General features: G+C 62.2%; 50 protein-coding genes, 1 tRNA gene and 2 pseudogenes (2 of these 53 running past the window's edge). 33 read left to right on the top strand and 20 right to left on the bottom strand.

Features of this window, described 5'->3' with window-relative positions:
- Positions 1 to 108: the start of a 50S ribosomal protein L21 gene (gene rplU, locus NVV77_RS10730; protein ID WP_295414430.1), read on the bottom strand. It extends 426 nt beyond the left edge of the window; 108 of the gene's 534 nt are visible here — the first part of the coding sequence; it begins with the start codon at positions 106 to 108; its stop codon lies off the left edge, out of view.
- 244 nt (positions 109 to 352) lie between these two features.
- The gene (locus NVV77_RS10725) at positions 353 to 1,027 is read right to left on the bottom strand and encodes an MBL fold metallo-hydrolase (protein WP_295412870.1); all 675 of its coding nucleotides are present in this window, start codon (positions 1,025 to 1,027) and stop codon (positions 353 to 355) included.
- A 316-nt stretch (positions 1,028 to 1,343) separates the two neighbouring features.
- On the opposite strand from NVV77_RS10725, the gene NVV77_RS10720 reads away from it, so the two are divergent.
- A tRNA-Ser gene (locus NVV77_RS10720) sits at positions 1,344 to 1,433 on the top strand.
- Positions 1,434 to 1,449: 16 nt separating this feature from the next.
- Here NVV77_RS10720 and NVV77_RS10715 read toward each other — a convergent pair.
- Positions 1,450 to 2,856: a short-chain fatty acyl-CoA regulator family protein gene (locus NVV77_RS10715; RefSeq protein ID WP_295412867.1), complete on the bottom strand. Its 1,407-nt coding sequence runs from the start codon at positions 2,854 to 2,856 to the stop codon at positions 1,450 to 1,452.
- Positions 2,857 to 3,009: 153 nt separating this feature from the next.
- On the opposite strand from NVV77_RS10715, the gene NVV77_RS10710 reads away from it, so the two are divergent.
- Together NVV77_RS10710 and aceA are read left to right on the top strand one after the other, a co-directional pair.
- On the top strand, positions 3,010 to 3,237 hold the full coding sequence (locus tag NVV77_RS10710) for a hypothetical protein (RefSeq protein WP_295412864.1): 228 nt from the start codon (positions 3,010 to 3,012) through the stop codon (positions 3,235 to 3,237).
- Positions 3,238 to 3,318: 81 nt separating this feature from the next.
- Positions 3,319 to 4,614, top strand: a complete 1,296-nt coding sequence (aceA, locus tag NVV77_RS10705; RefSeq protein WP_295412862.1) for an isocitrate lyase — start codon at positions 3,319 to 3,321, stop codon at positions 4,612 to 4,614.
- 119 nt (positions 4,615 to 4,733) lie between these two features.
- Here aceA and NVV77_RS10700 read toward each other — a convergent pair whose 3' ends face one another.
- Positions 4,734 to 5,111 (bottom strand): DUF779 domain-containing protein, encoded by a 378-nt coding sequence (locus NVV77_RS10700; protein ID WP_295412859.1) that lies wholly within the window; start codon positions 5,109 to 5,111, stop codon positions 4,734 to 4,736.
- 171 nt (positions 5,112 to 5,282) lie between these two features.
- Positions 5,283 to 6,803 carry an aldehyde dehydrogenase gene (gene adh, locus NVV77_RS10695; protein WP_295412858.1) on the bottom strand — a complete coding sequence of 507 codons (1,521 nt, stop codon included), beginning with the start codon at positions 6,801 to 6,803 and terminating at the stop codon, positions 5,283 to 5,285.
- 200 nt (positions 6,804 to 7,003) lie between these two features.
- On the opposite strand from adh, the gene NVV77_RS10690 reads away from it, so the two are divergent.
- The gene (locus NVV77_RS10690; RefSeq protein WP_295412855.1) at positions 7,004 to 8,848 is read left to right on the top strand and encodes a sigma-54-dependent Fis family transcriptional regulator; all 1,845 of its coding nucleotides are present in this window, start codon (positions 7,004 to 7,006) and stop codon (positions 8,846 to 8,848) included.
- A 9-nt stretch (positions 8,849 to 8,857) separates the two neighbouring features.
- On the opposite strand, the gene NVV77_RS10685 is transcribed toward NVV77_RS10690, so the two are convergent.
- On the bottom strand, positions 8,858 to 9,556 hold the full coding sequence (locus NVV77_RS10685) for an META domain-containing protein (protein WP_295412853.1): 699 nt from the start codon (positions 9,554 to 9,556) through the stop codon (positions 8,858 to 8,860).
- 63 nt (positions 9,557 to 9,619) lie between these two features.
- Positions 9,620 to 10,798: a succinylglutamate desuccinylase/aspartoacylase family protein gene (locus NVV77_RS10680; protein ID WP_295412850.1), complete on the bottom strand. Its 1,179-nt coding sequence runs from the start codon at positions 10,796 to 10,798 to the stop codon at positions 9,620 to 9,622.
- Positions 10,799 to 11,090: 292 nt separating this feature from the next.
- On the opposite strand from NVV77_RS10680, the gene NVV77_RS10675 reads away from it, so the two are divergent.
- Both NVV77_RS10675 and NVV77_RS10670 read left to right on the top strand, forming a co-directional pair.
- Positions 11,091 to 11,477: a hypothetical protein gene (locus tag NVV77_RS10675; protein WP_295412848.1), complete on the top strand. Its 387-nt coding sequence runs from the start codon at positions 11,091 to 11,093 to the stop codon at positions 11,475 to 11,477.
- Positions 11,478 to 11,733: 256 nt separating this feature from the next.
- Positions 11,734 to 12,762, top strand: a complete 1,029-nt coding sequence (locus NVV77_RS10670; protein ID WP_295412845.1) for a helix-turn-helix domain-containing protein — start codon at positions 11,734 to 11,736, stop codon at positions 12,760 to 12,762.
- A gap of 79 nt (positions 12,763 to 12,841) precedes the next feature.
- Here the strand turns inward: NVV77_RS10670 and NVV77_RS10665 are convergent, their stop codons facing one another.
- From NVV77_RS10665 to NVV77_RS10640, 6 genes and pseudogenes are all read right to left on the bottom strand, one after another.
- On the bottom strand, positions 12,842 to 14,332 hold the full coding sequence (locus NVV77_RS10665; RefSeq protein ID WP_295412843.1) for a Na+/H+ antiporter NhaC family protein: 1,491 nt from the start codon (positions 14,330 to 14,332) through the stop codon (positions 12,842 to 12,844).
- A 30-nt stretch (positions 14,333 to 14,362) separates the two neighbouring features.
- Positions 14,363 to 14,926 (bottom strand): HdeD family acid-resistance protein, encoded by a 564-nt coding sequence (locus NVV77_RS10660; RefSeq protein WP_295412840.1) that lies wholly within the window; start codon positions 14,924 to 14,926, stop codon positions 14,363 to 14,365.
- Positions 14,927 to 15,015: 89 nt separating this feature from the next.
- Positions 15,016 to 15,705, bottom strand: a complete 690-nt coding sequence (locus tag NVV77_RS10655; RefSeq protein ID WP_295412837.1) for an exopolysaccharide biosynthesis protein — start codon at positions 15,703 to 15,705, stop codon at positions 15,016 to 15,018.
- Positions 15,706 to 15,746: 41 nt separating this feature from the next.
- Positions 15,747 to 16,127: an SHOCT domain-containing protein gene (locus tag NVV77_RS10650; protein WP_295412835.1), complete on the bottom strand. Its 381-nt coding sequence runs from the start codon at positions 16,125 to 16,127 to the stop codon at positions 15,747 to 15,749.
- A gap of 32 nt (positions 16,128 to 16,159) precedes the next feature.
- On the bottom strand, positions 16,160 to 17,398 hold the full coding sequence (locus NVV77_RS10645) for an arginine deiminase (RefSeq protein WP_295412832.1): 1,239 nt from the start codon (positions 17,396 to 17,398) through the stop codon (positions 16,160 to 16,162).
- 16 nt (positions 17,399 to 17,414) lie between these two features.
- Positions 17,415 to 18,852, bottom strand: a pseudogene (locus NVV77_RS10640) (basic amino acid/polyamine antiporter).
- A 1,009-nt stretch (positions 18,853 to 19,861) separates the two neighbouring features.
- Here NVV77_RS10640 and NVV77_RS10635 point away from each other — a divergent pair.
- The 21 genes and pseudogenes from NVV77_RS10635 to mnhG all read left to right on the top strand — a co-directional run bounded on the left by NVV77_RS10635 (position 19,862) and on the right by mnhG (position 40,050).
- On the top strand, positions 19,862 to 20,425 hold the full coding sequence (locus tag NVV77_RS10635; protein ID WP_295412831.1) for an SH3 domain-containing protein: 564 nt from the start codon (positions 19,862 to 19,864) through the stop codon (positions 20,423 to 20,425).
- Positions 20,426 to 20,663: 238 nt separating this feature from the next.
- On the top strand, positions 20,664 to 22,028 hold the full coding sequence (locus NVV77_RS10630) for an amidohydrolase family protein (RefSeq protein ID WP_295412828.1): 1,365 nt from the start codon (positions 20,664 to 20,666) through the stop codon (positions 22,026 to 22,028).
- 561 nt (positions 22,029 to 22,589) lie between these two features.
- Positions 22,590 to 23,678, top strand: a complete 1,089-nt coding sequence (locus NVV77_RS10625; protein WP_295412826.1) for a helix-turn-helix domain-containing protein — start codon at positions 22,590 to 22,592, stop codon at positions 23,676 to 23,678.
- A gap of 121 nt (positions 23,679 to 23,799) precedes the next feature.
- Positions 23,800 to 24,555, top strand: a complete 756-nt coding sequence (gene phnF / locus NVV77_RS10620) for a phosphonate metabolism transcriptional regulator PhnF (RefSeq protein WP_295412824.1) — start codon at positions 23,800 to 23,802, stop codon at positions 24,553 to 24,555.
- Positions 24,548 to 24,991 carry a phosphonate C-P lyase system protein PhnG gene (locus NVV77_RS10615; protein WP_295412822.1) on the top strand — a complete coding sequence of 148 codons (444 nt, stop codon included), beginning with the start codon at positions 24,548 to 24,550 and terminating at the stop codon, positions 24,989 to 24,991. The genes phnF and NVV77_RS10615 overlap by 8 nt, the downstream gene beginning before the upstream one ends.
- Positions 24,991 to 25,530, top strand: coding sequence for a phosphonate C-P lyase system protein PhnH (gene phnH / locus NVV77_RS10610; protein ID WP_295412820.1), 540 nt, complete (start codon positions 24,991 to 24,993; stop codon positions 25,528 to 25,530). The genes NVV77_RS10615 and phnH overlap by 1 nt, the downstream gene beginning before the upstream one ends.
- On the top strand, positions 25,530 to 26,615 hold the full coding sequence (locus NVV77_RS10605) for a carbon-phosphorus lyase complex subunit PhnI (protein WP_295412819.1): 1,086 nt from the start codon (positions 25,530 to 25,532) through the stop codon (positions 26,613 to 26,615). Before phnH ends, NVV77_RS10605 begins: the two co-directional genes overlap by 1 nt.
- The gene (locus NVV77_RS10600) at positions 26,612 to 27,526 is read left to right on the top strand and encodes an alpha-D-ribose 1-methylphosphonate 5-phosphate C-P-lyase PhnJ (RefSeq protein ID WP_295412817.1); all 915 of its coding nucleotides are present in this window, start codon (positions 26,612 to 26,614) and stop codon (positions 27,524 to 27,526) included. The genes NVV77_RS10605 and NVV77_RS10600 overlap by 4 nt, the downstream gene beginning before the upstream one ends.
- Complete coding sequence (locus NVV77_RS10595) at positions 27,523 to 28,344, top strand: ATP-binding cassette domain-containing protein (protein WP_295412815.1); 822 nt, start codon at positions 27,523 to 27,525, stop codon at positions 28,342 to 28,344. Before NVV77_RS10600 ends, NVV77_RS10595 begins: the two co-directional genes overlap by 4 nt.
- Positions 28,345 to 28,353: 9 nt before the next feature.
- On the top strand, positions 28,354 to 29,085 hold the full coding sequence (locus tag NVV77_RS10590; protein WP_295412813.1) for a phosphonate C-P lyase system protein PhnL: 732 nt from the start codon (positions 28,354 to 28,356) through the stop codon (positions 29,083 to 29,085).
- Positions 29,072 to 30,271 carry an alpha-D-ribose 1-methylphosphonate 5-triphosphate diphosphatase gene (locus tag NVV77_RS10585; protein WP_295412812.1) on the top strand — a complete coding sequence of 400 codons (1,200 nt, stop codon included), beginning with the start codon at positions 29,072 to 29,074 and terminating at the stop codon, positions 30,269 to 30,271. Before NVV77_RS10590 ends, NVV77_RS10585 begins: the two co-directional genes overlap by 14 nt.
- Positions 30,272 to 30,370: 99 nt before the next feature.
- Positions 30,371 to 31,186, top strand: a complete 816-nt coding sequence (phnC, locus tag NVV77_RS10580) for a phosphonate ABC transporter ATP-binding protein (protein ID WP_295412810.1) — start codon at positions 30,371 to 30,373, stop codon at positions 31,184 to 31,186.
- 33 nt (positions 31,187 to 31,219) lie between these two features.
- Entirely contained in the window at positions 31,220 to 32,140 is a 921-nt protein-coding gene (phnD, locus tag NVV77_RS10575) for a phosphonate ABC transporter substrate-binding protein (RefSeq protein WP_295412807.1), read from the top strand.
- A 62-nt stretch (positions 32,141 to 32,202) separates the two neighbouring features.
- Positions 32,203 to 33,114 (top strand): phosphonate ABC transporter, permease protein PhnE, encoded by a 912-nt coding sequence (gene phnE / locus NVV77_RS10570; protein ID WP_295412804.1) that lies wholly within the window; start codon positions 32,203 to 32,205, stop codon positions 33,112 to 33,114.
- A 3-nt stretch (positions 33,115 to 33,117) separates the two neighbouring features.
- Entirely contained in the window at positions 33,118 to 33,948 is an 831-nt protein-coding gene (phnE, locus tag NVV77_RS10565) for a phosphonate ABC transporter, permease protein PhnE (RefSeq protein ID WP_295412803.1), read from the top strand.
- A 151-nt stretch (positions 33,949 to 34,099) separates the two neighbouring features.
- Positions 34,100 to 37,003 (top strand): monovalent cation/H+ antiporter subunit A, encoded by a 2,904-nt coding sequence (locus NVV77_RS10560; RefSeq protein ID WP_367178626.1) that lies wholly within the window; start codon positions 34,100 to 34,102, stop codon positions 37,001 to 37,003.
- Positions 36,994 to 37,329, top strand: a complete 336-nt coding sequence (locus NVV77_RS10555) for a Na+/H+ antiporter subunit C (protein ID WP_295412798.1) — start codon at positions 36,994 to 36,996, stop codon at positions 37,327 to 37,329. Before NVV77_RS10560 ends, NVV77_RS10555 begins: the two co-directional genes overlap by 10 nt.
- Positions 37,330 to 37,339: 10 nt before the next feature.
- The gene (locus NVV77_RS10550; protein ID WP_295414428.1) at positions 37,340 to 38,929 is read left to right on the top strand and encodes a monovalent cation/H+ antiporter subunit D; all 1,590 of its coding nucleotides are present in this window, start codon (positions 37,340 to 37,342) and stop codon (positions 38,927 to 38,929) included.
- Positions 38,926 to 39,411 carry a Na+/H+ antiporter subunit E gene (locus NVV77_RS10545; RefSeq protein WP_295412795.1) on the top strand — a complete coding sequence of 162 codons (486 nt, stop codon included), beginning with the start codon at positions 38,926 to 38,928 and terminating at the stop codon, positions 39,409 to 39,411. Before NVV77_RS10550 ends, NVV77_RS10545 begins: the two co-directional genes overlap by 4 nt.
- Positions 39,408 to 39,689 carry a K+/H+ antiporter subunit F gene (locus NVV77_RS10540; RefSeq protein ID WP_295412792.1) on the top strand — a complete coding sequence of 94 codons (282 nt, stop codon included), beginning with the start codon at positions 39,408 to 39,410 and terminating at the stop codon, positions 39,687 to 39,689. Before NVV77_RS10545 ends, NVV77_RS10540 begins: the two co-directional genes overlap by 4 nt.
- Positions 39,686 to 40,050, top strand: a pseudogene (mnhG, locus tag NVV77_RS10535) (monovalent cation/H(+) antiporter subunit G). The gene NVV77_RS10540 and the pseudogene mnhG overlap by 4 nt, the downstream one beginning before the upstream one ends.
- On the opposite strand, the gene NVV77_RS10530 reads toward mnhG, so the two are convergent.
- Positions 40,047 to 41,348, bottom strand: a complete 1,302-nt coding sequence (locus NVV77_RS10530; RefSeq protein ID WP_295412789.1) for an FAD-binding oxidoreductase — start codon at positions 41,346 to 41,348, stop codon at positions 40,047 to 40,049. The pseudogene mnhG and the gene NVV77_RS10530 overlap by 4 nt on opposite strands.
- Positions 41,348 to 42,709 carry a glutamine synthetase family protein gene (locus NVV77_RS10525; RefSeq protein ID WP_295412786.1) on the bottom strand — a complete coding sequence of 454 codons (1,362 nt, stop codon included), beginning with the start codon at positions 42,707 to 42,709 and terminating at the stop codon, positions 41,348 to 41,350. Before NVV77_RS10525 ends, NVV77_RS10530 begins: the two co-directional genes overlap by 1 nt.
- A 102-nt stretch (positions 42,710 to 42,811) precedes the next feature.
- On the opposite strand from NVV77_RS10525, the gene NVV77_RS10520 reads away from it, so the two are divergent.
- Positions 42,812 to 43,579 (top strand): gamma-glutamyl-gamma-aminobutyrate hydrolase family protein, encoded by a 768-nt coding sequence (locus tag NVV77_RS10520; RefSeq protein WP_295412784.1) that lies wholly within the window; start codon positions 42,812 to 42,814, stop codon positions 43,577 to 43,579.
- Positions 43,576 to 45,003, top strand: a complete 1,428-nt coding sequence (locus tag NVV77_RS10515) for an aminobutyraldehyde dehydrogenase (protein ID WP_295412782.1) — start codon at positions 43,576 to 43,578, stop codon at positions 45,001 to 45,003. Before NVV77_RS10520 ends, NVV77_RS10515 begins: the two co-directional genes overlap by 4 nt.
- Here the strand turns inward: NVV77_RS10515 and NVV77_RS10510 are convergent.
- Complete coding sequence (locus NVV77_RS10510) at positions 45,000 to 46,733, bottom strand: hypothetical protein (RefSeq protein ID WP_295412780.1); 1,734 nt, start codon at positions 46,731 to 46,733, stop codon at positions 45,000 to 45,002. The two genes, NVV77_RS10515 and NVV77_RS10510, sit on opposite strands and share 4 nt — an antisense overlap.
- Positions 46,734 to 46,817: 84 nt before the next feature.
- On the bottom strand, positions 46,818 to 48,233 hold the full coding sequence (locus tag NVV77_RS10505) for an exopolysaccharide biosynthesis polyprenyl glycosylphosphotransferase (RefSeq protein WP_295412778.1): 1,416 nt from the start codon (positions 48,231 to 48,233) through the stop codon (positions 46,818 to 46,820).
- 183 nt (positions 48,234 to 48,416) lie between these two features.
- Between NVV77_RS10505 and NVV77_RS10500 the strand changes: the two genes are divergently transcribed.
- The 4 genes from NVV77_RS10500 to NVV77_RS10485 all read left to right on the top strand — a co-directional run bounded on the left by NVV77_RS10500 (position 48,417) and on the right by NVV77_RS10485 (position 53,614).
- Positions 48,417 to 49,082, top strand: coding sequence for a HemK/PrmC family methyltransferase (locus NVV77_RS10500; RefSeq protein WP_295412776.1), 666 nt, complete (start codon positions 48,417 to 48,419; stop codon positions 49,080 to 49,082).
- A 96-nt stretch (positions 49,083 to 49,178) separates the two neighbouring features.
- Complete coding sequence (locus tag NVV77_RS10495) at positions 49,179 to 50,483, top strand: lipopolysaccharide biosynthesis protein (RefSeq protein ID WP_295414426.1); 1,305 nt, start codon at positions 49,179 to 49,181, stop codon at positions 50,481 to 50,483.
- A complete protein-coding gene (locus NVV77_RS10490) occupies positions 50,480 to 51,478 on the top strand; it encodes a glycosyltransferase family 2 protein (protein WP_295412773.1) in 999 nt (332 codons plus the stop codon). Before NVV77_RS10495 ends, NVV77_RS10490 begins: the two co-directional genes overlap by 4 nt.
- 264 nt (positions 51,479 to 51,742) lie before the next feature.
- Positions 51,743 to 53,614, top strand: a complete 1,872-nt coding sequence (locus tag NVV77_RS10485; protein ID WP_295412770.1) for a glycoside hydrolase — start codon at positions 51,743 to 51,745, stop codon at positions 53,612 to 53,614.
- On the opposite strand, the gene NVV77_RS10480 is transcribed toward NVV77_RS10485, so the two are convergent.
- The 3 genes in view from NVV77_RS10480 to NVV77_RS10470 are tightly spaced (each overlapping or abutting the next) and all read right to left on the bottom strand, a layout consistent with a single transcriptional unit that may run on beyond the window.
- The gene (locus NVV77_RS10480) at positions 53,590 to 54,777 is read right to left on the bottom strand and encodes a glycosyltransferase family 4 protein (RefSeq protein WP_295412768.1); all 1,188 of its coding nucleotides are present in this window, start codon (positions 54,775 to 54,777) and stop codon (positions 53,590 to 53,592) included. The two genes, NVV77_RS10485 and NVV77_RS10480, sit on opposite strands and share 25 nt — an antisense overlap.
- On the bottom strand, positions 54,774 to 56,012 hold the full coding sequence (locus tag NVV77_RS10475) for a glycosyltransferase family 4 protein (protein WP_295412765.1): 1,239 nt from the start codon (positions 56,010 to 56,012) through the stop codon (positions 54,774 to 54,776). The genes NVV77_RS10480 and NVV77_RS10475 overlap by 4 nt, the downstream gene beginning before the upstream one ends.
- Positions 56,009 to 56,115 carry the 3' end of a polysaccharide deacetylase family protein gene (locus NVV77_RS10470; RefSeq protein ID WP_295412763.1) on the bottom strand. Its footprint extends 661 nt past the window's final position, so the window shows 107 of its 768 coding nt (coding positions 662-768); its start codon lies beyond the right edge, outside the window; it ends in the stop codon at positions 56,009 to 56,011. The genes NVV77_RS10475 and NVV77_RS10470 overlap by 4 nt, the downstream gene beginning before the upstream one ends.

Genomic DNA, 56,115 nt, shown 5'->3' with positions numbered 1-56,115 from the left:
AAAGGTGACGATGTCGCCGGCTTCGGCGTCGAGCTTTTCGATCTTGATGACGTCATTGGCAGCAACCTTGTACTGCTTGCCGCCCGTCTTGATGACTGCAAAAGTCATATGCACAACCGAACGCTTCAAACGCCCGGTCCCTTTTCTGTCGCGCCCTGCGGCACCGCGGCTTTCATGCCTCTTCCGCGGTTTTCAAGTCTTGGGCCGGAGATTTCCGACCGGCAGCCTCAAGCAGCGTTTTCAAACAAAACCAGCGCACCGGTGGGACCAGTGCGCGTGGGATCGGGGGCTTATCGTGAAAAAGGCCTCAAGAGTCAAGCGCCGTCGCGGTTTTCGGCGGCGTTTTGGCCCCTCAGCCCCTGCCGTTCGGATACCAGTCCCGCAGCCGCACTTCGGTATGGTCGCCAACCCCGGCTTCCAGCACCGAAAGGTCGCTGTCGCCATAGTGATAGGGATAGATGATCTTGGGCTTGAAGACATTGATCGCTTCAATGGCCTGCTCGGGCGTCATCGTATAGGGCAGGTTCATGGGCAGGAAAGCGACGGCAATGCCCGTCAGCGCCAATATGTCCTCGGTCGGCTCGGTGTCTCCGGCCACATAGACAAGCGTGTCGCCGAACGTAAGCACATAGCCATTGCCGACCCCGACCGGATGGTAGCGCATGCGGTCTTCGGTGGTGTTGTGCGCCGCAATGGCTTTCAGTTTGACGCCATCAAGCTCGCCATCCGCACCGTTGGCGATGGATTTGGCATTGGCCTTAAGCCCCTCGGGCAATTTCCCAAAAACGTCTTCGTTGGTGAGGAGCGGCGCCGCGCCGGCAATGGCTTCCAGGGTCGGCACATCAAAATGGTCGCCGTGGCCATGGGTGATGAGAATAGCAGTGGGGGCCGGCAGGCCTTCATAGAGCGCGGCCCCGCCCACGGGGTCGACATAGATGACCTTGCCACCCCATTCGAGCACCAGGCTCGCATGTTCGACCGGATGAATGGCGAGGTCGCCCCCGCTCGTAGCAATAGTATCGGCCATGGTTGCGTCCTGGGAAAATGCAAAGCTGGTGCTCAAAAGATTGGCCGCAAGTCCGGCTATTGGCAAGCCGGCCATGCCGGCAACGAGTGTGCGTCGCGTAACCATAAGTCGTTTCCCTGAAAAGATTTGTGCCTGACGCCACAACAACGCGGATTTGCGAAAGGAGATCGCTCGACACGTATTTGTGACTGCATGAGGAGGGGATCGCTTTCTGTGACATCCGCGCATAAGGGGTGTTGCAGCCCGCCTCACGCTATGCCATAAGCCGCCCCGTATCGACCGGCCGGGATTTTCAACGATCCCTTTTCGATCTCGCGGAGAGATGGCAGAGCGGTTGAATGCACCGCACTCGAAATGCGGCATAGGGGCAACTCTATCGGGGGTTCGAATCCCTCTCTCTCCGCCAGTTTCCCTCCTTTCCGTCACGTCATCCGCGCATAAAAGCTCTCGGGGCGGCTCGTCCCATCGAGGCTGAACCTATGGTCTGCCGGCGGATGCGCCCGCTGGCCGCATTCCATGCGTGGGCAGGATCGACAGCCAGTTCCGACCGGCACGGCCTGGCCCTCGCCGAACACATCAATGCCATCGGCATAGACCATGTCCCGCGCATGGTGCGCCGAGCAGCCAAGGCCGATGGAGAGATAGCTTTTGGGCGCATTGTAGCGATAGCCGCCCTTGGTGATGGTGCGGGCAATGCAGAAATAGCGCTGCCCGTCAGGCATCTGGCTCACCTGCACATGAATGCGCTCGGGCGCCATGAAAGCCTCATAGACATTCCAGCGCGGGCAGGCGCCCGAATGGCGCGGAATGTGAATCCCCGACAGCGAAAAGCGCTTTGAAATGTTCCCGGCAATATCGGTACGCACCAGATGCAGCGGAATGCCCTGCGCCCCCTTGCGCTGTAGCGTCGTCATGCGGTGGCAGACCTGCTCGAAGCTGGCCGCAAAACGTCGCCCGATACGCTCGATATCATAGCGATGGTCGCGGCACGCTTTCAGGAAAGGCTCATAGGGCATGATCAACGCCCCGGCGAAATAAGCTGCCAGGACGTTTCGCGCCAAGGCCGGCGCATCGCCCTCGGACAGGTTTGCCGCGTCGATGATGGCCTCGATCTCGGCCCCGGCCGCCAGTTCTCCCAGATGATGGGCGAGGAGGAATTGCGCGGTTTCGCTCGGTATGAGGTCGGAAATCAGGATGGCTCGCCCCGAGGGATCGCGCTGCCTTGCAATGCCGTGTGGCAGCGAGGCCAGCCGCACCTCCTGCCCAAAGACATTGAAGAGATAGGCTTTCAATCCGCTCTCAAAACTGTCCCCAAAGTTGTCGATATCGCCGCGAATGCGCTCCGCCGCCGCCTCCAGTGCCGGAAAGTGGCTGGCGCTCTCCTGCAGGAAATCGGAAATGGCATCGGTCGCCATGTGAAACGGCGGCTCCGCTACATCGACCTTCTGCGCCCCGGCGCTGCCCAGCAGCCGATAGCGATCGTAAAGCCGCAGAACCGCCCGCGCCGCCGCGGGGTTGGATTGCGCGAGATCGCGGATTTCGAGATTGGTGATGTCGCTATCGGCAAAAAGGTCATCGCCAAAAGCCTCCATCAGGTCGCCAACCAGCCGCCCCTCGTCGCTGTCCACCAATTCGCCGGGCTCAACGCCCAATTGCCCGGCCAGCGAAAACAACAGGGGCACCGTCACCTTGCGGCGATTGTGCTCGATCAGGTTCAGATAGCTGGCAGAAATACCCAGTGCCTGGGCCAGGTCCGCCTGCGACACTTTCTTCTGCCGTCGCAGCCGCTTGATGCGGCCGCCGATCTGCATTTCGGCTTCGGCAACCATCGTCTCCTCCGTGCCAGTCTTTACAGACTTTACAATTCACAGCGTCAAAATTGACTGCGATTGACAGCTTTACTGGCTGATTTCCGATCTATTCTTGCCTTCTGCGCAGAATTGTCAAATCTTTACATCATCCAGCCAAGAGGAGTTCCGGAGATGAGCCCCAGCATCAGCGAACGCGAAGAATATCTGACCATCATCGCCCCCAGCGCCCACGAAGCCATGGCCCAGTTCAAGGCGCGCGGCCTCGACGAACAGGGCTATGCCATTGCCGGCAAGATCGGCCGTCACCAGTTTGCCCTGGTCAGCGGCGCCGACAGCACAGAACTGTTCTCCGGCGGTGGCATGTTCGCCGCCACCTTTAGCCGCAAGGTCCCCGCCTAACACCCCGCCTTTCTCAGCAAAATGCCTGATCCCGCCTCCGGGCGGGACCGGCGAAGCCATGTCCAATTGAGGAGACCCGACATGCTCGACAAGCCCAGCCAACCCGAACAGTTTCCGGCGCCCGACTATGCGCCCGATCGCTGGAAGACCATTTCCCGCACCTTTTCTCGCGCCGATGTCGCGCGCCTCTCCGGCTCCCTGCCGATCCGCCACACGCTGGCCGAGAACGGCGCCCGCCGCCTGTGGGAACTGCTGCACAGTCAGGATTTCGTGCCCACTCTCGGCACTTTTACGGGTAACCAGGCGGTGCAGCAGGTGAAAGCCGGCTTACAGGCCATTTATCTCTCGGGCTGGCAGGTCGCCGCCGACGCCAATTCCTCGGGCAATATGTATCCCGACCAGTCGCTTTACCCCGTCGACAGCGTTCCCGCCGTGGTCCGCCGCATCAACAAGGCGCTGCAGCGCGCCGACCAGATCCAGAGCATGGAACAGGCCGACGGGATCGCGACCACCGACCTCGACTTCTTCGTCCCCATCATCGCCGATGCCGAAGCCGGCTTTGGCGGCGCGCTCAATGCCTTTGAACTGATGAAAGCCATGATCGAGGCCGGCGCCGCTGCCGTGCATTTCGAGGATCAATTGGCTTCGGAAAAGAAGTGCGGGCATCTTGGCGGCAAGGTGCTGGTGCCCACCAGCCAATTCATCCGCACCCTCAACGCCGCGCGTCTCGCCGCCGACGTCATAGATGTTCCCACATTGATCATGGCCCGCACTGATGCGGAAGCAGCGCGTCTCATCACCTCGGATATCGATGAATATGACCGGCCCTTCGTGACCGACGAGCGCACACCCGAAGGATTCTATCGCCTCAAGGGCGGCATCGACGCCGCCATCGCGAGGGGTATTGCCTATGCGCCCTATGCCGATCTCATCTGGTGCGAAACCAGCAAGCCCGATCTCGCCGAGGCCAAAAAGTTCGCCGAGGCCGTCCGCAAGGTCCATCCGGAGCAGATGCTGGCCTATAATTGCTCGCCGAGTTTTAATTGGGCGCGGCATATGGACGAGACCGCCATGGCCAGTTTTCAGCGCGAAATCGCCGCCATGGGCTACAAATACCAGTTCATCACCCTGGCCGGCTTCCACAATCTCAGCCTCACCACATTCGAACTGGCCCGCGCCTACAAGGCCGACGGCATGGCCGGCTATTCCCGCCTGCAACAAGCCGAATTCGCCGCCGAAGCCCATGGTTTTTCGGCGGTTCGCCACCAGCGCGAAGTGGGCACCAGCTATTTCGACGCAGTCTCATTGGCCGTGAGCGAAGGCAAGAGCGCCACGACGGCGATGGGGGAATCGACGGAGACGGCTCAGTTTCATTGAGATCGCAACGTCTCGTCACTCGTCACCACCGGGCTTGTCCCGGTGGTCCATGCCTTGGCGAGATGGATTGCCGGGACAAGCCCGGCAATGACGACGGGGAGGGGCGTTCTTACGCCCCTTCACTGCACCGCAATCGGCCGTCTCCGCGCATGCTCCTCATCCGAAAACACCCGCGACCGAGTGAGAAACCGCCGCTCCGTCCCATTGTCCAGGCTGAACATGCCACCCCGCCCAGGAATGGCGTCGATGATGAGCTGGGTATGTTGCCAATATTCGAACTGGCTGGGCGACATGTAGAAGGGCGCGCCGCCGATTTCGCCCATCTGCACATCGCGATCGCCGAGGATAAAGTCGCCTATGGGGTAGCACATGGGCGAAGAGCCATCGCAGCAGCCGCCAGACTGGTGAAACATCACCTTGCCGTGGCGCGCCTCGATGTCGTGTATCAAGTCCAAAGCCGCTGAAGTCGCCACCACGCGGTCCACAAAATCGGTCATTTCCCTCTCCCGCAAAAAAGAGATTTCGTTCCGACAGGCCGGCCCGCCGTGGGGGGAGAGTTGGGGGGGTGGTCAGGCCCACCTGCCGGAACGAACTTTGATCCTCCCGTGGATGCCCCCAGGGGTGATCCCCCGGGGGCTGCGCCTTGGGAGGAGCGCAACGGTATGGCTTCAGAAGAAGCCGAGCTTCTTGGGGGAGTAGGAAACCAGCATGTTCTTGGTCTGCTGGTAATGGTCGAGCATCATGCGGTGGTTTTCGCGGCCGATACCCGATTGCTTATAGCCGCCGAAGGCCGCATGGGCGGGATAGGCGTGGTAGCAATTGGTCCAGACGCGACCGGCCTGAATGGCGCGACCGAAGCGATAGGCCCGGTTGCCATCGCGGGTCCAGATGCCGGCGCCGAGGCCATAGAGCGTGTCATTGGCGATTTCGAGCGCTTCGGCATCGTCCTTGAAGGTCGTCACCGAAACCACCGGCCCAAAGATCTCTTCCTGGAAAATGCGCATCTTGTTGGTGCCGGCAAAGACCGTCGGCTTCACATAATAACCGCCGGCCAGTTCGCCCTCGAGATTGTTGCGCTCGCCGCCGGTAAGCACCTTGGCGCCTTCCTGCTTGCCGATATCAAGGTAGCTCAGGATTTTTTCGAGCTGCTCGCTCGATGCCTGTGCACCGATCATGGTCGACATCTCGAAGGGCGAACCCTGCTTGATGGCCTCCACGCGCTTGATCGCCCGCTCCATGAAGCGGTCATAGACATTTTCCTGGATCAGGGCGCGGCTGGGGCAGGTGCAGACTTCGCCCTGGTTGAGCGAGAACATGGCGAAGCCTTCGAGCGCCTTGTCGAAGAAATCATCATCTTCGTTGACCACGTCCGAGAAGAAGATGTTCGGCGATTTGCCACCAAGTTCGAGCGTCACCGGAATGAGGTTCTGGCTGGCATATTGCATGATCAGCCGTCCCGTCGTCGTCTCGCCGGTAAAGGCGATCTTGGCGATGCGGTTGGACGAAGCCAGCGGCTTGCCCGCTTCGAGCCCAAAGCCATTGACGATATTGACGACGCCCGGGGGCAGAATGTCCTCGATCAGCTCCATGAGATAGAGGATCGAGGCCGGCGTCTGCTCGGCAGGCTTGAGCACCACGGCATTGCCGGCCGCGAGGGCAGGGGCCAGTTTCCAGACGGCCATCAGGATCGGAAAATTCCACGGAATGATCTGCCCGACGACCCCCAGCGGCTCATGGAAATGATAGGCCACGGTATCGTGGTCGATTTCCGAAATCCCGCCTTCCTGCGCACGAATGGCGCCGGCGAAATAACGGAAATGGTCGATGGCGAGCGGAATATCGGCGGCCGTCGTTTCGCGGATCGGCTTGCCATTGTCCCAGGTCTCGGCCAGGGCGATTTCGTCCAGATGCTCCTCCATCCGGTCGGCGATCTTGTTGAGCATCACGGCGCGCTGCGCCACCGAGGTGCGGCCCCATGCCGGCGCCGCCTTGTGCGCGGCATCGAGCGCCTTTTCGACATCGGCCGCCTTGGAGCGCGCAACTTCGCAGATGACCTGGCCGGTCACGGGCGAGGTATTTTCAAACGTCTCGCCGTCGACGGCACCGACCCATTGCCCACCGATGTAATTGCCATATTTGGCCTTGTACGGAGACTTGGTCCGCTGGCCGACGAATTCCGGTTTGTTCATGGCATCCTCCCTTTTTGGATGCCTGCCTCATTGCAACCGCCATGCCAGCATTGGCCAAGTCATTGGCGCAGCAGTCGAAGTTTTCGTGATGCGCAATTGGCTGGACGAATGGAATTTCCGGATGCAACACTTTGCCACAACCAGAGGCGATGGCAGATGCAACACCTGTTGCAAACTGCCACAACTGGGAGGAAACGAGGATGAACACTGCGTCCGAGGTGGCTCTGGCCGCTGCTCGCGAAAAATTCTTCTCCGGATTGGACCTACCCGAAGGTCTGGTCCCGGCGCCCATCCTGCGCTCCTGGCAACGCTGTGCCGAACAGGGGCTTGATGCCGGCAGCGCCGTGCTCGCCGAACCCATGAGTGCCGCCGAATTGCGGGGCCTTCACGAGCAGAACGAAACCCTGCGCCTCCTGTCGCGCTCCGAACTCGTCTCGCTGCGCATGGAAGCCAAGCTCACCGATAGCGTCGTCATCCTCACCGATGCCAAGGGCCTCGTGCTCGACACCGCCGGCAGTCCCGAATTCGCCGGCCGCGCCGCCCAGGTGGCGCTACGCCCCGGCGTCGCCTGGTCCGAAACTTCCACCGGCACCAATGCCATCGGCACGGCGCTGGCCGAACGCCGCGCCATCGAAGTTCACGGCGCCGAACATTTCTTCGAGCCACACGGCATCCTCCATTGCGCGGCCTCTCCCATCTTCGATCCATATGGCAAGCTCGCCGGCGTGCTCGACATGTCGGGCCATGCCTCGGCCGAGCATACCCATGCCATGGGCCTCGTCCGCCTCGCGGTTGAGCAGATCGAACACCGCTTCTTCAATCGCGCCTTTGAGGAAATGACCGTCGTCCGGTTCCATCGCTCCGCCGATCTCCTGGGCACGGCCCGCGAGGGCGTGCTGGTCTTCGATGGTGAAAAACTGGTCGCCGGCAATCGCCGCGCGCTGCATCTGGTCGGGCTCGATCGCAAGGCGCTGCGCAAAGCCACAAGCGAAGAAATCTTCGCCGAAGCCGCGCTCGCGGTCGACAATGGCGTCCTCCGCAGCCGCAATGGCGAACGCTTCTTCGCCGCCGTCACCCAACCACGCGCCACCCCGCTGCGGGTCTCCGGCACCATTGCCCGCGATACCCGCATTCGGCACGACGGCCCCATTCTCTCGCCCGAAGCCAAGGCCGATCTCACCAAAGGCATTCGCCTCGTCAATGCCGAAATCCCCTTGCTCATCGCCGGGGAAACCGGTGCGGGCAAGGAAGTCTTCGCCCGGCATCTCCACGCCAAAACCAACCGCGTGGGAAAACCCTTCATCGCCATCAATTGCGCCGCGCTGCCTGAAAGCCTGATCGAAGCCGAGCTTTTCGGCTACGAAGCCGGCGCCTTTACCGGCGCCAAGAAGTCGGGCGCGAGGGGTCTAGTGCAACAGGCCGAAGGCGGCATTCTCTTTCTCGACGAAATCGGCGACATGCCGCTCGCTTTGCAGTCGCGCCTCCTCCGCGTCCTGCAGGACAAGGAAGTCGCCCCGCTCGGCGGCGGCGCTCCGCAAAAGGCCGATTTCGTGCCCATAGCCGCGACCAATCGCGATCTGCAGGCGATGGTCGAAGCCGGCACTTTTCGCGCCGATCTCTATTTTCGCATCGCCCAATATACGATCACGCTGCAATCGCTCGCCGAGCGCAGCGACCGCCCCGCGCTCATCGAAGCGCTGTGGTCGCAGGTCGCCCAGCGCCACGGCAAATTGCCAAAACCGGTGCTCGAACAGCTCGCCGCCTATCACTGGCCAGGCAATTTTCGCGAGCTCGTCGGGTGCCTGCGCGCCATGGCCGCCCTCAACGATCCGGGCGAGCCGATCACTGCTGCATCGCTCCCCGCCATGACAGAAAAGCCACCGGAACCATCCCTGCCCGATGGCGACATCGAAAACATAACCGAAGTGGCCATGCGCCGTGCCATCGCGCGGCACAATGGCAACCTGTCGGCGGCGGCGCGGGCCCTCGGGGTCGATCGCTCGACCCTTTACCGGCGCTATGTCTGGAAGCAGGCGCGGGCCTGACTTCGCTCGCTATTGGCGGAGGGCAAGAACCGTATTGCCTTCCACATCCACCAGCCGCAACCCGCCATCCGGCAGACTCTCGAAGCGGTTAACATTCTCAAGCGCGGCCAGGAATTTCTGTTCCTGCTCCATCAGGCCCTGATCGCAGGCCATCATGGTGGCGCCGCCGGGCGACAGGGTCAGGCCTTCGCCGGTCAGAGTAAAACCGCCAAAGAAGCGGTTGCACGAGGCATTGCCGTGGATGCTGCCGTCGAGATCGAAGGCGAGGGAGGTTTCCGAGTTGGCGATGACCGCCTCGCCCGAAATTTCCTCGACCTTCCAGTCCCCGACCAGCAGGCTCAGCGGATCGCCGCCGCAGCCGACCAGCGCTCGTTCGCCGATCGTCACCACCACGGCCTTGGGGAAAGGCATGCCTGACATATTGTCGGTACAGATCTTGTCGATGGCAACGAGCGTAAAGGCCTCATCGCCGGCCGCGCCCGTATAGACTTCAATATCTTCCGCGCGCACCGGCTCCGGCACCGGCTCGATGGAAAAAGTCTCGCCCTCCATGCTGGAGAAACTGATCGCGGTATCGCTGACTTCGACATGCCATCCCGGCTCATTGCCGCGCGCCGTCCAGCCTGCGGCCTCCGCCGCGCCGACGAGCATCAGCGGCACAACCGCCAGCAGCGATCCCCTGAAAAAGCGATGAAATCCGTTCGTCATGAGACTAACTCCCGAAAGTCAGATTGATGGAAAGGGGCCGGACATTGCCCGACCCCAAAAAGCTCATTCGACGATCTGGTCGCCGCCTTCCGGCACGGTGCTGTCGAAGAGGAAGGAGAGGATGATCATTCCTTCTTCGCAGGTGGCGTCGGTCCGGCGCGCCAGCACTTCGCCGCTGCGCGGCGCGGTATATTCGGCGACCACTTCGCCAAATGTATTGCGCTGGATGGCAACCTTCTGCCCGGCCTCGACGGCCTCGTTGAGTTCGACCAGCAGTTCGACGAAGCCACCATGGGTGGTGATAACAGGCGCCATGGCATCGCCGATGAAGACGCCGCTATCCTTCCCCGTCCGCCCGATCTCCCCGGCAATCACGCCGTGATATTTAAGCACATTCATCGTCCCTTCGACGAAGAGGGGGATCATCTCGTGATCAAAGATGCGCGGGCGGCCGATTTCGGGCGTGAAGGAAGGAATGCCCGCATCGATCAGCGCATTAGGCAAAATGCCGGGATAGGCGATGTTGTCGAAGATGTGGTCGATTGGATAGAGCTCGGCCATGGCGCGTACTTCGGGAAGGTCCATGCGCGCCAGGTGAAACGATGTGGCGTCCATGCCGGTGGCGGCCGTGTGGAAGTCGATGGCATAGTCGAGATTATTGCGCAGCAGCCGGTTGAAGACGAGGCCGGCATGACGCACCGGAGCATCGGGCGCGTTTTCATTGCCGGGGAACAGGCGGTTCATGTCGATCAGGTCCATGCCGCGCCCCGAATTGTGCCAGCGGCGGGTCATGTCTTCGACGGCGGGCCGCGACAGGTCGAACACGGCCAGCACGCTGCCCGACATCTGCGCGGGATCGAGCTCGGCCAGCACCTTCTGAATGGTGTGAATGGGGCTCATTTCATCCCCGTGCACGCCGCTGATCAGGCCCACGCGCTTGCCCGGTTTTTCGCCCTTGGTCACGGCAACGGACACATACCAGTGCTGGCCGGTGGGCATCTGCACGCCCTGGAAATAGAAAAAGTGCTTTCCCGGTTCGAGCGTCTCGATATCGAGCGCCGAGATCACCTGCTTGCCGCTGATGATATCGCCGGTAAAAACGGTGCCGCCTTCGGTTTTCGGCGCCGCGGCGTCCTGTGCCATGGCCGGGCTTGTCATCAGCGCCGCGGCGGCGCTGACGGCCCCCAGGGAGGCGATCATGAAGTCGCGCCGATCAAAACCCTCTTCGTGATCCTTGGTCATGAATTCTCTCTTCTTGAAATGCACGGCAGGGATTTAGCTAATCCAAGAATGAGCGCTGGGGAAAGGATCGCTCCCGGCAGCTCTGCAAATAGGGACACGGGGTAAAGTTGCGGGACGCCATGCACATCAAAACCACCCCATGCATTGGCTAGACTTGCCTTGAGCAGGACTGACCGCTCGACGCTTGGAGGAGTGCGTTCTCGTGAAAGGCATCGGTTTCAAATTACTTTTCGCGGCTGCAACGATGTTGGCCGGCCTCGCTTCTCCGACGTTCGGGCAAGACATAGCGCCCATGGTCATGGTGCCTGACCATCCCGGGGGCGTCGCGGTCAATGGCTGCTTCCGGGCCAATGAAACCCTCTTTGGCCCCTATCGGCTGACCTTCTGCTTCGAACGCCGCGGCACCTATACTGTTCGCGGCGGCGGCGCCCGCTGCGATGGCCGCATGGATTGGCACGTTTCGGGTCGGGACATTTTCATGGATCTGCATCGCACGTCCTGCGGCAACCGCCGGGCCTGGGAAGCTGCGGCGGTCGATTGCCGGCCCACGGCGAACTTTATGGGCGCGATCAGCGGCGCCTTTGCCGGCGACATGCTGAGCATCAGGGCCCTGCGCTGCACCTATCATCCGACCGTTGCCGGCGTCTCCCGGCGTACGTTCACGGCGAACCGCTTCTAAAACCTGTCTCCCGAAAGCGAACACCGGTTTCGGGACAAAGACCTGCGCAACAACAAGGACCTAAAGCGCCGGGAGCGAATCCTTGAGATCGCGACGCGCTTTAGGCTCGCCCGTTGGCATTTTCCGGCCGTTTCGGGCAGTGCGCCATCAAAGTTTGTGCGGCGGCAGGGCGTTGACCCTGCAAGGGTCCGTGCCCGTCCAGCGCTTGGATGGTGCCAGATGACCTGCGGTGCGGCAGTTTTCCGGGAGTTGGGCTATGGATGAGGCAGCCACGGCCGAACGTGTTCCGAGTTATGTCTTTACCACGGCAAGTGTCGAGCGGGAGCACCAGTTCGATGCCTGGCTTTCAATCATGCGGCCGCTCGTGGCGATGACCCCGCACAGCCCTGTTGAAAGGGGCTTTTCCGCGCGGTCGCTGGCCTGGGATCTGGGACCTCTGGCCCTGACCCACACGACAATGCCCGCTCTCGATTTTCGCCGCGATGCAATCCGTTTGCGGGCTGATGCGGTGGATCACTGGCTTCTGGTTGCCCCAAGGCGGGGCAGCATGCGTTCGGAAGCCGGGCACAGGGCGGGCGCGGGGCTCTGCTATGTGCGATCCATGCACCGCGTTAGCGCCGGTTCAACGACCGATTTCGATGCCGTGGCCCTGGTGGTGCCGCGCGATTTCTGTCCGGCGGGGGCGCGGGGCCTCGATGCACTGCATGAGCGCCACGTCGCCTCCCAGCTCGGCGGGCTCCTGGCCGATTACATGCATTCGCTGGAGCGGCAATTGCCGCGGCTCGGCGCGGAACATCTGCCTGCTGTCGTCGCGGCAACGCGGGCCATGCTGATTGCCTGCACCGCGCCGGGCCCCGATACACTGGCCGAAGCCATGCCGGTGCTGCAGGCGACGCAGCTGGAGCGCGCCAAACGCTTCATCCGACAGAACCTGCTCTCGGCCCGGCTTGGTGTCCGGGAGCTTTGTCGCCATTTGGGCATGTCCAGAACCGCGCTCTATCGCCTCTTCGAGCCACTGGGCGGTGTCGTGCACTATATTCGCGCGGCCCGGCTGCAGGATGCCCATCGCGCCCTGTCTTCCGGCACCGATATGCGTTCCATTTACGAGATCGCGGCCGAGCGTGGCTTTCTCGAACCCTCGGAATTCAGCCGCGCCTTCAAGCGCCATTTTGGCTATAGCCCCAGCGAAGCACGGCATGAGGGGCGATTGATCCCGGTGCGCCCGGTCGGCAAGCGGCCGGCCACGGTCACCCATCTGGCCGAACTCCTCTCCGCACTGGCCTAGTTTATTCGCCTCCTGGCTCGGACAAAACGTCGCTCATACTGGCTGCGGTTTTGGTGAAAACCTGGAAATTGCGAAGCGCTTAGCCGGCAATGGCGTCCGGACGCGCTTCTTCTTTGCCGAGCTTTACCACCCGCCAGCCTGTCGCCCCAATAAGAAGGGTCATGAGGGGGCTGGCAATATTGAAGAGGCAAAACGGCAGATAGACCAGCGCCGGCACGCCCAGCACGGCCGCCATATAGGCGCCGCAGGAATTCCAGGGGATCAGCGGCGAGGTGACGCTACCGCCATCGGCCACCGCACGGGAGAGATTGCTTGAGGCAAGGCCGCGTTTTTTGAACTCGGCGCTGAAAATTCGCGCCGGCAGGACAACGGCCACATATTGGTCCCCCGCCACGACATTGAGCCCCAGAGCCGAGCCGACGACAGTGGCAACAAGCGAGCCGGTGGTTTTGGCCCGCGAGATCAGCGGGGTCACGAGCTTGAGCAGCAGCCCGAATTCGTCGAGGAGCGACCCGAAGACCAGCGCCCCCAGAATGAGCCAGATGGTGAGAAGCATGCTCGCCATGCCGCCGCGCGAGAGCAGGCTATCCACCTGTTCGAGACCGGATCGGGCCTCGAACCCCGTCGCCATCACCTGCCAGCCAGCCTTGATATGGGCCACGATCGGGGGCAGGTCGGGCGCATTGACGAAACGCAGCACCGCGTCGGATTGCAGGAAGGGCGCCAGGATGGCGGCGGCCAGCGCGGAGGAGGCGATGGCGAGGGAAGCTGGAACTTTTAGCGCCGAAAGCGCGACGAGCAGGACCACCGGGAGCAAGGTCCATGGCGTGATCGAAAACAGCTGCGACAGGGCGGCCAATTCGGAATCGATCAGCGCGTCGCTGGCGCCGGACGTGCCGTCAAAGGCCCCGAAGAGGATGAAGCCCGTAAGCGCGATGAGCAAAGCGGGGATGGAACTCCAGGCCTGGGCCCGCAAATGGGTATGGATCGGCGTATCGGTCAGTTGTGCGGCGAGGATGGCGGTTTCCGAGAGCGGGGACATTTTTTCCCCCACATAGGCGCCGGAAATCACGGCGCCCGCCGTGATCGGCACGGAGACACCCACCATGATGGAGAGGCCGACCAGGCCGACGCCAATGGTCCCGGCAGTGGTCCAGGAGCTGCCAATGCCGAAGGAGATGAGCGCGCAGATGAGGAAGGCGGCCGGGTAGAACCAGTCGGGGTTCATCACCATGATGCCATAATAGACCAGGGTCGGGATGGTGCCGGCCATGTTCCAGGCGCCGATCAGCGCGCCGATGGCAAAGAGGATGAAGATGGCGCTGACTACCGAGGAGACGCCCTTGCGCCCGGCCTCTGCCACCTCCTCCCAGGAGTGACCATTCTTGAGCACGATGAGGGCGGCGGTGAGCGCTGAAAAGATCAGCGCCACCTGCAGCGGCCCTTCCATGGCGTCGTTACCGAAGAGATAGACCGCCGCCGAAATCAGCACCGCCAGCACGGCGAGCGGGATCAGCGCGTCGACAAGCGAGGGCTCTTTGATGGTTCTGGGTGGCGCTGATGGCTGCATTTGGTGGCGCTCCTCGGAAACGGCAAACGTTCAGCCCCGCGCCAGCCGTTCCTTGGCCGCACCCCAGCTGCGCACGATCTGTATCAGGCCAAAAAGGGCAACGAGGCCGCCCCCGATCTGCATCAGGAGGAGTGCGCCGGTCATCGGCAGGGCGATGAGCAGGGCGCCGAGCACGATGTAGATCGCGGCGCCGGCAACCGAGGTCCAGACCGGCGGAGAATTCTTGCGGTAGCGGATCAGGATGAAGGCTTCCGTCAGGCCTACGGCAATGGCGCCGAGCCCGATCACCCAGGAGAGGACTTCGGGGGTCAGCATGCCTGCAAGGAAAGGGCTCAGGAGCAGCATTATGCCGGCCAGCGCGGCGAGGCCGCCGCGCACCAGGCTCAGCCAGAACGGCCAGCTCGATTCAATGCCGTAATTCTGGCTCGCCAGGGCCCCCAGCACGCCATCGACCAGCAGCACCGTGCCGCCGACCACCACCACGACCTTCAGCGCGTAGTCGGGGAGAAACATGGCGACAAGCCCACCGATCAGCAGTAGCGCGCCGCGCAACAGGCTGAACGTAACCGCCCAACGCTTGGAAGACGCCGCCATTTGGTAACTCCTTGCACTTGTGTGTCGTTCTGGCCCGCGGGCCGGTTTTCATGCTCTGCCGCGCACCCGGAGGCGACCGGCCTATCCCGTCAGGGGTCATCCCCCTCCACCACATGCTCGACGATATCGCCCAGGGCGAAGGCGAGCACGAAGATCAGCCAGATGGCGACCAGCGCCACCAGAGTGCCCAGGGCGCCGATGGCGACGCCCGCGAGGACAGCGATGCCGTCCTGGTTGAGGACGCCCATGCAGATGACGGCCAGCCCCGCCGAAGGAATGAGATTCATGAACGGCACCGGGGCCATGTTGACCAGCGCCAGGACGATGGCGATCACGGCCACGAAGGGCATGGCGCCCGGTCCGGTCAGCCCGCGCCAGCGGGGCGCTGAAATCTTTGCGACCCAGCGCACGATCATGGCCAGCGCCTCGAGCAGCTTCTTGATGACTTTGAGCGGCAGCGGCATGCGGCCAAACCAGCTGCCAAAGCTCAGTGGCTGGCGCAGCAGCATGGATATGCCGACCGCGAACATGGCCACGGCCATAAGGAAGTTGTAACCGGGCGGGCCGGGCAGGAGGTTGAGCAGCGCAAAGAGCATGATCGCCAGCACATGCGAACGCTCGCCGACCATCCCTAACAGGTCCGCGCAGGTCAGGGCGGCATCGGGCCGCCCCGCCCGTTCGCGCAACTGCGCGACGATGACATCGACAATCGGGATGATCGGGTCGTGATCTCGATCATGATCATGATCATGATCATGGCCCGGGCCCTTGTCGGTCATGCCGGCATGAACTCCCGTTGAGCCATCTCGACCCGTCTCGCTCATGCCAGCGCCTTGGCCTTGAGCGCGTTGAACTCGGCCTCGGAGATCACCCCGTCCTTCAGGAGGCCATTGGCCCGGGCGATCTGTTCGGCCGGCGAGGTGCCGGCGACATTGCGGATATAGGTTTCGGCCTCCGCCCTTGCCTCCTGACTGGCCTGGATCTGCCGCCGCCCCATGCCGCTGCCGCGGATGAGCAGATAGAACAGCGCCGTCAGCATGGGCACGAAGATCAGTGCGATCACCCAGATGGCCCGCGCAAAGCCGCCGATCTCGCGGTCGCGGAACAGGTCGATGATGATCTGGAACAGCACGATGAGATAGGTGATGAGGAAGAAGGTGGAGAGGATCAGCCAGAGAACTTCCCAGAAATTGCTAGACATGTTGCACCTCGGATTGAGTGTCTTGGAACCGGTCAGTAGTCGACGGCGTCGCGGATGATCGGGCAGGTCATGCAATGGCCGCCGCCACGGCCGCGACCCAGCTCGGAGCCCGAGATGGTAATGACCTCGATGCCCGCCTTGCGCAGCAGCGTGTTGACATAGGTGTTGCGGTCATAGGCGAAGACGACGCCGGGCGAGGCGCAGACGAGATTGGCGCCGCTGTCCCATTGGGTGCGCTCGCGGGTATAATCATTGCCGGCCGTCTCGACGACGCGAATGGCTGAGAGCCCCAGCGCCTCGCGTACGGTTTCGACCAGCCCGCCCTTGTCCTTGCTGAGCTCCAGCCCGCCTTTGCCATCGGGCCGATAGGAGAAGCACTCGATGGGATTGACGATATCTGGATAGATCAGCACGCAGTCGCGGTCGGCGAAGGTGAAGACCGTGTCGAGATGCATGGCGGCGCGCAGTTTTGGCATGGCGGCCACGATGACGCGTTCCACCGCGCCCTTTTCAAAGAGGGTTTTCGCCAGCTGGGCGATTGCCTGGCGCGAGGTGCGCTCGCTCATGCCGATCAAGACGTTGCCCTTGCCGATGGGCATAACGTCGCCGCCTTCGAGCGTCGCCAGGTCCCATTCCTTGGTCGGATCGCCCCACCAGACATTCACCTTGCCGGCAAAGTCGGGATGGAACTTGTAGATGGAGCTGGTGAGGAGCGTTTCCTCGTGTCGCGCCGGCCAATAGAGCGGGTTGAGCGTCACCCCGCCATAGATCCAGCAGGTGGTGTCGCGGGTGTAGAGCGTATTGGGCAGCGGGGGCAGGAGATATTCGTTCACCCCGGCGGCGTCCCGCACCAGGTTCATGCGCTCCCCGCCGATATCATCGGGAAACTCATAGGTGGAGAGTCCCCCGATCAGGGTTTCGGCCAGCTGGCGGTTGGAAAGGCCATCGAGATAGGAGCGGACATCGTCGACGAGATCGGGGCCGACCTTGTTGGGCGCGATCTGGTTGTCGAGAATCCAGGCCCTCGCCTCGGGCAGCGCCACGGTTTCCTCGAGCAGATTGTGCATTTCCACGACATCGACGCCGCGCTCGCGCAGCTTGTTCATGAAGTCGAAATGGTCGCGCTTGGCCACATCGACCCAAAGCACGTCGTCAAACAGCAGGTCGTCGCAGTTGGAAGGCGTCAGCCGCTGATGCGCCCGGCCGGGGGCGCAAACCATGACCTTGCGCAATTGGCCGACTTCGGAATGGACGCCAAAACTGGTTTCCATGCTTCAAGCTCCTCGATCAGGGGGTAATGGTGCCGGTCAAAAGGCCGATCGTGCCCGCAATGCCTGCCAGCACGGTGACGCCGAAGACGATCAGTTCGACCGGAGTAAAGAATTTGGCGCGCTGCTCGCGGCGGGCCCAGAAATAGAGGATCAGGGTTCCGGGAACGAAGAGCACGGCGACGAGCAGGACATATTTCAGCCCCGCGGCCACGAACATGAAGAGCGTGTAGACGACGGCGATCCAGGCGATGATCTGATCCATGCCCCTTTCGCTGTCATTGGGCTCATAGCCGATGCCGCGTCGGGCAACGATGACGCCATAGCCGGCCACCAGCAGATAGGGCAGGAGCGCGGTGACGCTGGTCATGTCGAGCATGAAGTTGAAGGCGTCAGCCGACCAATAGGTCGAGATGACAAAGAGCGAGACCACGATATTGGTCAGCCAGAGCGCATTGGCCGGCACGCCATTGTCGTTCTGCGCCGCGAACATCTTTTGGCATGTCCTGCGACTTGGCCGCAGCGAACATCACCTCGGCGCAGATCAGCGACCAGGCAAGATAGGCGCCGAGCACCGAAACCAGCACACCGATGGAAATGAACACGGCACCCCAATGGCCCACGACCAGTTCGAGCGCCCCGGCAAGGGAGGGGTTCGCCACCCCGGCAATTTCGGCGCGCGGGGCGGTCGCAAAGGGCAGGAGGGTGACTGCGACCATCAGGCCAGTCACGGCGACAAAGCCCAGCACCGTGGCGCTGCCGACATCCTCGCGCTTCTTGGCAAAGCGCGAATACACGCTGGCCCCTTCGATGCCGAGGAAGACGAAGACGGTGATGAGCATGGTGTCGCGCACCTGCGCCACCAGGCTCTTTTCCGGCATGTTGAGGCCGCCGAAGAAGTTTTCGGAGAACTGGTTGTAGTTGAAGAAGAAAATGAAGATCAGGACCGCCACCACGATCGGCACGATCTTGGCGATGGTCACGACGGTATTGATGAAGGCGGCCTGTTCGACGCCGCGCAGGATCATGAAATGGAAGGCCCAGATGCCGGCCAGCGACACGATGATGGCAATGGGACTGCTGCCATCGCCAAAGAGCTCAGGGAAGAAACGTCCCAGTGTCGAGCCGATAAGAACCCAGTAAAAGACGTTGCCGAGACAGCTCCCGAGCCAATAGCCAAAGGCAGAGAGGAACCCCATATAGTCGCCGAAACCGGCCTTGGCATAAGCGAAAACGCCGGAATCGATGTCGGGTCTTCGGGTCGCGAGCGACTGGAAAACGCGGGCCAGCATATACATGCCGGTGCCGGCAATGGCCCAGGCGGTGATGGCGCCAAAAGGTCCCGTTGCGGTCGCAAAGCGCCCCGGCAGGTTAAAGATGCCGGCCCCGATCATGGACCCTATGACCATCGCCGTCAGCGCATTGAGCGATAGTTTCCCCTTGTCAGTTCCCGCCATACCGCCGCCCCCTAACTGGCTCCAACAAAACACAAATCCTCTTTGGAGCCGGATGAGGCTAGCGCTCACAGGGGCGTGAGGAGAATGGCGAGGCGTCCCCACACTAGGCTTGGCGTCCCGCTTTCCAACTTTCGTTGCCCGCGAAAATGCCGGTCGTAGTTTTGGGCTTTGGCCGTTTGTGGTCCCGCCGGCTGAGGGTTTTCGCGCTCTCCGTCATTCGCGCACCATGCGCCCGTCTACCCTTGATGGGGCGGGCCATAGCATTGCGCCACCCGCGCCTCCTCCCAACCGCCCCGTCAAGGGAAGGCTTTGGTCAGGGCGCTTTCGCCCCACGCACCGTGTCTTAGAAGGCGTCACGGCAACAAGATGCATCCAGAGCGGACACTCCCTTGGCCCCGTCGCGGGAACTGTTCACTTGTGACGCATCGGACTCACTTGTGACGCATCGGCCCCCCTTAATCCCTCCCCACAAGGGGGAGGGAGACGAAAGAGCAGTGTCATTGAGGCAAGCGCCTCCCCTCCCCTTTGTGGGGAGGGAATGAGGGTGGGGTGGGGAGCCACAAGGCGCCAAAGTAACCGCTCCCGCTTGCTGGAGGACTGAGACGGCGGCCGAGACCTCTTGTCTCCGCTCCCTTGAGGAGAAGGCGCTCACCTGTACGCTTTCATCCCATCCACCGATCAGCGGTTCGGCAGCGTGCCCAGACACTCCCCGCATAACGAGCCCAGCGTTCCGCTAAAGCGGGCCGTGTAACTTCAGCACGCATGCAAGCAATTCGATCAATAGAGAAGTAATTGAAACTCTTGTCCGGCAGTCCACATTCTTGGCATTCCGTCCATCTTTTCAGGATCCATCTTCATGTGGCGTTGTCCGGCTTTTTGTCTGTGATAGCGTCAGTCAAATCGAAATTTACTATTTTGGATTTGTGCAGGCGCGGTCAGGTTTGCTCGTCAGGAAGCCGGTTTGACGGCACAAGCAGCAAGTGATCCGCGTCCGATTGGAGGTCTCACTATGATTAGAACGCTTGTCCGGTTTGCCATGGCGGCCTTTGCCGTCTTGGTGCTGTCCCTGCCGGCCCTGGCCCAGATGTTCGGGCCGGCGGTCACGGTTGCCAATGTCAATTTGCGCAACGGGCCGGGCACGAACCATGCCGTGATCCGCGTGGTACGCTCGGGGGAAGAGGTGACGATCGTCCGTTGCGAACGCAATTGGTGCCTCGTCAATGCCGGGCGCGATACCGGCTGGCTCTCCCAATCCTATGTGATGCGCCTCATTGCTGCACCGCCGCCGCCCATGCCCTGGCCCGATTTCGATTTTGACGCTGGTCCGGCGCGCGCCTGTTTCTACGATCGCCCCAATTTCCGCGGTGACAGCTTTTGCCTGCGGCCCGGCAACGGCAATGCCAATCTGGGCAATTGGCGCAACCGGATCGCCTCGGTCGCCATCCACGGCAATTCGCTCAGCGTCGATCTCTGCACGGCCCGGGATTTCCGCAATTGCACTTCGATACGGCGCGACATGTCGAACCTGAGCCGGCAACTGCAGGGGGCGATCGCCTCGGTCAAGGTCTGGTAATGGGCACTGGCAGCGATCCTGCCACTGTCCCAGCCCCCCGTGAGCCCGAAAACACTGGGCTGCCCTCGGGCCTGACCGAGGGCAGCACCGCCATTGAGATGCAGTGAACTGCCCAGCGCCCGTGACCTGTCCAGCCACAGTTGGGACGGCAGGCTGCAGTTTGGGATTTTGTGCGATTGTTGGGCCCCCTCATCCGGCTAAGCTTTGCCTCCCGGAAGTGTAAGGAGCTCTGCGTGCCATGAGTGTCTCTAAGGCCAAGTCACTGGTGTCGTTGTTTTTTGTTGGTCCGGCTGTTGCGGCCGCGGCTCTGCTGGCGGCGGCGCCGGCAGTCCTTGCCCAGACGGCAAAAACCCCGGTCGTGTTCGAAAATGTCATGATTTTTGATGGGCAGTCGGATGCGCTGAGTGGCCCATCCAATGTTCTGGTCAAGGACGGCAAGATCGCCGGCATTTCGACAGCTGCAATCAGCGAAGACGGCGCCACGGTGATCGATGGCGAGGGCAAGGTGCTGATGCCGGGCCTGATCGACGCGCATTGGCACACCATGCTGATCGGGGTCACCCCCGATACCGGCCTTGCCGATATGGGCTATACGCATCTCGTTGCCGGCGTCGAGGCGACAGCGACACTGATGCGCGGCTTTACCACGGTGCGTGATCTGGGCGGTCCGGCCTTCGGGCTCAAGAAGATCATCGACCAGGGCCTCATTCCCGGGCCGCGTATCTATCCGTCTGGTGCGATGCTGACCATTACCAGCGGGCACGGCGATTTCCGGACCTTTGCCGATCTGCCGCGCAAGATCGGTGAGCTGACCCCGATGGAAGAGGCTGGCATGGCCATGGTGGTCGACAGCCCCGACGAAGTCCGCATGCGCACCCGCGAGCAATTGATGCAGGGCGCCTCCCAGATCAAGCTGACGGCGGGCGGTGGGGTGGCCTCGCCCTTCAGCCCGCTCGATGCGTCGACCTTTATCGATGTGGAGATCGAGGCTGCGGTGCAAGCCGCCTCAAACTGGGGCACCTATGTCGGCGTCCATGCCTATACGCCGCAGGCGGTACAGACGGCGATCAATGCTGGCGTAAAAGTCATCGAGCATGCGCATCTGATCGATGACGAGACGGCGCAGCTGATGGCGGAGAAGGGCATCTGGCTCAGCACCCAGCCTTTTGACGAAAATGCCGGCGCGGGCCTGCCGCCCACCTCCATGGACAAATTCCACGAGGTGCTGCACGGCACCAGCAATGTCTACGAATTTGCCAAGAAGTACGACCTCAAGACGGCCTGGGGCACAGACATCCTGTTCTCGCCCATTCTGGCCCGCGGCCAGAACAACATGCTGCTCAACCTGCTCGAATGGTACACCCCGGTCGAAGCGCTGCAGATGGCCACGGGCACCAATGGCGAGCTGCTCCTGCTCTCGGGCGAGCGCAATCCCTATCCCGGGCGTATCGGCCTCATCGAGGAAGGCGCCTATGCCGATCTGCTGCTCGTTGACGGCAATCCGCTCGAAGACCTGACCCTGGTTGCCGATCCGGCAAACAACTTCCTCATCATCATGAAGGATGGGGTGATCTACAAGGACATAACCGGCGACCAGCCATAGAGCCTGTCAGATCCCGCCCATCTTCACCTGTTCGCGCGTTTGCGTCTATCGAGGGTAACAGTCTGTTAGCCAATAGACGCCAACGCGCGGCGATGGATCGGCCAGATAGGAACGCAGAGACAAGGTCTGGGACGGAATGCACATCCGTTCGCGGAAGTATATGATACTCTCACTCAGCAAATTGCGTGTCTCTGGCCATTCGGGGCAAGCAGCTTGTCGGCGGCGGCAATATTCGGATAAAGTTCTCGCATAGTCATTCTGCCTGTTTGGCTTTTTCAACTTCTCGTTCGACGCTAGACTGGTTGCTCGTCGCAGCCATCGCCAGCGCCGGAGGAGCGTTCGGGAACCCGAGGGCACTTTGGCGGCCCCCCGGCAGACGACTATCCAAACCTCTGAAGCGCCTGGCTTTTGGCGCTTTGGCTTCTTGCCTTCTGTTTGTGTGTGGCTTGGCCGCGCACCGTTGCGGCCAGTCCCTTTTGGGGCCAGACGGGCCGCGTGGCGCGGTCCCGCGGCCAGCAGTTTTCCGCCTTCGGTCGGGAAACTCTGAGGGGGAGCGTCAGAATGTACCATGCGTCCAGTATTCGTCCGCGATATCAGCCGGTTGTGCCGCTGATGGATTCGCCGAATGACGAAGCTATCGGTCTGAGGCCTATAGATTTTTCAACCAGTGAAGTGCCTGTCGCGGATCGGTTCGACGCCTGGCGTGATGTCCATTCCGCCGCCTTCGACATCTTTCCGAGCCAGGACAACAGGAATTTTCGCGCCCGGCATCGCACCTGGGATCTGGGCAGCATGGCCTTCCAGACCATCGAGACCGACAGCCTGCGCTTTGCCAGTCTCGCCGAGCAATCCAAGCGCGATCCATTGGATCATTGGGTCGTTTCGCTCTTCGTCACCGGTCGATGCACGATCGAGGGCTCCAGGGTCCTTCTCGAAAATGTTTCAGGAATTCCGCAGCTTACCTCCCTCGTCGACCCCTTCCATGGCCAGGTCACGGCGGGCAAGGCGCATCTGCTCTATGTCCCGCGCGATACCTGCCGCGACGCCGCCCACCTCCTCGACGCCGCCTCGCTCACGCTGCTGCAAGACGGCATGGGCGGCATTTTTGCCGACTATATGCTGAGCCTGGAAAGCCGCATGTCGCAGCTGCAGCCGGGGGACCTCGCCGAGCTTTTCGCAGCCACGCGCGCGCTGCTGCTTGCGGCGATTACGCCGTCGCCCGATCGCCTCGAAGAGGCCGGGGCGCTGATCAACCACGCCCTCCTCGAACGCGCCCGACAGTGCGTGCAGGATAATCTGCAAAATCCGGCGCTCGATGTGAATTTCATCCTGCGCGGGCTGGGCGTTTCCCGCTCCCGCCTCTACCGACTTTTCGAGGCCTCGGGCGGCATCATGCACTATATCCAGAAGCGACGGCTGCTGGCAGCGCACAAGGTGCTGGCCGACCCCCTGAGCGGGCGGCGCATCTTCGAAGTGGCAGAAGATTTCTGCTTCAACGATGCTGCAGAATTCAGCCGCGCCTTCCGGCGTGAATTTGCCTACAGCCCCTCCGATGTCAGGGCCCACAGACCACATCTGGCTGCAGATCGCGTGCAGTCCAGCCCCCATGCAAAGGACCTGACGGACCTTCTCAAGCGCATGCAGAGCTAAGGCGTCATCGGTTTTTCGAATGGCGCTGCTAAAGCCGGACCGTCGCATGGTTGGTCCGCGCCGTGTCACGCGCGTGTCATTGACCCCGACTAAAACCAGCTCATTCGAATGAGTTGGTGCAATGCGGAATCAAGGCCATTCCTGGGAGGAAACCCGGGATCGGATCAGCGAAGAAATTACCACGGGACGTCTTGCGCCGGATGCGCGCCTGCCGTCCGAGCCCGAGCTTTGCCTGCTCTATGGCACGCGACGCCACTCGCTGCGCAAGGCGCTGGCGGCCCTCGTCAGCGAAGGCAAGCTGCGCGTCGAACATGGCCGCGGCACCTTTGTCGAGCGCGCGCCGCTCCTCAACTACGTCATCGGTTCGCGCACGCGTTTCCACGAAAACCTGATGTCGCAGGGTTTGACCGCGTCGGGCGAAACGCTTGCGGAAATGACCATTCCGGCGAGCAAGCGCGTCGCCTCGGCATTGGGCATCGAGCCCGAGGCCAAGGTTTTTGCCCGCTCCTGGCGCGGCTTTGCCAATGACCTGCCGATCAGCATCGGCTGGGCCTATCACGACACCACCCGCTTCCCCGACCTGCCGGAGCGGCGGCGGGAACTGTCGTCGATCACAAAAGTCTATCATTCCTACGGCATCATCGATTACCGGCGCCTGCGCACCACTGTCTTCACGCGCCTCGCCTCCGAAAGCGAGGCGAGCATGTTGATGCTGCGCGCCGGCCAGTCGGTGCTCGTGGTGCAAAAGGTCGACGCCGATCTCGATGGGCGACCGATTGGATTTTCCGAGGCTGTGTGGGCGGGCGACCGGGTGCAGTTCACCTTCGAAACCGACCAGCCGACCGTGCTTACCACCGAAAGAGACAATGATGTTTAACGAGACACCATCGGGTGGCTCCACTCACGGAGCGACGCTCGACATTCTGGCGCGGGCGCGGCCGGCACTTCTGAAAGCGCTAGCCGAAACCTTGCTTGAGGGCGTGGGCGAGATTTCGGTCATCACCAATCGCACCGGGCTCGTCATGGTCCCAATGCGCGACACGGTCGAAAATGTCGATTTTCACCTCGGCGAAGTGCTGGTCAGCGAGGCGCATATCGCCGATGCCGCCGGCTATGTCGGCTATGGCATGGTGACCGGGCGCGATCTCGAACGCGCCATGGCCATGGCCGTCGTCGACCTGCGCCTTGCCGCGACCGGCGAACAACCGGCCATAACGACCTTTCTCGCCGAAGAACGCGCGCATCAGGCCGCTGAAGACACTGCCCGCATGCGGCAGGTGGAAGCCACGCGCGTTGAAATGGAGACGTTCTGATGCTGACCGTTGCTCCTCCCGACGCCATTGAAATGCGCGCCAACGCCACTTTTGAGGCGCTGATGTGGGCCCTTTCGCGCCCCGGGGATATCAGAGAACTGCCCGAAGCCGGCCTCGCCGCCATCGCCGAAACGCTGGTCGATCTAGAATGCACCGTCTTTTCGGACGATCCGGCCCTCCGGGCGCAGATCGCGGCGACCGGCGCGCTTCAGGCCGACGATATTTCTGAGGCCGACCATGTGTTCCTCTCCTCGCTCGAGGGCGCCGAAGCTCGGCTTGTCGCCCTCCGCTGCGGTAGCGCGCTTTATCCCGATGACGGGGCGACGCTGGTTGCCCAAGTCCGCCATGGCGTGGGCCAGCGCGTGCGGCTTTCCGGCCCGGGTGTCGATGGGTTTTTGGAACTTTCCCTCGGCGTTTCGTCAGGTTTCTGGGCCATGCGCGCCATGCTCTGCGCCTATCCCGAAGGCTTTGACATGCTCCTCGTTGATGGCCGTTCGGCCATCGGCATTCCGCGCTCGACCCTGGTGGAGGTGCTGTAATGGCATATGTAGCAACCCGCGGTGGCGAAAAGGCCATCGAACAGGCCGAGCGCCTCTTCCGACAGGATCTGGGCACGATCGATGCAAACCGCGTCGAGACCATCAAGCAGACCATGCCCTATCTCATCGACCGCGTGATGGGCGAAGCCTCGCTCTATAGCGAGGAACTCGCGGCGCTAGCTCTGGCCCAGACCGGCGGCGAACTGTCGGAAGCCGTGCTGGTGCTGCGCGCCTGGCGCACGACCCAGCCGCGCATCACCATCGCCCGCCCGGTGCAGCAGGACGAAATTCTCACGCAGCGCCGCATTTCGGCAGCGTTCAAGGATATTCCCGGCGGCCAGATTCTGGGACCGACCCTCGACTACTCGCACCGCGTGCTCGCGACCGACGTGCTCGAAGGAAAACCCTATGCGCCGCCGGCCGTTGATGCAGCGGCAAAACCGGCACCGGCCCAACAGCCGTCGCTCGCCGATTGGCAGCGCCAGCAAGGGCTGCTTGCTCCTACGAGCGAAGCCGATGTGGCCTTAGAAGACATCCCGGACCTGACGCGTGAACCGCTCCTCTTTCCGGCCTCGCGTGCGCATCGCCTGCAAAGCCTGGCGCGTGCCGAAACCGGTGGCGTGCTTGCCCTCGGCTATTCGGCCATGCGCGGCTACGGCAATGCCCATCCGACGGTCAATGAACTGCGCTTGGGCGAAGCCGAAGTGGTGGTGCGCCATCCGCGCGGCACCGAGTTTTCCGCCGGGCGCGTGCGCGTCAGCCAGGCCGAAGTGACGTCGAAGGAAAAGGGCGGGTTCCTCGATCTTGGCTTTGCCGCGACCTTCGGCTGGAACGAAGTAAAGGTGATCGCGGCGGCAACGCTCGATCTCAACTCCGCCGAAGCCCCGGTTGGCTCGCCCGTCCACGAAGAATTTTATCTGTATCACACCGAAAGCGTAGAGGCCTCGGGCTTCTGCATCCACTTCAAGCTGCCGCACTACGTGACCTTCCAGTCGACGCTCGACGCCATGCGCGATGCCAAGGCCCAGAAGGCAGCAGCCGAACAGAAGGGCGCTGTCGAGCGCCAGACGGAGCCCGCAGAATGAGTCTTTCATCCCTGACAAAACCCTGGTCTGCGACCAGCTATGGCTTCCTCGATGCCTCGGCCAAGCGCGAGCTGCGTCGAAAAATGCTCAAGGCCATCGCCGTGCCCGGCTGCCAGATGCCCTATGCCAGCCGTGAAGTGCCGATGGCCCGTGGCTGGGGCACGGGCGGGTTGCAGGTGACCCTCACGCTGGTCAACCCGACTTCGGTGGTGAAAGTGATCGACCAGGGTGCCGATGATGGCGTCAACGCCGCCTCGATCCGCCGCTTCATTTCGCGCGTTTCGGGCGCCGGGGAAACCTGGGACACCCTCGCCGCCTCCATTGTGCAGTCGCGTCACCGCGTGCCCGAAGAGGTGATGCGCGAGGACCAGATCCTCGTGCTGCAGGTGCCCAATCCCGAGCCGCTGCGCGGGGTCGAGCCCAACATTTCCATCGCCCGGCAGATGCATGCCGATGCCGACTACGGAAAACTCTGGCTGACGCTTTACGAGCAGATCGTTCGCAAGGGCAGGATCATGCAGGGTGCCGGCTACCCCTCCATGGTCAATGGCCGCCACGTGATGACACCCTCGCCCATTCCGCGCTGGGACGTACCAAAGCTCAACATGGCCAAGCACCTCACCTTCCTCTCTGCGGGCCGGGAAAAGCGGCTGTTCGCCGTGCCGCCCTTTACCCGCGTCGAGCCGCTGGTCTTTTCGGATCGCCCCTATCAGGTCGAGCACCATGCCGACCTCACCTGCCGACGCTCCGGCGTCTCGGGCTATTTCATGAACGAATTGCCCGTCGATGGCGGCGGTTCGGCCTTTGAAGTGTCCGACAGCAATCTTGGCATCAAGGCCATTCAGCAGGCGGAAGGCGCGCCGGTCGAGATCGGCAAAACCTGGTATCGCAATGGGGAGTTTTCGGCATGAGCCTCGATATGAGCCCCGCGGCGCTGACCCGCGCCGAACCGCGCCTGATGCGGGCTGAACCGCTTCTCACCATGCGCGACATTTCCAAAACCTACGGTGATGTCCGCGCCCTGCGCCATGTCGACGCCACGGTCTATCCTGGCGAAGTCATGGGCATTGTCGGGGAAAGCGGCTCGGGAAAATCGACGCTGCTGCGGATGATGAACCTCGAGGATACGCCTGATCACGGCGACTACACCCTGCGCCTCCCCAACCGCGATGACGGCAATCTCTTCGACCTGACGCGCTATGAGCGACGCATGCTCTGCGCGCGCCATATCGGCATCGTCTACCAGAACCCGCATCTGGGCCTGCTGATGAAGCACTCCTCGAGCGGCAATGTCGCTGAGCGTCTGCTCATCGCCGGCGAACGCAGCTTTGAGGTGCTCCGCGCCAAGGCGCGCGAAGCTCTCGATGCTTCCGAATTTCCGCTTTCGCGCATGGACGCCCGCCCGATCGAACTTTCCGGCGGCATGCAGCAACGCGTGCAATTGGCCAAGGCCATCGCGCTCGAACCGGCCCTGCTGCTGCTCGACGAGCCGACCACCGGTCTCGACGTTTCCGTGCAGGCGCTGGTGCTCGATACGCTAAAGCGCCTGCAGCGCGACCGGAAGATCACCATGGTGCTGGTCAGCCACGATCTGGGCGTCATCCGCACGATGGCCGACCGCGTCATGGTCATGCGCCACGGCGAGGTGGTGGAGCAGGGTCTTGCCGATCAGGTGTTCCAGGACCCGCAGCACCCCTATACCCAGCAACTCGTACACGCAAAGCTCTGAGGACAGGCCATGACTTCCACTCCCCTCCTGCGTGTCGACGGCCTGACCAAGACTTTTCGCATGTATCACCTCGACAGCATGCTGCATGCCTTTGAAGGGGTCAGCTTTGACCTTCATGAAGGCGAATTCCTGCTGCTGCGCGGGCACAACGGCGCCGGCAAGTCGACGCTGCTGCGCACCATCTGGCGCAGCTATCTGCCGGTCGGCGGTCATGTCTGGTACCGGTCCAACCATGGCGAAATCGACCTCGCCAATGCGGCCGATGTCGATATCGCGCTGCTTCGCCGCGAGGAAATCGGCTTTGTGACGCAGTTCCTCAACGCCCGTCCGCGCGTTGCGGCCCAGGATATCGTCGCCGAGCCGCTGCTTCTCGCCGGCACATCGCAGGCCGAGGCGCTGGATCAAGCCCGGCACTGGCTCGACCAGTTCGGCGTGCGTCCAGAACTCTGGCGCGCCTATCCCTCGACCTTTTCGGGTGGCGAGCAGCAGAAGGTCAATTTGGCCCGTGCGCTCATCCTGCCGCAAAAACTGCTGCTGCTGGACGAGCCGACAGCTTCGCTCGACGTTGGCGCCCGCGCCGCGCTCGTGCGCCGGCTCTCGGATTTGAAGGGGCAGGGCGTCGCCATCATCGGCGTGTTCCACCATCCGGGCGATGTCGCCCAGTTGATCACCCGCGAAATCAATCTCAATACTCGTGTCGTTGCCGACCAGAGCGAGGAAGAAGAAAATGTGGCTCTCTAATTTCCGTATCGTCCTCGCCGACCGCGTCATCGAAAACGGTGCCGTCAAAATCGAAGATGGCGTCATCGCAGAAATCAGCGAAACGCCGGTTGCCAATGCCGACGTGGACGGTCACGGCCTCCTCCTGATGCCGGGCATGATCGATATGCATGGCGACATGATCGAGCGCGAAATCGAGCCGCGCCCGGGCGTGCGCATGCCGATGGAAATGGGCCTCCGCGATCTCGACATGAAGCTCGCAACTGCAGGCATCACCACGGCCTATGCCTCGCTCTCCTTCGCGCCGGGCTCCACCTATGGCCATATGCGCTCCTATGATTTCACGAGCGAGATGATCCGCGCCGTCGTCGCGGCGCGGCCGAACCTCCTCATCGACCATCGCGTGCATGCACGGTTTGAAGTGACTTTTCCGGCCGCCTTGTCCGTCGTGAAGGAACTGGTCGGCGAGGGCTCGGTCGATCTCGTCTCGCTCTGCGATCACACGCCGGGGCAGGGTCAGTATCGCAACCTCGAATTGCAGGCCGCCAACATCTCCAAGAACAAGGGCATTTCGCTCGAAGCTGCGGCCGAACAATTGCAGCAGCGCATCAGGGATCGCCAGGAAACGGCCGGCGACATGACCGCGACTCTCCGCGCCATTACCCAATATTGCGCGCTGCATGGCGTGCCGGTGGCGAGCCACGATGACGACACGGTCGAAAAAGTGGAGCTGATGGATTCCCTCGGCGCCAATATTTCCGAGTTTCCGGTGACGCTCGAGGCCGCGAAGGAAGCAAATCGCCGGGGCATGCTCAATGCTATGGGCGCGCCGAACGCGCTGCGCGGCCAGTCCTATTCCGGCAATCTCTCGGCGCGCGAAGCGCACGAAGCCGGCGTGCTCGACCTCCTCGCCGCCGATTACCATCCCTCGGCCATGCTCCCGGCCGTGCTGGTGCTGGGCAAGACCGATCCCAATGGCTTGCCGGGCGCGGCAAAACTCACCTCGCTCAATCCGGCCCGCGCGCTCGGCCTCGAAGATCGCGGCGAAATCCGTGTTGGCCTCCGCGCCGATCTCCTCGTCGCCAGCGATACCGGCGTCGGTCGCGTCCATGCCACTCTGTCGCGCGGCCGGTTCGTCCATTCCGATGGCACGTTGGCGATTTCAGGCGTTTCCACGCGTCACGAGACAGTCATTCGAATGAGTTAATCGTGTCATTGAGGCGGGTTAGAGTCCTAAGCATAGAGCAAGAGTTGAGGCCAATTTCACTGTGTCGGTGAAATTGCTGGAAACACGGCAGGGTGCGTCATGCTGGAACTGAAGAAGGTCACCAAGGTTTTTGGCGACACGATTGCCGTCAACAATGTGTCGCTCTCCTTCGCCCCGGGCCAGATGGTCGGTATTATCGGGCGCTCGGGCGCCGGCAAGTCGACCCTTCTCCGTCTCATCAACCGCCTCGCAGGCGTCAGCGAGGGCCGCATCAGTTTTGGCGACACCGATGTCGGCGCCCTTGAAGGCAAGGCATTGCGGGCCTGGCGTGCCCGCTGCGCCATGATTTTTCAGCAGTTCAATCTCGTGAACCGTCTCGACGTGCTCACCAACGTCATGATCGGCCGCATCGGCACTGCGGCGACACTGCCGGTCATGTTAAAACGCTTTCCAGTCGAGGATCGGGCCAATGCCGCCATGGCGCTCGATCGGCTGGACCTTTTATCCCAGGCGCTGCAGCGCGCCGATACGCTCTCGGGCGGCCAGCAGCAGCGTGTCGCCATTGCCCGCGCCCTGATGCAGAAGCCGAGCCTCATTCTGGCCGACGAGCCGATTGCCTCGCTCGACCCGCGCAATGCGCGCCTGGTGATGGACGCGCTGCGCACCATCAACCGCCAGGACAAGATTACCGTCATCACCAATCTCCACACGCTCGATGCCGCCCGCGCCTATTGCGACCGCATCGTAGGCATGGCGCAGGGCCGGGTCGTCTTTGACGGCACGCCGAGCCAGCTCACCTCTTCCGTGATTCAGGAGATCTACGGTGACGATACCGAAACAGCCGTGGACGAAAACCTGACTTCCACAATGGCTGGAACCAGTCCCGCAGGACGACAGATGGAGGTGGCTCACTAGAGCCCCTTTCTTTCCCAACCCGGAGTTTCACCAATGCTCACCTTGACGCGTCGCGGCCTTGCGGCTGCGCTGGTTTCGCTCGCCCTCGTTTCCCCGGTCCTCGCGCAGGACTGGCGCTCGGAATATCCCGAGCTGACCATCGGTATCTCCTCGGGCGAAAACGAAACCGATGCCATCGCCCGCAACCAGCCCTATGCCGACTATCTCAGCCGCGAGCTGGGCGTGCCGGTGAAAATGATCCGCGGCACGGACTATGCCGCCGTCATCGAAGCCATGCGTTCTGGTCACGTGCAGATCGCGTCGGTCGGCCCGGCTGCCTATGCGCTGGCGCGCAAGGTCATGGGCGACGAAATTGCGCCCGTTGCCGTGACGCTCGATCAGGATGGCAACCTCGGCTACTACTCCGTCATCGCGGTGCGCGCCGACAGCCCCTACCAGACTCTTGAAGACATCAAGGGCAAGTCCTTCGCCTTTGCCGACCCGAACTCGACCTCGGGCTATGCCGTCCCCTCCTATTATCTCTCGACCGAGCTCAAGACCTCGGCCGACGACTATTTCAGCGAAGTCGCCTTCTCCGGCGGCCACGAGCAGAGCGTCATGGCGCTGGTCAACGGCACTTTTGAAGCTGTCGCTACCCACTGGCGCAACGAGACGGCCGGCAATATCCAGACCATGGAAAAGAAGGGCCTGATCCAGCCCGGTTCGACCCGCATCATCTGGACCTCGCCCGTCATCCCCAACACCCCGGTGATGATCAACACGACGCTCCCCCAGGAACTGCAAGACGAGTTCAAGGCCGCCCTGATGGCCTTCCCGGAAAAGGACCCGGAAGGCTTTGCGACCTACAGCAACGGTACCTCGAGCGGCTATGTCGAAGCCAAGCACGAAGACTATCTCGACGTCGTCGCCATCACCGAATTCAACGCCGAACAGCGCCGCAAGAACGGCAACTGATCGCTTTCCAACTGACCGGCGCGCGTCCCGTGCGCCGGTCTTTTTCATTTGAGAGGGCCCCCGTGTCCACTTTGACCCCCACCAATGGCCTGCTGTCATCGACGACGCGTGAGGAGCGCCTCCTCTCGTTCGAAGGGCGCTATCGCCAGCAGCAGTTTACCCGCCGCAACTGGACCCTGTTTTATGGCGCGCTGTTCCTCGCCGCGCTCATTGGCTCCATTGCCGTCAGCGATTTCAGCATTCCCGGCCTCATAAAAGGCCTGCCCATGGCCTGGAACTATATCGCGGGCACGTTGCCAAAGCTGACGCTGGAAAATCTCTGGGGCGATCTTGCCGAATGGTATTGGGGCCTGCGCTTCTGGCTGCGGCTGCTCGTTGAAACCATTCTCATGGGCTTTGTCGGCACTGTCCTTGGCGGCGTCCTCGCGCTGGCGCTCTGTTTTCCGGCCTCGCGGAACCTCGTTGAAAATACCGTCATCTATTTTGCCGCGCGCCGCACCCTCGAATTCTGCCGCACTGTGCCCGAACTGGTCTTTGCGCTGATCTTTGTCTTCGCCTTCGGTCTTGGTCCCTTTGCCGGCGTTTTGGCCATTGCGGTGCACACGGCCGGCTCGCTTGGAAAGCTCTTTGCCGAGGTCAATGAAAACGTCGATCCGCGTCCCATCGAAGGCGTACGCGCTTCGGGCGGCAATTGGCCGATGATCATGCGTCTGGGCGTCGTGCCGCAGGCCCTGCCCAATTATGCCAGCTACCTGCTGCTGCGCCTCGAAATCAATGTACGCGGCGCCTCGGCTCTCGGCCTCGTCGGCGCCGGCGGCATCGGCGAAGACCTCTATGTCGCCATCCGCCAGTTCGAATATACCGACATCTCGGCCATCATGCTGCTTTTGATCCTGACGACCTCGGTAATCGACATCATCTGCGAAACCATCCGCCATCGCCTTATCGGCCACGATCTTGCAGCGAGTGCCTAAGCCATGAACACCGCTCAGCACGCCGACATTTCCCGCCTTCGCCGCTCCAATCCCGAGATTTTTAGCCGGCCGCTCGTGGAGCGCGTTCGCGGTTGGGGCCTCTGGACCGCTTTTCTCGCCGTTTTTGCTTTCGGGCTCTGGTGGATCGACGCCTCCCCCATGCGGATCATCAATGGGCTGAACAAGCTCGGCATGCTGGTCGTGCTAATGATCCCGCCCTGGCCCGGCGACGGCCTTTGGGACTATCTGCGCGCCATGCTCGAAACGCTTGCCATGGCGTTCCTCGGCACCGTCATTGCCGCCGTGCTTGCCGTGCCGCTGGGGTTCCTTGGCGCCAAGAACATCGTGCCCAACTGGTTCTTCCATTTTGGCCTGCGTCGCTTCTTCGACGCATTCCGCGGCATCGACGGTCTCGTCTGGGCGCTTATCTTCGTCTCGGCCGTGGGGCTTGGCCCCTTTGCCGGTGTCCTCGCCATCGCCGTCGGCGACGTCATGGTTTTGGGAAAACTCTTTGCCGAGGCCATCGAGAATGTCGACAAGAAGCCGGTCGATGGCGTGCGCGCCTCAGGCGGCTCCGGCCTTCATGTCATGCGGCTCGGTGTCTTTCCGCAGGTCTTTCCGGTGATGATGAGCCACGTGCTCTATTTCTTCGAATCCAATGTCCGTTCGGCCACCATTCTCGGCATTGTCGGGGCGGGGGGCATTGGCCTGCAACTGTCCGATCGCATGCGCATCAACAACTGGCAGGAAGCCGCTTTCATCATCCTGCTGATCCTCGTCACCGTTTCGATCATCGATGCGATATCCCGTCGCATCCGCGCCAAATTGACCTGAAGCGGGCAGAATTTCTGCCCGCCGCGGGACTATGAATTTCATGTGACGACATCAGCGTGCAAGTTAAGCCCAAAGTGGTCTTCTCAGGAGGCGTGAGCATCCCTATACCTTGGCAATAGATTCGAGCCTGAGGACTGGCCCCCTGCCTTCAATACCGACCGACTTCGCCCTTCCCCTTCTCTGCATTCTGCCATTTCTGGCAAGCGTGTTTGTATTGGCTGCTCCGGGTGAAAAATACCGGGGCGCGGCCTGGGTGACGGCGGTCGTTGCGGCCATTCTCAGTCTTTTGTCCCTCGCGCTCTTTCCTTCCATCGCCAATGGCGAAGTGCTGATCAGCCGCATCGAATGGATACCGCAGCTTGGGCTCAACCTGACCCTGCGCCTCGATGGGCTTGCCTGGCTCTTTGCCGTGCTCATCACCTGCATCGGCTTTCTGGTGGTGCTTTATGCGCGCTACTACATGTCGCCCAAGGATCCCATCGCGCGCTTCCACGCGCTGCTGCTGGCCTTCATGGGCGCCATGCTCGGCCTCGTCATGTCGGGTAATATCATCCAGCTTGCCATCTTCTGGGAGCTGACCAGCCTCGTCTCGTTCCTCCTCATCGGTTACTGGTATCACCGCGGCGATGCCCGCGACGGCGCGCGCATGGCGCTCATCATCACCGGCACCGGTGGTCTCGCGCTCTTTGTGTCCATGCTGATCATCGGCCGGATCGTCGGCAGCTATGAGCTCGACGATGTCCTGGCCTCGGGCTCGCTGATCGTTGAAAGCCCGCTCTATCCGGTGGCGCTGATCCTGTTCCTGCTCGGCGCCTTCACCAAGTCGGCGCAGTTCCCGTTCCAGTTCTGGCTGCCCAATGCCATGACCGCGCCGACCCCGGTTTCGGCGTATCTCCATTCAGCGACCATGGTGAAGGCGGGCGTCTTCATCCTCACCCGCTTCTGGCCGGTCATGCATGACCACCAGCTCTGGTTCTGGATCGTCACTTATACAGGGCTCGCGACGCTCATCTTCGGGGCCTATACCGCGCTGTTCCAGCGCGACCTCAAGGGGCTGCTCGCCTATTCGACCATTTCCCATCTCGGGCTCATCACCACGCTTTTAGGGATGGGCACGCCCCTCGCGGCCGTTGCCGCCATCTTCCACATCGCCAATCACGCCACCTTCAAGGCGTCGCTCTTCATGGCGGTGGGCATCATCGACCACGAGACCGGCACGCGCGACGTGCGCAAGCTGAGTGGTCTTCGGAAATACATGCCGTTCACGGCGACCCTCGCCATCATCGCCAGCGCCGCCATGGCCGGCGTGCCGCTGCTCAACGGCTTCCTTTCGAAGGAAATGTTCTTCACCGAGACGGCCGAGTTCGATCCCAACGTCTTCGTCAATCTCTCCCTGCCGATTGGCGCCACGCTCGCCGGCATGCTCAGCGTCGCCTATTCGATAAAATTCGTGCACGGCGTCTTCTTCGGGCCGCCGCCGACAGAGCTTGAAAAAGTGCCGCACGAGCCCCCGGCGCTGATGCGCCGCCCCATCGAAATCCTGGTGCTGATCTGTCTCGCCGTCGGCATCATTCCCGGCATCACCATCGGGCCCTATCTCGCCGCGGCCGTGCGTTCGGTTCTGGGCGCCGAAACGCCCTATTACAGCCTCTCGGTCTGGCACGGCTTTAATCTGCCCCTGATCATGAGCATCATCGCCATGGTGGGTGGCGCCGTCATCTATGTGCCCTACTACCGGCGCCTGCTGAATGTCGATGGCGTGCCTTTGACGCGCGGTCTTGTCGGCCAGCGCGTCTTCGAGCGCCTCCTCGTCACCGCCACCAATCGCTGGGCCCGCCATCTTGTCGGCGCCTTCGGCACGCAACGCCTGCAACCGCAGATTTTCGTCGTCATCTTCCTTGCGCTGGCAGCCGGCATTGCCGCGGGCTGGACGCGCATGGGCAATCTGCCGCTGCCCGACAGTTTTGATCCGGTTCTCGGGCTCGTCTGGCTCCTCGGCGGCATCAGCGCCGTTGCGGCGGCGCAGCAGGCAAAGTTCCATCGCCTCGCCTCCATGATCCTCATGGGCGGCGCCGGGCTTGCGACCTGTCTCACCTTTGCATGGTTCTCCGCCCCCGACCTGGCGCTGACCCAGCTCCTCGCCGAAATCGCCACGACCGTTCTGATCCTCCTTGGCCTGCGCTGGCTGCCCAAGCGCAGCCCCGTGCCCGAAGGCACGCCGCTCGTCGCACGGCTGCGCCGCTATCGCGACGTGAGCCTCGCCGGGCTGGTCGGGCTCGCCACGGCGCTTGCGAGCTACGCCATCATGACGCGCTCGGCGCCCGAGGGCATTTCCGACTTCTTCCTTGCCAATGCCTACAAGGAAGGCGGCGGTACCAATGTCGTCAATGTCATGCTGGTCGATTTCCGCGGCTTTGACACCATGGGCGAAATCACGGTGCTCGGCGTCGTTGCGCTGACCGTTTTCGGCCTCCTGCGTCGCTTCCGCCCGGCTTCGGACAGCGCCGAGCGGCCCGAGCAACAGCGCGTACTCGACGACTATGCGCCCGGCTCCGGCGATAACGTCGCCGACGATTTCCTGCGCATACCGGCACTGATCATGAACTGGATGTTCCCGGTCGTCGTCGTCGTCGCCATCTATATGCTGATGCGCGGCCACGACCTGCCGGGCGGCGGCTTTATCGCCGGCATCATCATGTCGCTGGCCTTTATTCTCCAGTATCTCGCCGGGGGCACACGCTGGGTCGAAGAGCGCCTGCGCATCCTGCCGCTGCTCTGGATCGGCTGGGGTCTTCTCCTCGCCCTCCTCACCGGTCTTGGCGCCATGGTGCTCGGCGCGCCCTTCCTCACCTCGGCCTTCGCCTATGCCGACATTCCGCTGATCGGTAAGGTGCCGATGGCCACGGCGCTGATCTTCGATCTTGGCGTCTTTGCCCTTGTCGTCGGCGCGACTGTGCTGATGTTGATCGCCCTGGCGCACCAATCCATTCGTCGACCAAAAGTCGCGGGCTCCAACAAGCCCAAGCAGCGTGTGGGAGCAGACAAATGGAACTGACCCTCGCCATCGCCATCGGCGTGCTCTCCGCTTCCGGCGTCTACCTCTTGCTGCGTCCGCGTACCTTCCAGGTGATCATCGGCCTGTCTCTCGTTTCCTATGCGGTCAATCTCTTCATTCTCTCAATGGGGCGGTTGCGCATGGATGCGGCGCCGATCCTCTCCGGCGCCGATGCCAATATTGCCGACTATGCCGACCCAGTGCCGCAGGCGCTGGTTCTCACCGCCATCGTCATCGGCTTTGCCATGACGGCCCTGTTCCTTGTCGTGCTGCTCGCCGCCCGCGGGCTCAGCGGCTCCGACCATGTTGATGGAAAGGGGGATTGAGATGACTGGCATGAACCACATCGCCATCCTGCCGATCCTCATTCCCATGGCGGCGATGGTTTTCAACCTGCTCGTGGGCGATGGACGCAGCAATCGCCGCATCATCGGCATCAATATCGGGTTCAGCGTGTTGTTGTTGCTGGTCTCGATCCTGTTGCTGACGGTCCTCGCCCAATCGAGCACGGCTGCCGCTGCGGTCTATCCGCTCGGCAATTGGCCAGTGCCTTTCGGTATTGTCCTCGTCGCCGATCGATTGGCCGCGGTGATGGTTCTCACCACCTCCATCCTGTCGCTGGCCGCGCTCATCTTCGCCTCGGCCCGCTGGCACAGCCGCGGTACCAATTTCTTCCCCCTCTTCCATGCGCTGGTCATGGGGCTCAACGGCGCCTTCCTCACCGGCGACCTTTTCAATCTGTTCGTCTTCTTCGAGCTGCTTTTGGCCGCGTCCTATGGCCTGGCGTTGCATGGCGGTGGACGCAATCGCGTGCGCGCGGCGATGCACTACATCGTCATCAACCTCGTTGCGTCCTTCCTGTTCCTGATCGGCGTGGCGCTGATCTATGGCACCACCGGCACGCTCAACATGGCCGACATTGCCCGCGCCGTGCCGCATATCGCTGCGGATGATCTCGGTCTCTTCGAAGCCGGCGTTGCCGTCCTCGGCATTGCCTTCCTGATCAAGGCTGGCTCCTGGCCGCTGCACTTTTGGCTGCCCAATACCTATTCCTCGGCCGCACCGCCGGTGGCCGCACTCTTTGCGGTCATGACCAAGGTCGGCTTTTACGCCATCCTGCGCCTCTGGACCCTCGTCTTTGCCAATCAGACCGGCCCGGAACTGGCCTTCGGGCAGAACGTGCTCTTCGTTCTCGGCATTGCGACGGTCGCCTATGGCAGCGTCGGTGCCCTCTCGAGCAAGGCCCTTGACCGGCTGGCGAGCTATCTGATCCTCGTTTCGGCCGGCACGCTGCTCCTCGCGGTGGCCTACAACGTGCCGGGGGTCACCACCGGCGCGCTCTACTATGTTGTCGTCGCAACCCTCGCGGCAGGAGCGCTCTTCCTCCTCAAGGATGTCATCGACCAGGTCCTTCCGGCCGAAGCGCAGATCCTTGCCGTGTCGCTCGAATTCTATGGCGACGAGGAAGAGGTGCTCGACGAGGACCAGGAAGTCAGCCGCAGTTTTCCGGCTGCTGCGACCCTTTTGAGCTGGTGCTTCGCCATTGCCGCCCTGGTCATGGCCGGCCTCCCACCGCTCTCGGGTTTCCTCTCGAAATTCGCCATGCTGTCCGCGGCCTTTGGTGCGGACAATGCACCGACGGCCGCCACATGGTGGATCACCGGGGCGCTGATCGTCTCCGGCCTTTTCGTGCTTATCGCCATGGTACGCAACGGCATCAACATCTTCTGGACCTCGCTGCCCGATGATGGGGGCCTGGCGCTGCGCCCGCTCGAGATCGGTCCGATCATGGTGCTGCTGGCGTTATGCGTGCTGATGGCGGTGTTCGCTGGTCCGGCGCTGAGCTACTTTGCCGATACGGCCGCGTTCATCCACGCGCCCCAAAACTATATCGATCTGGTCCTGCCCCAGGAAGACACGCCATGAGACGTCTCCTGCCGCATCCGGTCCTGGCCGGTTTCCTGCTCGTTCTCTGGCTGGTCCTGCAGCAATCGGCGGGCCTGGGACACATCCTCTTCGGTGGCGTGATCGCCATTGCCGTCTCCATGGCCGCGAGTGCCATCATCCCGGAACGCATCACCATTCGGCGACCGCTGAAATTCATCCAACTCATCGTCGTCGCCGGGCTCGACATCATACGCTCGAACCTGGCGGTCATGTCGGTGCTGTTCCATCCGCGCCCCAACCCGACGGCCGGGTTCATCGAGATGGACCTGACCCTCAAAAATCCCTTCGCTTTGGCCATTCTTGCCGTGATCCTGACCGCGACGCCGGGCAGCGCCTGGCTCGAATATGACCGCGAGCGCAGCACCGTTCTCATCCATGTCTTCGATCTCGTTGACGAAGACGCCTGGGTGGCCACGGTCAAGAAGCGCTACGAGGCCCTGTTGCTGGAGATTTTCCCATGAGCGTAGCCATCCTCGAATGGAGCCTGCTGGCAGCCCAGATCATGCTCGGCTTGGGCATGCTGGCAACGCTCTACCGCATGGTCGTCGGCCCCCGCGCGCAGGATCGTATCCTCGCCCTCGACGCGCTCTATGTCGTCGCGCTCTTGCTGCTGATCACGCTTGGTATTCGCACCAATTCGCAGGTCTATTTCGAATTGGCCATGCTCATGGGCCTCTTGGGTTTTGTCGGCACCGTGGCGCTGGCAAAGTTCCTCATGCGCGGCGAGGTGATCGAATGATATCAGATCTGCCGCTCTGGCTCTCGATCCTCGTCTCGGCATTCGTGGTGCTCGGCGCCTTGCTGACCATGGCCGGCTGCTTCGGCCTCATTCGCCTCAAGAGCTTTTACCTGCGCATCCACGGCCCAACCATGGGCACCAGCATGGGGGCGGGCTGATCCTTCTCGCCTCCGCCATCTATTTCACCGTGACGCGCGAGCGGCTGGTGGTGCACGAGCTGGTCATCTTCCTCTTCGTGACGCTGACGACGCCGGTGACACTGATGCTCTTGGCGCGCGCCACCTTGTTCCGCGATCGCGTCGAGGGTAATGCCGGCGTGCCCCAGCGGCCGGAAAAGACCGAGACTTCAGCCTCCCCCTAGAGCCCAAACCGGTCCTTGAACTCGTACCACCACGAGCCGATCGTCGAATATTGCGCGCGGAACAGGCGCCCGCCGGGGAACGGAATCCAGGGCAAGTCGGCAAAGACGGCGAAGCGGGTGAAATCGCCCTTGATGGCTTCGGAGAGAATGCGCCCGAAAAGGTGCGAGCCGGTGACGCCATGGCCCGAATAGCCATGGGCGAAATAGATGCGATTGCCCAGGCGCCCCATCTGCGGCACGCGTGAGAACGAGAGCGCGAAATTGCCGCTCCAGGCGAAGTCCACGCGCTCTCCCTTGAGCTGGGGAAATACCTTTTCCATGTTCGGCCGCAGCTTTGCCACCACGTCCGCCGGGTCGGTGCCGCCATAGACGACGCCGCCGCCAAAGATCAGGCGATAGTCGGCGCTGATGCGGAAATAATCGAGAATGTAGCGCACGTCTTCGACGCACATGCCGGTGGGGAGCAGTGCCTCGGCGCGTTCCCTGCCGAGCGGGGCTGTCGCCATCATCTGGGTCGAAACCGGCATGACGCGGGCGGTGAGCTGGGGCACGACATTGCCCAGATACGCATTGCCGCAGACGACGGCGGTCTTGGCCGTCACCCGGCCAGCGGCGGTCTCCACCACGGCGCTGTCCGCGCTCTGGCTGACCTTGGTCACCGGGGAATGCTCATAAATGACCCCGCCCAGCCCCTCAAATGCCTTGGCTTCGCCGAGCACAAGGTTGAGCGGATGCATATGCGCGCCGGAATGATCGATCATGCCGCCGGCATAGACGTCCGAGCCGATATGCTTGCGGACCGCCTCGCGGTCGAGCAGTTCGTGATCGTCCATGCCATGGCTCTGCCATAGGGCCTTCTTGGCCTCGAGATCGCGCATGTGCTGTTCTGTATAGGCAGCATAGATATTGCCGCGCTTGAGGTCGCACTCGATGCCGTAGCGCGCCACCCAGTCATAGATGATCCCGGCGCCTTCCTGCACGAGACCGCCGACAAAATTGGCTGTCTTTTCGCCATAGCGCTTGCCGATGGTGGCAAGGCTGGCATTGAGCCCGTTGACCACCTGCCCGCCATTGCGCCCCGACGCGCCCCAGCCGACTTCGGCGGCTTCAACGACGACGACCTTCAATCCGCTCTCGGCCAGGTGAATGGCCGTCGACATGCCCGAATAACCGGCGCCGACGACGACGATATCGGCGGTCACCTCGCCTTCGAGTTTCTTTGTCTCACGGATGATGTTGCGCGAAGCTGCATAATAGCTCGGCGGATAGGGCGAATTGGCATTCGGAACTTCGGCCATCACACCACCTCGAGATAGGCCGAGAATTCGAGATCGGTCACCTGCGAGGCAAAGCCGGCGATCTCCTGCCGTTTGCAGGCGACGAACATGGAATGCAGCGTCGTATCGAAAATGCGCGGGATCATGTCGCCGTCTTCAAAGGCGTTGACCGCCGAGGCCCAGTCGGCCGGCAGTTTCGGCAGGCGCTCGGAATAGGCGCGACCCTTGAAAGGTTTTGGCGGTTTGAGGCTATCCTCGATACCGACGAGGGCCGCGCCCAAAATGCCGGCGAGCACGAGATAGGGATTGGCATCGGCCCCGGCAACGCGATGCTCGATGCGGCGCGCCTTGGGATTGCCGCCGGGGATGCGCAGGGCCGTGGTGCGGTTCTCATAGCCCCAGGAAATCGCGCTCGGCGCATGTGTGTCAGGCCGCAGGCGCCGATAGGAATTGAAATGCGGCGCAAAGAGGAGCGTTGATTCCGCCATGCCGGCCAGGAGCCCGCCAACGGCATGCAGCATCACGTCCGAACCGGTCTCGGTGCCGTCATCGAAAACGTTGTTGCCCGCCGCGTCATTGAGGCTGAAATGCACGTGAAAGCCATTGCCCGAACGCATGCCATAGGGTTTTGCCATAAAGGTCGCGACGAGTTTGTGCTTGCGCGCCACGCCCTTGACGATGCGTTTGAACAGCACCGCGTCATCGGCGGCCTTCAATCCGTCGGTGTGCAGCAGATTGATCTCGAACTGGCCGACGCCGTTTTCGGCCACGGCCGTATCGGCCGGCACGTTCTGCTGCTCGCATTGCAGATAAACGTCGCGGAAAAACTCGCCAAAATCCTCCAGCTCGTCGAGCGAGAGAATGGCGTCGGAATCGAGACGTTTTCCCGTATACGGCGAAATCGGCGGTGTGGCTGAATCGGCGTCGGGATCGACGAGATAGAATTCAAGCTCGGTAGCAACCACCGGCTTGAGGCCGATCTCGGAATAGCGCCGCAGCACATGGGCGAGCGCCTGACGCGGATCGCCGAGGAAAGGGGTACGCGTGTCCTGGAACAGCCAGAGCGGGATCATGGCGCTCGGGCGCGTCGTCCAGTTGATCGGCAGGGCGCCGCGGCCGGTCGGGCTACAGATGCCGTCGACGTCGCCGCTCGAATAGACCATGGGATTGCCCACGATATCCTCGCCCCACACGTCCACCCCGACGATGGACAACGGCATGCGGATGCCATTTTCGCCGATCCGTCGGGCCTGGTCGATGGGGATGCGCTTGCCCCGCATGATGCCGTTAAGGTCGCACACAGCCGTGTGCAGCACTTCGATCTGCGGGTTCTGTTCGAGCCAACTTACGATGTCGGTATTCACTGTCGCTTCGATGCTCATGCCTCGTCCGTCGACTTTTGGTGCGTTCCAGCGTTACCCTAGCAGGAGCCTTCACCCGAGGGGAAGGCAGCAAGGCATTTTCGCCGGGGTTGAAAGAAAATCATGCAGCAACGGCCTCTTATCGGCGTCATCGCCTGCGAGCGTCAGGTCGAGGGTGAGCCCGCCCAGGCGGTCAAGCATCGCTATCTCGAGGGTGTCGAGCGGCTCGCCAACGCGGTTCCCGTCATCATCCCGACCAACCAGGCGGAGGCCAATGCGGCCGAAATCGTCGGGCGGCTCGATGCCCTGCTGCTCACCGGCAGCGGCTCCAATATCGAACCTGTCCGCTATGGTTCTTCGGCACCGGCGCAGGCGCCGACCGACCACGGTCGCGATCTCTTCGGCCATGCGCTGATCCGCGCGGCTATCGACGCCGGCAAACCGGTCTTCGGCATCTGCCGCGGCTTGCAGGAAATCAATGTGGCCCTCGGCGGAACCCTTCGCGATCTGCGGGCGGCCGATCTCGCGCAAAAACACCATGCGCCTGCCGAGGCGGATCTCGGCGACACCTTTGGCTATGGTCACAAGGTCGAAGTGGTGGCCGGCAGCATGCTGCAGCGCTTCTCGGGCAGCGAGGCTCTTGAGGTCAACAGCGTCCACTATCAGGCCATCGACCGCTTGGGCGATGGGCTGGCGGTCAACGCCACCGGCCCCGAAGGGGTCATAGAGGCCATTTCCGCAACCGGTACGACGGCGCCGGTCTTTGCCGTGCAGTGGCACCCCGAATGGCGCCCCGAAGGGCGGGCGCATGACCTGGCATTCTGGAACTATCTCGGCGAAGCGGCGCGTGCCGATTATCTGCCGGCGGCTCAGTTGGAGAAAAATGCATGACCGCTTTCGAAACGCGTCTGTTCATCAATGGCGATTTCGTTGCCGGTCAGGGCGCGATGGAAACAGTATTTGAGCCCGCGCTTGGGATCATGCTCGCCCAGGTGGCTTCGGCCAGCCCCGATCAAGTCGATCTCGCTGTCCGTGCGGCACATAAGGCCTTCGCCATCTGGTCCAAAACCACGCCGCGCGAACGCAGCGCGGCCTTGCTGGCTATTGCGGAAAAGATCGAGGCCTCGGCCGAAGCGCTCGGGACAATTGAATCGCGCAATGCCGGCAAGCCGCTGCGCTACGCGCAGGGCGGGGAAATCGGCAATGTCGTCGATGTCTTCCGCTTCTTTGCGACGGCGGTGCGCAATATGCCCGCCCCCGCAGCGGGCAATTACCGCTCGCCCAATCGCCTGAGCCTCGTGCGCCGCGACCCCATCGGGGTAATCGCCCAGATCGCGCCCTGGAACTATCCGCTGCTCATGGCCGCCTGGAAAATCGCACCGGCCATCGCGGCAGGGAATACCGTGGTCATAAAACCCTCGGAACTGACCCCGCTGAGCCTGCTCGCGCTGGGCAAGATTTTCGCCGAGGTGCTGCCGCCCGGCGTCATCAACATCATCTGCGGTAATGGACCCGATGTCGGCCAAAAGCTGATTTCGCATGATCTGGTGCGGATGATCTCGCTGACCGGCGACGTGCGCACCGGTCGTGCCGTGCTGCAAGCCGCTGCTGGGCCGATGATCAAGCGCACCCATCTTGAGCTCGGCGGCAAGGCGCCTGTTATCGTCGCGGCCGATGCCGATCTCGACAAGCTGGTCGAAACCTTGCGTGAGGCGAGCTTTTACAATGCCGGACAGGACTGCACAGCCGCCTGCCGCATCTTTGCCGACAAGAGCATTGCCGAGTCACTGACCGACCGGCTTGAAACCATGGTTGGCTCGCTCGTCTATGGAAAGCCCGAACGCGGTGATGTCGAATTCGGCCCCGTGATCAGTGCGCGGCAGCGCGAGCGCGTGGCGGGGTTTGTCGATCGCGCCAAAAGTAGTGGCGCCGACGTCATGCAAGGCCGCGCCGCGGACCAGGATGGTTTCTTCTTCGCCCCGACGCTCGTCGCCGCGCCCATCGTGGCCGAGATCGTGCAGAAGGAAGTCTTTGGTCCCGTCGTCAGCATCACGCCCTTCGACACCATCCAGACCGCCGTCGATTGGGCCAATGCTTCCGAATATGGCCTTGGCTCTTCGGTCTGGTCCCGCAATGCCGAACAGGCTCTGGCCATGGCCGATGCGCTCGAATATGGCGTCACCTGGCTCAATACCCACGGCGTCATGGCAACGGAAATGCCGCATGGCGGCATGAAGAATTCCGGCTACGGCTCCGACCTCTCCATGCAGTCGCTGCTCGACTACACCCAGATCAGGCACCTGATGTTCGGCTAGGCGGCAGCCCTGGTCGGACCGGGAATATCCGCTGCATCCACGGCAAGATCCGCCAAAGCGAGTAGCGGTTTACACGCTATGAGGTTGTCGCTGTCGAGCGTCAGGATGACCACGTCATAGAGTTCGGCCAGCGCCTGAATGAGGATGCGGACGGATTTGGCACCGGGATCGAGCTGTGCCTGCCGGCCCCAGGGCACGAGAGCGGCTTCGTGCGATCCGCTGCCGTGGATAATGTCCGCAAAGGACGCAAGACCTTGCGAGAGATCGCTGATACCAGCCGCGCGTCCGCGGTGGCGGCTGGCGGCATCCACGAGAACCACGCGCTTGCCTTGCCGCTCATATTGACCGAGCAGCCGGCGCGCCGCAGCGCCCATATCGCCCCGGCAGCGAATGGCCACGATACGGACATCGTCCAACCCTTTGGCGGTCGCCGGGGGTGGGGCTACGGCGGTCTCCTCTTCAGCTACCGGATTGATGGTATCCGGCGCAGGAGGCTCGTCCGCTTCCATGTTGACGTCGGGTGCGTCCGGCGCATCGAGCCAGTTCTCAGCGCTCGCGTCGGCGAACTCCGGCTCTTCGACCGGCGCATAGGCCTGATCGTCTTCCGGCTCGATAGCGAGTTCGGCTTCTTCGATGGCGTCCGATGCCCGTTGACGTGAGCGCAAAAAGGCAAAAAGACCGATCTGGCCAAAAAAGGCGAGGCCGCCCGAAAGGGCCAGAACCAGATCAGTCCGGACTGGACGGGGAAGGGCGGTTACCTTGGGTTCCGGCCGATCGCCAATGGCGCCGGTCGTCACGCTGGCATCGGCCACAACTGGCGTCGTGGCGGCGATAAGCTCGTCGCGTAGCCCGTCTTCGAGGCGACGCGCCGCATCGCGGTCGGCGATGACGAGGCTGGCCAGCTGCTGCATGCCCTCATCGAGGCCGGCAGAAAGCTGATCGATCTCTTCGAGCAGTACGCGCATGCGCGGGTGGTTGGGCAGGAGGTCGACCGCCAGCTTGTCGCGTTCGACTTCGAGCATTGCCAGTTCGTCAATCTGCCGGCCAAGACTGGGCAGGTTTTCGGCATCGAGCGCCAGCATGGCATAATTGCCATCGGCAACAAGGGACTGGATGCGCTGCGCGCGGCTTTCAAGCCTGATCCGGTCTTCCCAGGCTAGGCTCAGCTTTTTCTGCAGCAACTGGGTCTGGTCGTCATTGCCGGGAATACCGGGCGGAATGGTTTCTGGTGCCGCCGATGCCGCTTTTTCCGGCTGGGCCTCGGACAGCGCGGGCGGCAGTCCAGCCAGGGTCACATAGCTTTCCGCGATCGCGGCGACGATGGCCTTTGCCCGCGCCGGCGTTCCGGCTTTGGCCGAAAGTTCAAGCCTGGTGCCACCAGCATCCGGCTTGAGCGTAAGGCGCTTGCTCAACAATGCCGTCGTGTCGAGTACCCCGCTGCCATCGCCGCGCAGTTCGGCGACAATATCGGGTGTCAGCCGGGAAACGACGTCGCCCAGATACTGTTGGTCGGTCAGTTTTGCCGCTTCAAGGGCCGGCTCGCTGCCGACCGGCACACGCAGCGCGAGGCTCGCCTCAAACGTCTGCGGGGTGAACTGAATGGCGGCGAAGGCGATGAACATGAGCACGGCCGTCGCACCAGCCATGCGCGGCAGGCGCGGCGCCAGCGCCACGAGGAACTTGCCCCCTTCAATCAGGGGCGTAGCCTGCTGCATGATTTTGTTGGTCATCGCCATTTCCGTTCGGAAACACGATGACGCAACGTGGTTAATATTCCCCAAATCCACCTGCAAAATGCAAGTGTGACCTCTCGATCAGTGGGCGTTCTGCCGCGTGCGCGGGGAGAAAATGGTCAGGAGCACGATCCAGAAATCGAGCAGGATCGACCAGTTTTCCGCATAGTAGAGATCATGCAGCGTGCGCGCTTCGATCTTGTCCTGCGTAGACGTATCGCCGCGATGGCCATTGACCTGGGCCCAGCCGGTAATGCCGGGCTTGATGCGCTGACGCTGCGCGTAAAGCTCAAATTTCCCCGACAGCTCGTCGTCATGGGAGATGGCATGGGGACGCGGTCCCACAAGGCTCATCTCGCCGCGCAGGACATTGATGAGCTGGGGCAATTCATCGATGCTGGTGCGGCGGATGAAACGGCCGATCGGTGTGATGCGGGGATCATTGACCTGGGCCTGGCGCATGTTGCGGCCGTTCTCCATCACCCGCATGGAGCGGAATTTCAGGATGTAGAAATTCCGGCCATTAAAACCGCGACGCTCTTGGCGGAACAGCGCGGGGCCAGGGCTGGTGAGGCGGATGGTAAGCGCCACCGCGACCAGGAGAGGCGAAAGCAGAAGCAGGGCCAACGCTCCCGCCCCAACGTCGAAGCTTCGCTTGAGGAAGCGGCCGGTGTCGTTCAGTGGGGTGCTCAGCAGGCGCAAGGAATTCACGGAGCCCAAGGGCACGGTGTCGACCAGGCTGATCTTGCCGTTTTGCACGACGCTGCGGGGGTAGAGCAGTACATTGAGTGCATAGGGGCGGCAGGGCGCGACCAGATTGCTCAGGGCCTCGATACTCTCAAGATCGCCGATGAGAAGCACGTGCTGGCAGTTCTTCTCGACGCAGCTTCTGGCAAAGTCGGCGATTATGTCGGGGCCGGGCAAAGGGGACGATAGCCCTTCGGGCAGCGTCAGGCTGGTAACGATTTGACCGCCCTGTTGCCAGATGTGGGGGTCTGCCCTGAGGCGCGCGATCGAGTCCGCGTCGCCAATCAGGCCGAACCGTTCGACTTGCAACTGGCCGCGCGCCAGCATCTTGGCAAGTTGGCGATAGATTGTGACGCGAAGGGCAACGAGCACAATGGGCGAAACAACCAGCCAAGCACCAAAAGTGCGCCCCCATGACAGGCTCCAACGCGATGTCGCAAGCGCGACCAAAAGAGCAAGCGCTGCGGTCGGAATCCAGCTGAATGCCGCGTGCAGGGCGAAGGGCTGGCGCAGGTCGGCAAGCGGAAGGAATTTCTGAGCGGCCTGGCTCGACAGCGCGCCATAGACAAGACCCGTGGTCACGGCAACGCCGATGACCAGCCAGGGCGGATGCACGACGGCGAGGATAAGACTCAGAATCGTGGCGGCCAGTCCTTCGACCAAGGCAATGCCATTGGCCAAAGTGACTCGGCTTGGAAGCTGGATGCGCCGACGGCGCCGCGCTTCAGACTGTGCCACGGGCAGGGTCATGTCGGGAACTGCTGCCTTTCATTCGCGCAATATCTAACATCAAAGGTCTGGCAGTGCTCCAGTTTCGCTTCATTGGGTTAATAGGTTTAAGGGGGATGCAAATTTTAACGATAAGACCACGTTTCGGTTTCGCGCTCGTGCAAATGAAATACACGTTCTGCGAACTAAAGTCGGGGTTCCGGCATGATCAATAATTCTGACAATTTTCATAAATTCTTGTCGATCTCGCTATTGGCAGGTCCAGGTGTCCTCAGGCCGCGTGCGGAGACCGAACTTCTCGGTCGGGTTTGTATCGGATTGCTTGCTGGTTTCGCGGCGCCGCGGGTTGTCGATATGTGTTGCGGGTCAGGAAATCTTGGCCTCGCCATCGCGCATGAGAGGCCGGATGCGCGTGTGTTTCTCAGCGACCTGACGGCAGAAACGGTCGGTCACGCCAGGGACAATGCAAAGCGGCTCGGACTTGAGGAACGCGTGGCCATTGGGCAGGGAGACATGTTTTCCGGGGTCGAGCCTTTGCTGTCAGGCGAAAAGGTGGATCTGGTGGTCTGCAATCCGCCCTATATTTCCACCGGCAAGTTGGCCGGGGAGGCCGCGCATCTGCTCGTGAACGAACCACGAGAGGCCTTTGACGGCGGTGCCTATGGCATTTCGATACACCAACGGCTCATTACCGACACCCCAAGCGTTCTGCGACCAGGGGGCTGGCTTGCCTTCGAATTCGGCCTTGGCCAGGACCGGCAGGTTGCCATGTTGCTCAGGCGCGATGGCCACTATGGCGAAATCCAGTTTTCCAATGATGCCTTGGGCAATCCGCGTGTGGCCTGTGCTCAGCTCACCGCCGTTCCGTGATGCAACAGCACGTTAACGCCATTTCGGCTTCGCGGCGCCTGTGGGAACGTGACTATGCGATAATCCCCGCGAACGGATCCTGAATTGGCTGGTCTCATGCCTGTTTCGTCGCGCCTGCGCGCTTTGTTGCCGATGGGGCTTTCCTACGCGGCCTCGGGGGGCAGCCTGATTGTTTCCAGCGCTGCGCAGCTGTTGACCTTCGCCATTCTGGCACGGTGCCTGGGCGTCGAGGAGTTCAGTATCTTTATCGCCTTGACGGCGATTACGGCTGTTGCGATCCAGATTTGTGGTCTTGGCGCTCAGGAGGCGCTGGTGCGGAGGGTTGCCCGCGAGCCCGCGCTCTATCCACGCTTTCTCGGCCACAACATCCTGATATCGGGAATTAGCGGGTTGGTTCTCGTGGTGCTGGGCGTCGTCATCCTGCCGCAGGTCTTTACCCTCTCGGCCGACCCACTCATCAATCTGACGCTGCTCTTCGTCGTGCTCGTTACCAACATTGTCCTGGCGCGGGTCATTCTGCTGGTTGAGCAGATATTCATCGCCCATTCCAACTTTGCCGCTGCCAATCGCAATGTCATCTTTTTTGCACTCGGCAGGCTGGCCGCAGCGGTGCTGGGCTGCCTCGTCTTTGGCGCCGATACCCTGGCGGAGTGGATAGTCTGGGCATTCGTCGCCCATGCCGCGATCGCCGTTCTCTCCATCCGGTCGGCAAGCCCGCTTGGTCGGCCCAGCTGGGTGTTTCACTGGGATGAGATGCGAAACGGGATACTGTTTTCGACGCCTTTCATCCTGCGTGCCTTGCGGCAAAATGTTGATCTGCTGCTGCTTTCGGCTCTCACCAGTGCAGAAGGAGTGGCAAGCTATGCCGTGGCGCGGCGAATCGTTGATAGCGGCTATCTTTCCGTAGAAGCGCTTAATCGACTGCTTTACCCCGGTTCGGCCGCTGCGACGCGCGATGGCTTGCATCAGGCGCTTGGTCGCTTTCGCAAGGTCTTGGCGGTATCAATCGGCATAGCTGTTGTGGCTGCCCTCGTGCTTGTCTGCGGGGCGCCGCTTCTGCCGCTCCTCTTCGGCGCCGAATATGTTTCCCTGCCCGGCTTTACCCAGATTCTGGCCCCGACCATCGTTCTGATGGCTGCCTGGGCGACCGCGCAGGAGGCGCTCGGCTCGAGCGGCCATCATCTGGAACGCGCCATGATCTTCAATGGCGCCGTGGTCCTGGGTGGGGTGGGCATCGCCCTGGCTACCTGGCTTGAAGGCACAAGCGGGGCTTTCTTCGCCATTTATGCGACCGAACTCGCGACGGCGGTGGCCGCTTGGCTGGTGCTGCTCAGGCTTGCCGACCGGGATCGACACAGCCTGCCCAAAACGGAAACTCTTGCACCGGTGCATTCGAAATGAGCGTTTCGGTTCTGATCAAAACTCTGAACGAGGCGGAGAATATTGCGGCGACCATTGAAAGCGTGCTCGCGGCGATCGGACCCGACGACGAGATTATCGTGGCCGATAGTGGCTCGACCGACGGTACTGTCGAAATTGCGGCACGCTATCGCGTGGCCGTTGTCCGGATAGCCGAGGGGGAAAAGCCGAGCTGCGGTCTGGGGCCACAACTGGCCTTTCAATATAGCAGGGGCGACTACCTCTGCCTGATGGATGGCGACATGCGGTTGGACCGGGAATTTCTCGGAAAGGCGCAGGCCTTTCTCCTCGACAATCCCAAGGTTGCCGGGGTCGGCGGGCATGTCGTGGAAATGAACCTGGAAAACCTCGAATTTGCCCGGCGCAAGTCACGCGGCGGCAAGGAGCTGGCATCCGGTACCGTCGATCGCCTCAATGGCGGCGGGCTTTACCGGCGGACGGCCATTGCCGAGGCGGGCTATCTGTCCGACCGCAACCTGCATGGTTATGAAGAATTCGACCTTGGCGTGCGCCTGCGGGCGCTGGGCTGGTCGCTGCATCGGCTGGACATACCGTTCGTGCAGCATTTCGGCTATCGCATGAACGCCTATGCCCTGCTACTGCGCCGTTGGCGGAGCAAATACCTGCGCGGCGTTGGCGAAGTGTTGCGGGCCGGTCTCGGCAAGAGCCATTGGAACGCTCTCTGGCGCGATATTCGCGAACTCCGTCTTTGGGGCGCGGTCTATGTCGGCCTTGTGTTGTTGTTGGCGATCCTTTGGATCGTGCCCGACAAGGTTCTTGCGATTTGCATCTGCCTCGGAGCGATTGCCGGCGTCGTGCTGGCCATGAGCGCCAAACACCACAGCTTCAAGCTCGGCTTTTACGCGGTTACAGCGTGGCTGTTCATGGCGGCAGCTCTGCCCCTGGGCTTTTTCGCGCCGCGCCGGGACCCCGCGGCCTGGATTGAAAGTCAGGTCGTGCACGATGCGCGCACTTAGCGCCGTCATCTTCTGGCTGGCCGTGCTTGCCCTGCCAGCGCTCGCCCAAACCTGGCCGGCGGTGCGTGAGCAGGGGTTGGAGGTTGCGCCCGGAAGCCCATTGATTTCTCCCAGATTCTGCCGAATGGCACGATTTCGACGGCTCGGCATCTGGTTGTGGCCGGCGGTCGCTTTGCCTTCTCCGACGCGCCGGACGAGCCGACGCGCTTGCTCTGTGCTTCCCTTGCCTGGAGCCCGGCCTCCGGGGGCCTGCCGGATCACGCGATGGCCGACCGCTATGCCGAGCAATTGGCGCGCCACGGCTATAATCTGGCGCGATTCCACTTTGTCGAATCCTTGCTGATGTTCGAGCGTGAGAGGGATTTCGATTTCTCGCCCGAAGCACTCGACCGCTTTCACTATCTCCTTGCCGCCCTCAAGCGTGAGGGCATTTCCTGGGTCATGGATGGACTGACCTCGGGCCGCGGTGGTGCCGGCGGCTATGATGACCGGTGGGATGGTTTCGGTAGCCTCAAGCAGAATTTGCTGCTGAGCGAGGAGGGCATGGCGCATTGGCAAAGGCTGCAGGATGCCATCCTTGGCGCGGTCAATCCCTACACAGGGCTCGCGCCGATTGCCGATCCGGCACTGGCTCTGATCGTGCTTGTCAATGAGGGCAGCCTCGAGTTCGAATCGCTCCTTGGCGCCAATCGGGGCGAACCGGCCTATTCCGAACCGGTGCGGCGCCAATTCAATGTTTGGCTACAGCAACGTTACGCTGATGAGGATGCCTTGAGCAAAGCCTGGGGGGGAATTGCCCCCGGCGAGAGTCTCGCAGATGGCTCAATTACCTTACCCACCGACCGGTGGGCCCCCAATGGCAGAATGCGCGATCTGCAACTCTTCTTCGTGGAGGTGGAGCGGGAGGGGACCAGGGTCATGAGCGAATACTTGCGGGCCATGGGATATGAAGGGGCCGTCAGCAACTACAATAACTGGCCCAGCCGACAGGCATCGATCAGTCGCGCCTCGCTCGATGTCGTAACGATGAATACATATTTCGACTGGGTTTCGGGCTACGCGCCCGGGACGCGGATCGAGCAGAGCAGTTCACTGCGCGAGGGGCTCGACTATCTGCGCGCCGCGGCGGGAACGCGTTGGCTTGGCCGTCCCTTCGTGCTGACCGAATATGACCATTTGTTCTGGAACAGCTATCGCTATGAGGCGGGCATCGCCGTTCCGGCGCTCGCCGCGCTGCAGGGATGGGATGGTCTTTGTCGCCATGGGCACGGGCCTATTGCGCTTCGCTACGGGGAAGACGTGCCGCACAAGCGGCAGATGTTGCCCTATGCCATAGCCCTCGACCCGGTCGCTCGCGCCGGCGAAACATTGGCAGCCCTGCTGTTTCGACGTGGCGACGTTAGCCCTGCGCGAGCAACAATCGCTTTCCCCATCGACGGCACTTCAGCGCTCGGTCCCCTGATGTTTGCAGGCGAGCCGGAAAGCGCCACGGCGCTTGCGGCCTTCAGCGCCATCGGATTGGCCCCGGTTCAGGACATTGCCACCGCTTCGCTGCCCGTCCAACGGGCGGACCATGTCACCACTGACTTTTTCGCCCCGCTGGTAGCGGCCAGCGCGCTGTCGGATGAGCAAGTGACACTGGCAGGGCAGGGAAGCTATGCCAGCGATACCGGCGAAATTACCATCACACCTGATCGGGCGCGAATGGTCGTCGAAACGCCGCAGACGGTTGCGGTGGCGTTCTCGCAGCTGGAAGCGCCACTGGTGATCGGGCCAGCCACTTTTGCCGATCCTTCTGGTCCCGCCTTGCTTGGCCTTGCATCCCTTGATGGCAGTGAGCTGGAAGAAAGCCGGCGTATCCTCGTCGTTTTTGCAAGCGATGCCCAGAATACCGGCATGCGCTTTGCGGACGCCGCGCAACGCGAAATTGTCGATTTTGGTACCTTGCCGGTCCGTATCCGCCCCGCTTCGGTCTCGCTGGTTTTGCGGGGCAGCGGACACTGGACGTTGGCGCCGGTTGGACTCGACGGTGTCGTGCACGAGATACTTGCCCGAGGCGCGGGTGACCTGCAGGTCCGGCTCGACAATGTCCCGCCTTCCGGGCCGACGACCTATTTCGTGATCGAACGCGATTGAGCGGCGCGGATGAGCAGAGGGCCTCTACTGGGCCCTCGCCGCATCATCGCGGCATAGAGAGCGCTGAGATCGTCGGCAACGCCGTCCCAGGAAAAGCGGTGCCGAACCATCTCGATCTGCGCCATTCGCTCAACCGGCAACGGGGCCGCGGACATGATGTGCGCCATGCGCTGCGCCAGGCCCTCAATATCCCCTAATGGAAAGTAATGGCGGGCCTCCAGCCCGACACCGAGATTGGCCGCGATATCGCTGGCCAGAACCGGCGTCCCGTGGCTAAGGCCTTCAAGAAGGGCAATCGGCATGCCTTCGTGGCTGGATGGCAGGACGAAAAGTCCGGCATGCGCGAAAAGGTCGTTGAGTGCTGCACCCTTTTGATAGCCGGTCATGACGATGCCGGGCACCGCCGTCGCGGCCTGACGCAAGCGTGTCTCATAGTCGGAGCGGTGATCGGCTCCGCCAACCAGAACCAGCTTGAAATCGGGGGATACAAGTCTCGAATAGGCGGCGACGAGGTCAAGCTGCCGCTTTTCCGGCACGAGGCGCGAGACATTGAGCACATAGCGGCCGGGCTGAAGGTCGAACTGGTGGAGAATGTCGGATCCCATGGGACCGCCTGGCATGAAGACTCCATTGGGCTGGAAATGGACCCGGCGGCCGTAGCGCGCCTCCATGTCACGCGCGACATTTTCGGCGACCGCAACCGCCGCATCGGCCCAGTGCATGCCCATTTTTTCGCCGAGGCGAAGAATTTCCTTGGCTATGCGGCCCCATTTGTCGCGATCATAATCATAGCCATGATGCGTAACGAGCGTCTTGAGCCCCGCCAGGCGCGCTGCCGGCGTCAAGAGGGCCGGCCCGACGGCATGGATGTGCACGATGTCCGGTCGCCGTAGTGCGGCCAATCCCACGCCCAGGCCGGTATGGACAAGGGCCTCGAACTTGCTTGAACGCGGCGACCAGATCGGTTCGATGCCGACCCCCCGGAAGCTCTGGCGCCCGCCCGGCATATAAGCCTGGCGCGCCAGTACATCGATGCTCCAACCGCGTTCTACGAGCAGCGGCGCCAGCGCGCCGACATGGGTTTCTACGCCCCCCTGCGGACCGTTGATGCCGCGCAGGCCGAGCATGACAACCGAGCTTTTACGGCGGCGGCGCTCCGTCATTGGACCCCCAATTCGGCATAGAGTGCAAGCATGCGCGCCTGGTAGGCGCCGGCCGAGAAATTTTCACTGACCCAGCCGTGGCCAGCACGACCGAGGGCGCTTCGTCCGTCTGCGCCCATGGCCTCCATGCGCGCCAGTTGCGTTGCCAGACTGTCGGCGTTGGCCGGGAGGGCGATCAACCCGGTGTGCTCGGCCTCGATCAATTCGGGAATGCCACCGATATCGGTACCGATGACCGGCCGGCCCAGACCATAGGCCTCGAGTACGCTGACCGGAGCGTTTTCGTACCATTCCGAGGGCAGTACCAGGGCTTTTGCCGCCCCAATGAGCTGCTGCAACCGATCACCGCTCACATGGCCGACAAAGTCGATATCGGCCGAAACGGTCTCAGCCAGAGCGCGCAGTTCCCTCTCGTCGGGTCCGGTGCCGGCGATAACCAGCCGCACTCGGGCCTGCACTGCAGCATGGATCAGCGTCTTGACGCCCTTTTCCGGCGCCAGACGTCCGGCGAAAAGATAATAGTCGCCCTCGCTCTGACGTTCGCCGGCGAGAAAGGCGGGGTCGACGAAATTGGGAATGTAAACCAGAAGCTCGGCGGGCCAGCCCCATTCAATGAGCTTGTCGCGATAGAAGCGGCTGGGCACGACAATGCGGTCGAGCGTGTTCCGATAGAGGCCCAGGGCGCGGTGCACCGCCGTCTCGAGCAGCATCAATCCGCTGAGCGCCACGGAATCCTTGGCGCAGCGGTTCAGCACAACCTGCGCGATATTGCCGTTCCGGCACTTCTCGCAGACTTGCCCATGCGAGAGCATCTTGTAGGCGGGGCATGCGATCTTGAGGTCGTGGGCGGTCATGACCGTGGGAATACCGGCAGCCTTGAGCGTGCGGAAAATGGCCGGCGACAGATGGTGATAGACATTGTGCGCATGGGCGATTGCTGGGCGAAATTCTTCCACCAAAGCTGCAATGCCGCGTTGGGCCTCGTGCGAATAAATGATTTTGCCGGCATGGTTGAGCTTGGTCAAAAAACCGGGCTGTTGACCGAATTCGATCTCGGAAACGAAGTAGCGCGACCAGGGTGAGGCAAGGTTTCGCTCGGACTGCATGGCGAAGGGTGCCACGTCCCAGCCAGCCTGGCTGAACATGGACATGTGGTCGAGGAACACCGCCTCCGCGCCGCCGCGGCGATAGTGGTAATTGTTGATCGCCAGAAGGCGACGCCCCGGTCGGGTCATGTCGTCGCCTCAAAATGGTCAAGTGCCTGATTGACCGTGAGAAGCGCACAGCCGCGTTCGCGGGCATGGCGGACCAGGCCCTCAAAACTCTCAGGCGTGCAGC

Origin of the sequence: Devosia sp. (genome assembly GCF_024707125.1) — a bacterium.
Lineage (GTDB): Bacteria > Pseudomonadota > Alphaproteobacteria > Rhizobiales > Devosiaceae > Devosia.
Note: the sequence above shows the minus strand (reverse complement) of the source record. Positions and strands in the feature narration are given on the sequence as shown.

What these genes read in the sequence shown, in the direction of transcription:
- NVV77_RS10725 (WP_295412870.1), bottom strand. Translation starts at nt 1,027, where the DNA reads ATGGCCGATACTATTGCTACGAGCGGGGGCGACCTCGCCATTCATCCG.
- NVV77_RS10715 (WP_295412867.1), bottom strand. Translation starts at nt 2,856, where the DNA reads ATGGTTGCCGAAGCCGAAATGCAGATCGGCGGCCGCATCAAGCGGCTG.
- NVV77_RS10710 (WP_295412864.1), top strand. Translation starts at nt 3,010, where the DNA reads ATGAGCCCCAGCATCAGCGAACGCGAAGAATATCTGACCATCATCGCC.
- aceA (WP_295412862.1), top strand. Translation starts at nt 3,319, where the DNA reads ATGCTCGACAAGCCCAGCCAACCCGAACAGTTTCCGGCGCCCGACTAT.
- NVV77_RS10700 (WP_295412859.1), bottom strand. Translation starts at nt 5,111, where the DNA reads ATGACCGATTTTGTGGACCGCGTGGTGGCGACTTCAGCGGCTTTGGAC.
- adh (WP_295412858.1), bottom strand. Translation starts at nt 6,803, where the DNA reads ATGAACAAACCGGAATTCGTCGGCCAGCGGACCAAGTCTCCGTACAAG.
- NVV77_RS10690 (WP_295412855.1), top strand. Translation starts at nt 7,004, where the DNA reads ATGAACACTGCGTCCGAGGTGGCTCTGGCCGCTGCTCGCGAAAAATTC.
- NVV77_RS10685 (WP_295412853.1), bottom strand. Translation starts at nt 9,556, where the DNA reads ATGACGAACGGATTTCATCGCTTTTTCAGGGGATCGCTGCTGGCGGTT.
- NVV77_RS10680 (WP_295412850.1), bottom strand. Translation starts at nt 10,798, where the DNA reads ATGACCAAGGATCACGAAGAGGGTTTTGATCGGCGCGACTTCATGATC.
- NVV77_RS10675 (WP_295412848.1), top strand. Translation starts at nt 11,091, where the DNA reads ATGGTCATGGTGCCTGACCATCCCGGGGGCGTCGCGGTCAATGGCTGC.
- NVV77_RS10670 (WP_295412845.1), top strand. Translation starts at nt 11,734, where the DNA reads ATGGATGAGGCAGCCACGGCCGAACGTGTTCCGAGTTATGTCTTTACC.
- NVV77_RS10665 (WP_295412843.1), bottom strand. Translation starts at nt 14,332, where the DNA reads ATGCAGCCATCAGCGCCACCCAGAACCATCAAAGAGCCCTCGCTTGTC.
- NVV77_RS10660 (WP_295412840.1), bottom strand. Translation starts at nt 14,926, where the DNA reads ATGGCGGCGTCTTCCAAGCGTTGGGCGGTTACGTTCAGCCTGTTGCGC.
- NVV77_RS10655 (WP_295412837.1), bottom strand. Translation starts at nt 15,705, where the DNA reads ATGACCGACAAGGGCCCGGGCCATGATCATGATCATGATCATGATCGA.
- NVV77_RS10650 (WP_295412835.1), bottom strand. Translation starts at nt 16,127, where the DNA reads ATGTCTAGCAATTTCTGGGAAGTTCTCTGGCTGATCCTCTCCACCTTC.
- NVV77_RS10645 (WP_295412832.1), bottom strand. Translation starts at nt 17,398, where the DNA reads ATGGAAACCAGTTTTGGCGTCCATTCCGAAGTCGGCCAATTGCGCAAG.
- NVV77_RS10635 (WP_295412831.1), top strand. Translation starts at nt 19,862, where the DNA reads ATGATTAGAACGCTTGTCCGGTTTGCCATGGCGGCCTTTGCCGTCTTG.
- NVV77_RS10630 (WP_295412828.1), top strand. Translation starts at nt 20,664, where the DNA reads ATGAGTGTCTCTAAGGCCAAGTCACTGGTGTCGTTGTTTTTTGTTGGT.
- NVV77_RS10625 (WP_295412826.1), top strand. Translation starts at nt 22,590, where the DNA reads ATGTACCATGCGTCCAGTATTCGTCCGCGATATCAGCCGGTTGTGCCG.
- phnF (WP_295412824.1), top strand. Translation starts at nt 23,800, where the DNA reads ATGCGGAATCAAGGCCATTCCTGGGAGGAAACCCGGGATCGGATCAGC.
- NVV77_RS10615 (WP_295412822.1), top strand. Translation starts at nt 24,548, where the DNA reads ATGTTTAACGAGACACCATCGGGTGGCTCCACTCACGGAGCGACGCTC.
- phnH (WP_295412820.1), top strand. Translation starts at nt 24,991, where the DNA reads ATGCTGACCGTTGCTCCTCCCGACGCCATTGAAATGCGCGCCAACGCC.
- NVV77_RS10605 (WP_295412819.1), top strand. Translation starts at nt 25,530, where the DNA reads ATGGCATATGTAGCAACCCGCGGTGGCGAAAAGGCCATCGAACAGGCC.
- NVV77_RS10600 (WP_295412817.1), top strand. Translation starts at nt 26,612, where the DNA reads ATGAGTCTTTCATCCCTGACAAAACCCTGGTCTGCGACCAGCTATGGC.
- NVV77_RS10595 (WP_295412815.1), top strand. Translation starts at nt 27,523, where the DNA reads ATGAGCCTCGATATGAGCCCCGCGGCGCTGACCCGCGCCGAACCGCGC.
- NVV77_RS10590 (WP_295412813.1), top strand. Translation starts at nt 28,354, where the DNA reads ATGACTTCCACTCCCCTCCTGCGTGTCGACGGCCTGACCAAGACTTTT.
- NVV77_RS10585 (WP_295412812.1), top strand. Translation starts at nt 29,072, where the DNA reads ATGTGGCTCTCTAATTTCCGTATCGTCCTCGCCGACCGCGTCATCGAA.
- phnC (WP_295412810.1), top strand. Translation starts at nt 30,371, where the DNA reads ATGCTGGAACTGAAGAAGGTCACCAAGGTTTTTGGCGACACGATTGCC.
- phnD (WP_295412807.1), top strand. Translation starts at nt 31,220, where the DNA reads ATGCTCACCTTGACGCGTCGCGGCCTTGCGGCTGCGCTGGTTTCGCTC.
- phnE (WP_295412803.1), top strand. Translation starts at nt 33,118, where the DNA reads ATGAACACCGCTCAGCACGCCGACATTTCCCGCCTTCGCCGCTCCAAT.
- NVV77_RS10555 (WP_295412798.1), top strand. Translation starts at nt 36,994, where the DNA reads ATGGAACTGACCCTCGCCATCGCCATCGGCGTGCTCTCCGCTTCCGGC.
- NVV77_RS10550 (WP_295414428.1), top strand. Translation starts at nt 37,340, where the DNA reads ATGAACCACATCGCCATCCTGCCGATCCTCATTCCCATGGCGGCGATG.
- NVV77_RS10545 (WP_295412795.1), top strand. Translation starts at nt 38,926, where the DNA reads ATGAGACGTCTCCTGCCGCATCCGGTCCTGGCCGGTTTCCTGCTCGTT.
- NVV77_RS10540 (WP_295412792.1), top strand. Translation starts at nt 39,408, where the DNA reads ATGAGCGTAGCCATCCTCGAATGGAGCCTGCTGGCAGCCCAGATCATG.
- NVV77_RS10530 (WP_295412789.1), bottom strand. Translation starts at nt 41,348, where the DNA reads ATGGCCGAAGTTCCGAATGCCAATTCGCCCTATCCGCCGAGCTATTAT.
- NVV77_RS10525 (WP_295412786.1), bottom strand. Translation starts at nt 42,709, where the DNA reads ATGAGCATCGAAGCGACAGTGAATACCGACATCGTAAGTTGGCTCGAA.
- NVV77_RS10520 (WP_295412784.1), top strand. Translation starts at nt 42,812, where the DNA reads ATGCAGCAACGGCCTCTTATCGGCGTCATCGCCTGCGAGCGTCAGGTC.
- NVV77_RS10515 (WP_295412782.1), top strand. Translation starts at nt 43,576, where the DNA reads ATGACCGCTTTCGAAACGCGTCTGTTCATCAATGGCGATTTCGTTGCC.
- NVV77_RS10510 (WP_295412780.1), bottom strand. Translation starts at nt 46,733, where the DNA reads ATGACCAACAAAATCATGCAGCAGGCTACGCCCCTGATTGAAGGGGGC.
- NVV77_RS10505 (WP_295412778.1), bottom strand. Translation starts at nt 48,233, where the DNA reads ATGACCCTGCCCGTGGCACAGTCTGAAGCGCGGCGCCGTCGGCGCATC.
- NVV77_RS10500 (WP_295412776.1), top strand. Translation starts at nt 48,417, where the DNA reads ATGATCAATAATTCTGACAATTTTCATAAATTCTTGTCGATCTCGCTA.
- NVV77_RS10495 (WP_295414426.1), top strand. Translation starts at nt 49,179, where the DNA reads ATGCCTGTTTCGTCGCGCCTGCGCGCTTTGTTGCCGATGGGGCTTTCC.
- NVV77_RS10490 (WP_295412773.1), top strand. Translation starts at nt 50,480, where the DNA reads ATGAGCGTTTCGGTTCTGATCAAAACTCTGAACGAGGCGGAGAATATT.
- NVV77_RS10485 (WP_295412770.1), top strand. Translation starts at nt 51,743, where the DNA reads ATGGCCGACCGCTATGCCGAGCAATTGGCGCGCCACGGCTATAATCTG.
- NVV77_RS10480 (WP_295412768.1), bottom strand. Translation starts at nt 54,777, where the DNA reads ATGACGGAGCGCCGCCGCCGTAAAAGCTCGGTTGTCATGCTCGGCCTG.
- NVV77_RS10475 (WP_295412765.1), bottom strand. Translation starts at nt 56,012, where the DNA reads ATGACCCGACCGGGGCGTCGCCTTCTGGCGATCAACAATTACCACTAT.